This window comes from Chryseobacterium sp. T20 (genome assembly GCF_047345655.1).
Taxonomy (GTDB): Bacteria; Bacteroidota; Bacteroidia; order Flavobacteriales; family Weeksellaceae; genus Chryseobacterium.
In genome coordinates this window covers 170,548-228,218 of the sequence record NZ_JBLFDU010000003.1, presented here as the reverse complement: position 1 = coordinate 228,218, position 57,671 = coordinate 170,548, and the positions used below count along the sequence as shown (strand labels likewise).

General features: G+C 34.8%; 45 protein-coding genes and 1 riboswitch (2 of these 46 only partly in view). Of the genes, 18 read left to right on the top strand and 27 right to left on the bottom strand.

Annotated elements, in window-relative coordinates:
- On the top strand, window positions 1–232 hold the 3' portion of the coding sequence (locus tag ACMA47_RS09565) for an SDR family NAD(P)-dependent oxidoreductase (RefSeq protein WP_413929610.1). 527 nt of this gene lie to the left of the window's left edge; the window shows 232 of its 759 coding nt (coding positions 528–759); its start codon lies off the left edge, out of view; the stop codon is at window positions 230–232.
- Window position 233: 1 nt separating this feature from the next.
- On the opposite strand, the gene ACMA47_RS09560 is transcribed toward ACMA47_RS09565, so the two are convergent.
- Genes ACMA47_RS09560 through ACMA47_RS09550 form a run of 3 tightly spaced genes read right to left on the bottom strand, consistent with a single transcriptional unit; the run spans window position 234 to window position 2,787 of the window.
- The gene (locus tag ACMA47_RS09560; RefSeq protein WP_413929609.1) at window positions 234–1,388 is read right to left on the bottom strand and encodes a glycosyltransferase; all 1,155 of its coding nucleotides are present in this window, start codon (window positions 1,386–1,388) and stop codon (window positions 234–236) included.
- Window positions 1,388–2,227, bottom strand: a complete 840-nt coding sequence (locus ACMA47_RS09555; RefSeq protein WP_413929608.1) for a glycosyltransferase family 2 protein — start codon at window positions 2,225–2,227, stop codon at window positions 1,388–1,390. The genes ACMA47_RS09560 and ACMA47_RS09555 overlap by 1 nt, the downstream gene beginning before the upstream one ends.
- On the bottom strand, window positions 2,224–2,787 hold the full coding sequence (locus ACMA47_RS09550; RefSeq protein ID WP_413929607.1) for an acyltransferase: 564 nt from the start codon (window positions 2,785–2,787) through the stop codon (window positions 2,224–2,226). The genes ACMA47_RS09555 and ACMA47_RS09550 overlap by 4 nt, the downstream gene beginning before the upstream one ends.
- A gap of 148 nt (window positions 2,788–2,935) precedes the next feature.
- Between ACMA47_RS09550 and ACMA47_RS09545 the strand changes: the two genes are divergently transcribed.
- Window positions 2,936–3,970, top strand: coding sequence for an acyltransferase family protein (locus tag ACMA47_RS09545; RefSeq protein WP_413929606.1), 1,035 nt, complete (start codon window positions 2,936–2,938; stop codon window positions 3,968–3,970).
- 39 nt (window positions 3,971–4,009) lie between these two features.
- On the opposite strand, the gene ACMA47_RS09540 is transcribed toward ACMA47_RS09545, so the two are convergent.
- The 18 genes from ACMA47_RS09540 to ACMA47_RS09455 all read right to left on the bottom strand — a co-directional run bounded on the left by ACMA47_RS09540 (window position 4,010) and on the right by ACMA47_RS09455 (window position 22,621).
- On the bottom strand, window positions 4,010–4,948 hold the full coding sequence (locus ACMA47_RS09540; RefSeq protein ID WP_413929605.1) for a glycosyltransferase family 2 protein: 939 nt from the start codon (window positions 4,946–4,948) through the stop codon (window positions 4,010–4,012).
- A gap of 10 nt (window positions 4,949–4,958) precedes the next feature.
- Complete coding sequence (locus tag ACMA47_RS09535) at window positions 4,959–5,957, bottom strand: acyltransferase family protein (protein ID WP_413929604.1); 999 nt, start codon at window positions 5,955–5,957, stop codon at window positions 4,959–4,961.
- 34 nt (window positions 5,958–5,991) lie between these two features.
- On the bottom strand, window positions 5,992–6,816 hold the full coding sequence (locus tag ACMA47_RS09530) for a glycosyltransferase family 2 protein (protein ID WP_413929603.1): 825 nt from the start codon (window positions 6,814–6,816) through the stop codon (window positions 5,992–5,994).
- Window positions 6,817–6,900: 84 nt separating this feature from the next.
- Entirely contained in the window at window positions 6,901–7,974 is a 1,074-nt protein-coding gene (gene gmd / locus ACMA47_RS09525; RefSeq protein WP_413929839.1) for a GDP-mannose 4,6-dehydratase, read from the bottom strand.
- Window positions 7,974–8,900 carry a GDP-L-fucose synthase family protein gene (locus ACMA47_RS09520; protein ID WP_413929602.1) on the bottom strand — a complete coding sequence of 309 codons (927 nt, stop codon included), beginning with the start codon at window positions 8,898–8,900 and terminating at the stop codon, window positions 7,974–7,976. The genes gmd and ACMA47_RS09520 overlap by 1 nt, the downstream gene beginning before the upstream one ends.
- Complete coding sequence (locus tag ACMA47_RS09515) at window positions 8,884–9,915, bottom strand: hypothetical protein (protein ID WP_413929601.1); 1,032 nt, start codon at window positions 9,913–9,915, stop codon at window positions 8,884–8,886. Before ACMA47_RS09515 ends, ACMA47_RS09520 begins: the two co-directional genes overlap by 17 nt.
- A 126-nt stretch (window positions 9,916–10,041) precedes the next feature.
- Complete coding sequence (locus tag ACMA47_RS09510; RefSeq protein ID WP_413929600.1) at window positions 10,042–10,950, bottom strand: glycosyltransferase family 2 protein; 909 nt, start codon at window positions 10,948–10,950, stop codon at window positions 10,042–10,044.
- Window positions 10,951–11,151: 201 nt separating this feature from the next.
- A complete protein-coding gene (locus ACMA47_RS09505; protein WP_413929599.1) occupies window positions 11,152–11,820 on the bottom strand; it encodes an NAD-dependent epimerase/dehydratase family protein in 669 nt (222 codons plus the stop codon).
- A 53-nt stretch (window positions 11,821–11,873) separates the two neighbouring features.
- A complete protein-coding gene (locus ACMA47_RS09500; RefSeq protein WP_413929598.1) occupies window positions 11,874–12,779 on the bottom strand; it encodes a glycosyltransferase family 2 protein in 906 nt (301 codons plus the stop codon).
- The gene (locus ACMA47_RS09495) at window positions 12,780–13,880 is read right to left on the bottom strand and encodes a DegT/DnrJ/EryC1/StrS family aminotransferase (protein WP_413929597.1); all 1,101 of its coding nucleotides are present in this window, start codon (window positions 13,878–13,880) and stop codon (window positions 12,780–12,782) included.
- A gap of 92 nt (window positions 13,881–13,972) precedes the next feature.
- Entirely contained in the window at window positions 13,973–14,911 is a 939-nt protein-coding gene (locus tag ACMA47_RS09490) for a GNAT family N-acetyltransferase (protein ID WP_413929596.1), read from the bottom strand.
- On the bottom strand, window positions 14,911–15,777 hold the full coding sequence (locus tag ACMA47_RS09485) for a GNAT family N-acetyltransferase (RefSeq protein WP_413929595.1): 867 nt from the start codon (window positions 15,775–15,777) through the stop codon (window positions 14,911–14,913). The genes ACMA47_RS09490 and ACMA47_RS09485 overlap by 1 nt, the downstream gene beginning before the upstream one ends.
- Window positions 15,767–16,945, bottom strand: coding sequence for a glycosyltransferase family 61 protein (locus tag ACMA47_RS09480; protein WP_413929594.1), 1,179 nt, complete (start codon window positions 16,943–16,945; stop codon window positions 15,767–15,769). Before ACMA47_RS09480 ends, ACMA47_RS09485 begins: the two co-directional genes overlap by 11 nt.
- The gene (locus ACMA47_RS09475; protein WP_413929838.1) at window positions 16,930–18,198 is read right to left on the bottom strand and encodes a polysaccharide ABC transporter ATP-binding protein; all 1,269 of its coding nucleotides are present in this window, start codon (window positions 18,196–18,198) and stop codon (window positions 16,930–16,932) included. The genes ACMA47_RS09480 and ACMA47_RS09475 overlap by 16 nt, the downstream gene beginning before the upstream one ends.
- A 40-nt stretch (window positions 18,199–18,238) precedes the next feature.
- A complete protein-coding gene (locus ACMA47_RS09470; RefSeq protein WP_413929593.1) occupies window positions 18,239–19,087 on the bottom strand; it encodes an ABC transporter permease in 849 nt (282 codons plus the stop codon).
- A 174-nt stretch (window positions 19,088–19,261) separates the two neighbouring features.
- Complete coding sequence (gene rfbA / locus ACMA47_RS09465; protein WP_413929592.1) at window positions 19,262–20,125, bottom strand: glucose-1-phosphate thymidylyltransferase RfbA; 864 nt, start codon at window positions 20,123–20,125, stop codon at window positions 19,262–19,264.
- Window positions 20,126–20,223: 98 nt separating this feature from the next.
- On the bottom strand, window positions 20,224–21,303 hold the full coding sequence (gene rfbB / locus ACMA47_RS09460) for a dTDP-glucose 4,6-dehydratase (RefSeq protein WP_413929591.1): 1,080 nt from the start codon (window positions 21,301–21,303) through the stop codon (window positions 20,224–20,226).
- Between the two features lie 4 nt (window positions 21,304–21,307).
- On the bottom strand, window positions 21,308–22,621 hold the full coding sequence (locus ACMA47_RS09455; RefSeq protein ID WP_413929590.1) for a UDP-glucose dehydrogenase family protein: 1,314 nt from the start codon (window positions 22,619–22,621) through the stop codon (window positions 21,308–21,310).
- Window positions 22,622–22,796: 175 nt separating this feature from the next.
- Here ACMA47_RS09455 and ACMA47_RS09450 point away from each other — a divergent pair, with 175 nt between their 5' ends.
- The 12 genes from ACMA47_RS09450 to pckA all read left to right on the top strand — a co-directional run bounded on the left by ACMA47_RS09450 (window position 22,797) and on the right by pckA (window position 42,218).
- Entirely contained in the window at window positions 22,797–23,210 is a 414-nt protein-coding gene (locus tag ACMA47_RS09450; protein ID WP_413929589.1) for a hypothetical protein, read from the top strand.
- A gap of 216 nt (window positions 23,211–23,426) precedes the next feature.
- Complete coding sequence (gene rimP / locus ACMA47_RS09445) at window positions 23,427–23,894, top strand: ribosome assembly cofactor RimP (RefSeq protein ID WP_034691441.1); 468 nt, start codon at window positions 23,427–23,429, stop codon at window positions 23,892–23,894.
- Window positions 23,895–23,910: 16 nt separating this feature from the next.
- Window positions 23,911–25,146, top strand: a complete 1,236-nt coding sequence (gene nusA / locus ACMA47_RS09440; RefSeq protein WP_034691439.1) for a transcription termination factor NusA — start codon at window positions 23,911–23,913, stop codon at window positions 25,144–25,146.
- Between the two features lie 76 nt (window positions 25,147–25,222).
- Window positions 25,223–28,198 carry a translation initiation factor IF-2 gene (gene infB, locus ACMA47_RS09435; protein WP_413929588.1) on the top strand — a complete coding sequence of 992 codons (2,976 nt, stop codon included), beginning with the start codon at window positions 25,223–25,225 and terminating at the stop codon, window positions 28,196–28,198.
- Between the two features lie 305 nt (window positions 28,199–28,503).
- The gene (locus ACMA47_RS09430; RefSeq protein ID WP_413929587.1) at window positions 28,504–31,383 is read left to right on the top strand and encodes a SusC/RagA family TonB-linked outer membrane protein; all 2,880 of its coding nucleotides are present in this window, start codon (window positions 28,504–28,506) and stop codon (window positions 31,381–31,383) included.
- 17 nt (window positions 31,384–31,400) lie between these two features.
- Window positions 31,401–32,972: a RagB/SusD family nutrient uptake outer membrane protein gene (locus ACMA47_RS09425; protein WP_413929586.1), complete on the top strand. Its 1,572-nt coding sequence runs from the start codon at window positions 31,401–31,403 to the stop codon at window positions 32,970–32,972.
- 92 nt (window positions 32,973–33,064) lie between these two features.
- Window positions 33,065–35,002: a putative porin gene (locus ACMA47_RS09420; protein ID WP_413929585.1), complete on the top strand. Its 1,938-nt coding sequence runs from the start codon at window positions 33,065–33,067 to the stop codon at window positions 35,000–35,002.
- Between the two features lie 12 nt (window positions 35,003–35,014).
- Window positions 35,015–36,601 (top strand): bacillithiol biosynthesis cysteine-adding enzyme BshC, encoded by a 1,587-nt coding sequence (gene bshC, locus ACMA47_RS09415; RefSeq protein WP_413929584.1) that lies wholly within the window; start codon window positions 35,015–35,017, stop codon window positions 36,599–36,601.
- Between the two features lie 38 nt (window positions 36,602–36,639).
- Window positions 36,640–38,613, top strand: a complete 1,974-nt coding sequence (locus ACMA47_RS09410) for a LysM peptidoglycan-binding domain-containing protein (RefSeq protein ID WP_413929583.1) — start codon at window positions 36,640–36,642, stop codon at window positions 38,611–38,613.
- 70 nt (window positions 38,614–38,683) lie between these two features.
- The gene (gene fabD / locus ACMA47_RS09405) at window positions 38,684–39,559 is read left to right on the top strand and encodes an ACP S-malonyltransferase (RefSeq protein ID WP_079240177.1); all 876 of its coding nucleotides are present in this window, start codon (window positions 38,684–38,686) and stop codon (window positions 39,557–39,559) included.
- Window positions 39,560–39,568: 9 nt separating this feature from the next.
- The gene (locus tag ACMA47_RS09400) at window positions 39,569–40,474 is read left to right on the top strand and encodes a GYDIA family GHMP kinase (RefSeq protein ID WP_413929582.1); all 906 of its coding nucleotides are present in this window, start codon (window positions 39,569–39,571) and stop codon (window positions 40,472–40,474) included.
- A 127-nt stretch (window positions 40,475–40,601) separates the two neighbouring features.
- Window positions 40,602–42,218, top strand: a complete 1,617-nt coding sequence (pckA, locus tag ACMA47_RS09395) for a phosphoenolpyruvate carboxykinase (ATP) (RefSeq protein WP_413929581.1) — start codon at window positions 40,602–40,604, stop codon at window positions 42,216–42,218.
- A 154-nt stretch (window positions 42,219–42,372) separates the two neighbouring features.
- Here pckA and ACMA47_RS09390 read toward each other — a convergent pair whose 3' ends face one another.
- A complete protein-coding gene (locus tag ACMA47_RS09390; RefSeq protein ID WP_413929580.1) occupies window positions 42,373–42,780 on the bottom strand; it encodes a type II 3-dehydroquinate dehydratase in 408 nt (135 codons plus the stop codon).
- A gap of 244 nt (window positions 42,781–43,024) precedes the next feature.
- Window positions 43,025–43,123, top strand: a riboswitch (SAM riboswitch).
- Between the two features lie 83 nt (window positions 43,124–43,206).
- On the opposite strand from ACMA47_RS09390, the gene ACMA47_RS09385 reads away from it, so the two are divergent.
- Entirely contained in the window at window positions 43,207–46,140 is a 2,934-nt protein-coding gene (locus ACMA47_RS09385) for a SusC/RagA family TonB-linked outer membrane protein (RefSeq protein ID WP_413929579.1), read from the top strand.
- Window positions 46,141–46,158: 18 nt separating this feature from the next.
- Window positions 46,159–47,652: a RagB/SusD family nutrient uptake outer membrane protein gene (locus ACMA47_RS09380; protein ID WP_413929578.1), complete on the top strand. Its 1,494-nt coding sequence runs from the start codon at window positions 46,159–46,161 to the stop codon at window positions 47,650–47,652.
- Window positions 47,653–47,707: 55 nt separating this feature from the next.
- Here ACMA47_RS09380 and ACMA47_RS09375 read toward each other — a convergent pair whose 3' ends face one another.
- Window positions 47,708–48,103, bottom strand: coding sequence for a hypothetical protein (locus tag ACMA47_RS09375; protein ID WP_413929577.1), 396 nt, complete (start codon window positions 48,101–48,103; stop codon window positions 47,708–47,710).
- 207 nt (window positions 48,104–48,310) lie between these two features.
- Between ACMA47_RS09375 and ACMA47_RS09370 the strand changes: the two genes are divergently transcribed.
- On the top strand, window positions 48,311–48,436 hold the full coding sequence (locus ACMA47_RS09370) for a hypothetical protein (RefSeq protein WP_413929576.1): 126 nt from the start codon (window positions 48,311–48,313) through the stop codon (window positions 48,434–48,436).
- Between the two features lie 176 nt (window positions 48,437–48,612).
- Here ACMA47_RS09370 and ACMA47_RS09365 read toward each other — a convergent pair whose 3' ends face one another.
- From ACMA47_RS09365 to ACMA47_RS09350, 4 genes are read right to left on the bottom strand one after another with little or no spacing between them, the layout of a single operon-like run.
- Complete coding sequence (locus tag ACMA47_RS09365) at window positions 48,613–49,080, bottom strand: hypothetical protein (protein WP_413929575.1); 468 nt, start codon at window positions 49,078–49,080, stop codon at window positions 48,613–48,615.
- A gap of 7 nt (window positions 49,081–49,087) precedes the next feature.
- The gene (locus ACMA47_RS09360) at window positions 49,088–55,711 is read right to left on the bottom strand and encodes an RHS repeat-associated core domain-containing protein (protein WP_413929574.1); all 6,624 of its coding nucleotides are present in this window, start codon (window positions 55,709–55,711) and stop codon (window positions 49,088–49,090) included.
- A 6-nt stretch (window positions 55,712–55,717) separates the two neighbouring features.
- Window positions 55,718–56,185: a hypothetical protein gene (locus tag ACMA47_RS09355; RefSeq protein WP_062673478.1), complete on the bottom strand. Its 468-nt coding sequence runs from the start codon at window positions 56,183–56,185 to the stop codon at window positions 55,718–55,720.
- A 6-nt stretch (window positions 56,186–56,191) separates the two neighbouring features.
- Window positions 56,192–57,259: a hypothetical protein gene (locus ACMA47_RS09350; RefSeq protein ID WP_413929573.1), complete on the bottom strand. Its 1,068-nt coding sequence runs from the start codon at window positions 57,257–57,259 to the stop codon at window positions 56,192–56,194.
- Between the two features lie 365 nt (window positions 57,260–57,624).
- Here ACMA47_RS09350 and ACMA47_RS09345 point away from each other — a divergent pair, with 365 nt between their 5' ends.
- Window positions 57,625–57,671, top strand: partial view of a DUF6660 family protein gene (locus ACMA47_RS09345; RefSeq protein WP_413929572.1) — the 5' portion only. 277 nt of this gene lie beyond the right edge of the window; the window shows 47 of its 324 coding nt (coding positions 1–47); the start codon lies at window positions 57,625–57,627; its stop codon lies beyond the right edge, outside the window.

The window sequence follows — 57,671 nt, the reverse complement described above, 5'->3', positions numbered from 1 at the left end:
AAGTAATATTCGGGTTAATAGTATAAGTCCGGCAATGGTCAATACTCCGATTTTAGAGAAAATGTTTGAAAATATCGGAGAAGAAGCCTCATCAGAAATCATAAAAAAGCATCCGCTGGGAATAGGTGAACCTAAAGACGTAGCGAATGCCTGTATTTTTTTACTGTCTGATGCCTCAAGATGGGTTACGGGTAGCAACCTTGTGATTGACGGAGGATATTCTGCACAGTAACTTACTTTTTGTGCAGCGTTTCTATAATATTTTCTACGCTGTCAAATATTTTCTTATTGTCAAACTGACTTTCAATTGTTTTAAGGTTCTCTCTGATGTGGAGAACAAGGTCGGGATCGGTAAGGAATGTTTTCATGGCTGAATACATTTCATCCACTTCATAATTGATGAGGTATCCTGTCTTACGGTCTTTGATCATTAATCCTACATCTCCTACTTCTGTTGCAATAATAGGTTTCTGAAGAATTAACGCTTCAGCAATGACCAATGGCCATGCTTCAGACTCCGAAGGAAGAACAAAGTAATCCGCTTTTTTGATATAAGGATAAGGATTCATTTGGTTTCCAACCAGAATAAATGTTTTTTCAACATTATTTTTAGCTACCTGTGCCTTAAGGTTGTTCATTTCATCACCCTCGCCAATAACAATGATGCTATGATGAAATCCTTCGTTGATAAGCTTTGTATGAGCATCAATAAGCTTATGATATCCTTTTCTTGAATGAAGTCTTCCTATAGATGCGAAAACAGGTCCTTCAGGGAAATTTTCAAGCTTTCCTTCTGCCTTACGTTTAATTTCTTCGATAGGAATAGGATTGATGATAACGCTCTCAGCCGGATAACTAAGATTAGGGTAATGCTGGTGCATCATATCTTTGATCTTGTGGGAACAGTACACCATATGGTCAAATTGCGGAAAGCTCTTTAAAATGTTCGGCACTAAAGGCTGAAACTTCGGAACATTAATTTCAGAGTGAAACCATCCGATTTTTTTTGAATTCTTATTGGTTGAATTCAAAATGGCATCATAGTCTCTGTAATCCATCCCGATTTCAATATCAAAAGTATCATTGATAAGACGGTCTGCAATGGCCGGAGTATTTTTCAGTTTTCTCAGCTTTATTCTTCTTTTAACGAGCTGAAGTTTCTGTAAAATAGAATTGTTGGAAAAATCTTCTTTTCCGTCAGTAAGGTATATTTTTCTGATATGCTTCGGAAATTCATCACGCAGTTTCCCCTGGTTAAGCGTAAGGCATACCGTCATTTCAAATTTGTCAGGATCAAGGTTATTGAGAAGCCCCAGTAATACTTTTTCCACGCCTCCCATTTCCATGGAACGGTGCCTGAACAAAATTTTTATTTTTTTTTCTAACATTATCCGAAGATTGATTGTAACATAATTTTTATTTTTTTCTTGATACGGAAAGGCAGCTGATGCTGATACTGCAGCAGTCCGAATATTTCATCTGCATCCGTATACTGTTCAGGAACTTTTTCTCCATTGATGGTCGTAAGTCCTCTGCGCTTTATGGTATTGAAAATCACCTGAGCAAAATATTCGTGGGATTTCTTTTTATTGTCATTCTGTGAAATTCCGCCCTGATGTGTTCTGTAAAGATAGTTCGTTTCATTAATAAACTGAACGTTCCCTTTTTCATACATTTTAAGATATAAATCCTGATCTTCCCCTATTTTCAGATTAGGGTTCATTTTTTCGGTCTGTTCATAAACAGCTTTTCTGAAGGTTACAAAATGAGCAATCTGAATAGGGAAATTAAAAAAATAAGGATCTCTGTTCGGCACCTGCATAGCTGATCTGAAAGGAGCTATGGGCTTCAGGGTCTGATCACATGTCATAAACCTTGAATAGGTAAGGACTGTGTTTTTTTTAGCGTGAAAAATCTCCATACATTTTTGAATAGCAGTAGGGGAAATAGCATCATCCGGATCCAGAAAACCACAGATTTCTCCTTCGGCCAGTTCAATCAGTTTGCTTTTTGTAACTCCTACACCGGAATTTTTTTCATTTTCAAAAAACTTAAATCTTTTGTCCTTTGAAATCATTTCCTGTATCATTTTCTTCTCGCTTTCAGAAGAACCATCGTCTAAAATTACAGCTTCCCAGTTTGTATAGGTCTGTTGAAGAATACTTTCAAAGCAATCTTTAAAAAAAATGGCGTTGTTGTAATGGGCAATAAGGATAGAAAATTTCATGAACGTTCCTTGAATATTAAATCCTGATGATTGATAACAGTAGTATTAGACGGAATATCTTTATGAATGACACATCCTGCTCCAATGATACAGTTGTCTCCAATAGTAACTCCTTTTAAGACGGTCACATTACTTCCAAGCCAGCAGTTACTTCCTATTTTGATGGGAGCTGTAGTGAACTCGGAGGAGAACAGCTTAAATTCCGGCTGAGTCTGGTAAGCATGGTTGTGATCATACAATTTTACCCCTTCTCCGAATAATGTATTGTTTCCTATTGAAATCCTGTCGAGACAATTGATAGAGCAGAAATTATTCATGAAAAAATGATCTCCGATTTCTAAAGTGGCATTCTGCTGCACAAGAATATGCACATAATTTCTGAAACTCATGGAGTTCCCGAGCGTAACATTTTTTAAGTTTTCGTGCAGAACAAAATGATTACTGGTCCCAAGCTTTATCCCTTTAAAAGAAACATTAGGGTGTTTTTTGAGACGAGAAATCTGGCTTTTCCGTTGAATTTTTGCTAAAATTTCATCAAGCATACCTGGATTTATTTTCACATTTGTAGTTTACAAATATAATTTGTTTTAAATAATTATAATAATAAATCTTATTTTTGTGCCTTAAAAATTAATACTTTATACCCAATAAAACAACTTTTCAGGTTGAGGTTGCTGAGTTTTGATAAAGTAAATCATTTGGTGTTCTGTGAAAATAAGTCAGATTACATTTACCCGGTTTGTTGCCGCAATGGCAATTGTAATTTCTCATTTCAATAAAGATCTGTTTTTATATAAGATAGATTATATTTCCAATCTCTTTTTGAGGGCTAACGTAGGCGTAAGCTATTTTTTTATCCTTTCAGGATTTATCATGATCATTGCTTATCACAAGAAAGATAAAATTGATTACCTGGAATTTTACAAAAACAGGTTTGCCAGGATTTATCCACTTTATATGCTGGGACTTTTGCTCTATTTTATGACAAGATATGAGATGTTCGATGGGTATAAACTGGTTTTATACGGGTTGGGTATTCAGAGCTGGATACCGGGAGAAGCGATGATCCTGAATTTTCCGGGATGGTCAATTTCTGTAGAGTTCTTCTTCTACCTGCTTTTTCCGTTTTTGTATAATTATTTTTATGCCAGGAAAAACAAAATGATCAGGGTGTTTGCCATTGTTCTCTGGCTGATTACGCAGGTGTTTTCTAACCTTTATCCGGTGTATGGAGCTTATGAAGGACCTCATACGAAAAGCCATGAGTTTCTTTACTATTTCCCTTTCTGGCATCTTAATGAATTCCTTATCGGAAATCTTGCAGGGATATTTTTTGTGAAAAATTACAGGCAGAAAAATTATGACCGTCAGGTTATCATCGTGTTCTTACTGATCCTTCTGTCTCTGATATTTGTCCCGCTTTTCTACCACAATGGGTTAATGGCATTGCTGTTTGTCCCTGCTATCCTTTTGATCTCTGCTAATAACGGGAAGATTTCCCGGTTCTTTTCAATGAAGCCAATGGAGTATCTGGGAGAAATAAGCTATGGTATATACATCACCCATATTCCTGTGCTTTACCTTGTAAGGGAGTTTCTGAAATGGCAGGAGTGTACCTTCAGCATAGATATTGTATTTTTAATTTATATTGTCGTTATGCTGTTGAGTTCCGCAGCTTTTTACCAGTTTATAGAAAAGCCGATGCGAAATCTTTTAAGAAAGATCCATTTTTTAAAGCGTTGATATATAGATGTTGTTTTGAACTAAATATCTAGTTTATTGTTAGAATAACTCATTTCTGAAGTTGATATTGTACAACCCTGAGCGTATGCTTTTATAATCTGTCAACAGATACTTTGTGATCATTCCCCATTTTTTCAGGAGGGGAGCATTGGCAATCTGGAAACTTCTGTATACCCGTTTGATGTGAAGCTTAATATCCTCAGGAATGGTATTTTCATTTTCTGCCCAGTGGTTAACTTCCTTCCACAATACCACTCGCGTAGAAGCCGGTTTTACTTCTCCGGAATCCACTTTGGTAATTCTGTTATTTTCATGAACACCTCTCACGGCTACCGCTTTGTCAAGAATTCCCGGGTACAGATTCAGATAGTAGGAGAGCCTGAATAAGAATTCTGTATCCTGGTGAAGTTTTAAATGGGTTTTGAAAAAATACTCCATATTCTGTAGAGAACTCTTCCGGATCGTTAAAGCATCAATACTGAAAAGTCCGAAAGTTCCTCTCATATTCAGCTGTCCCGGAAATACGTCTTTAGGAGGATGTTCTTTATACACTGTAGTGAGACGGTCGCCAAATACTTTATAATATTGTTCTTTTGCCTTTTCAGAATAATAATGAACCCCTATAGCGCCATAAACACCATCTACTTCATGATTGATGAAAAGCCTTTTTTCTGCATCAAAGCGGTTAGGAAGATAGTAGTCATCTGCATCAAGGAAAGCAATAAAATCTCCTTCAGCCTTTTCTATTCCTAAATTTCTGCTGGCACCTGCTCCATGATTTCCTTTGTCCGGATGTTGAAAGAGTTTTACCCTGTCATTTTTTTCAGCGAGTTCCCGGCATACCTGCAAGGCATTGTCAGGTGATTTGTCTTCTACCAATACCACTTCATATACATCTTCAAACTGGAGAGCAGATTCTACAGCCTGAGTAACATATTTTTCGGCATTGTAAACGGGAATAATGACTGAAATTTTCATTTTTTTCGGATTATGCTTTTAATTTAATTTTCAAATAATGGGTAACTCTTTTCTCTACTAAATAGTATAGAACTGAGGCTACAATAATAACTAAAACAATTTTAAGAAGAAAAAAAGGGATGTTTAAATAGCCTTCCACTTTAAATCTTTTTAAAATAATTTCTACAAAAGGATGTGACAGGTATAATGAATAGGAAATGTCTCCCAGAAATATTAAGAATTTGTTTCCTTTACAATGGAATATATAATCAAAAGTGAGGAAAGAAAAGACAAACGTGGAGATGATTGCCAGTTTTATCCAGTCATTATCTATTGGAATGACACTAAGCAAAACAAGTATAAACGATGTTATTCCTATTACAGAAACTATCACTGCCCATTTCTTTGGAACTGTATATTGGTTCAGTAAGAGAGCAAAGAGAATTCCTACAACAAAATAAAGATTCAAAGAGTGGGTTACCATTTTCAGATAAGGGCTGTCAAAATGGATAATATAGCCTAAAATTGAAGTGAGAATGAAAAATCCTACAATGAAATAGTACCTCTTTTCTTTAAAAAATAACGCGAGTCCAAATATGAGATAAAAGAACATTTCAAAATTTAAAGACCAGCCTAAGAAAAGCACCGGAAATTCTTTCTTGGTCGGAAGAAATAATAAAGAATGGATTAATTCATAAAGACCTGCTCCATGAAAATATAGAAAGAAACTGCCTCCTGGTATCATGGCCGCAAATGTCAAAAGATAATACAACGGAACAATTCTGATTACTCTTCTTTTGTAAAATAAAGTGATCTGCTGAAAAGTATCCTTGCTGAAATTTATTTTTTGAGTGGTGAAAGTCATGATAAATCCACTGATAATAAAGAATACGGGAACACCGATGCTTCCTTTTTTAAAAAGAGTATCGCCAAGATTCAGCTCAGGTAAGTTGATCGTTTCACGAAAGTGAAAGCAACATACCAACAATGCTGAAATTCCTCTTAATATCTGGAGGTTGTTAAGTTTCATAGCAGAAGAAAAATAATCCTATCCTTTAAATTTTTTAAAGATATTTATAGTTTTTAAATACCCCTATTCGATATAAAAATTTTAATAATCTTGATTTTTTCAATTTATTTATTTTGTCTAAAGAATTTTGTGCAGTAAAATATAAATTAATTTTATCGATTAATTCTTCTGTCTGGAATTCAGAAAAATGAAAATTTTCTACCAGTATTTTTCTTCTTTCTTCTTTTCTTAAAGATTGTGATTTTGGATCAGAGCTTATACCATCTTTATAAAATCGGGATATGGTGTGTTCTATAGGTCTATAAGTACAATTATACTTAAAAATAGAAATCAAAAACCATTTCCAATCCGAACAAATTTTCAGATTTTCATCATAGAGACCTACTTTTTCAAAAGCACTTTTTTTAATGAAAGTACTAGGATGCCAAATAGTTTCTGCAATAAAATCTAAGAATGAGATGTTTTTTTTAGTTGGTCTAAGAACATCTTTATTATCTTCATCTATAACTAAATCTCCAGAAATAATATCATCTGTATGTAGTAGTGGAGTTACTTTTTCTACCACTAATTCATTTATCAGCTCGTCTCCGCTATTTAGGAAAAGAAGATATTCTCCGGTAGATTTTTCAATTCCTTTGTTCATCGCATGATAAATTCCCTTATCTGGTTCACTTACCCAATAGTTTATTTTGGAGTTATTTTTTTCTATGAGTTCTTTACTTCCATCTGAACTTCCACCATCAATTACGATATATTCAAAATCTTTATTGGTTTGCCCAAATACACTATTGAAGGTTTTTTGTAAACCATTTCGGTCATTAAAGTTTATCGTTATGATTGTAAGGGATTTGTTAAGCATATTTTTTGAGTGATTTTTTGGTAAATATCTGCCAGTTTATTGCAAAAAAATGATGTTGTATAATAGAAAATGATTTTAAAAAGATTATATTATTTTCAAATCATTTTCTACCATTTCTTTACAAAGAGCTTTTACGGTGTATTGTGGCTTCCAACTGAGAATATTTTTTGCTTTTGTGGGATCACCAATTAGGAGATCAACTTCTGTTGGACGGTAATAATTAGGATCTATTTTTACAACAGTTTTACCTACTGGTAATTGATAATCTGGATTATTACAGCGTAGCACTCTGGCAATTTCATTTTCCTGAGTACCTTCAAAAACAAGTTCTATTCCTGCCTCTTCAAAAGCCATAATCAGAAAATCTCTTACCATAGTAGTTTCACCTGTCGCTAAAACAAAATCGTCTGGCTTATCCTGCTGCAGCATTCTCCACATTCCTTCTACATAATCTTTGGCATGTCCCCAATCTCTTTTAGCATCTAGATTTCCCAGATATAAACAATCTTGTTTGTTCTTTGCTATATTAGCTACTGCCATGGTTATTTTCCGGGTAACAAAAGTTTCACCTCTTCTAGGAGATTCATGATTGAATAAAATACCATTGCAGGCAAACATTCCATATGCTTCCCTATAATTTTTTGTTATCCAAAAACCATAAATTTTTGCAGCACCATAGGGAGAACGAGGGTAGAAAGGAGAGTTTTCATCATAAAAACCTTTTTCATTTTTATTGGATGGAAGTCCGCCATATAATTCTGAGGTAGAGGCTTGGTAAATTTTCGTCTTATGGGTTAGTCCTAAAATCCTGATTGCTTCTAATAGACGCAGTGTACCTAGACCATCTACATTGGCAACATATTCGGGCATGTCAAAACTTACTTTCACATGGCTCATTGCCCCCAGATTGTAGATCTCGTCTGGTTGTACCTCTTGTATAATTCTGATGATATTGGTAGAATCTGTAAGGTCTCCATAGTGTAATTTGAAATTTACATTATGTTCATGTTGATCTAGGTATAAATGATCAATTCTTTGAGTATTAAAAGAGGAGGCTCTTCGCTTTACACCATGAACTTCATAGCCTTTTTCTAAAAGCAGTTCGGCAAGATAAGAACCATCTTGTCCCGTAATTCCTGTAATAAGTGCTTTTTTCATCATTTGTTTAAAAATTTTTCTTGATAAACTTGTTTTATTCCTTCTTCTAAAGGTATATTAGGAGACCAGCCCATAGAATTAATTTTAGAGGAGTCCATTAATTTTCTAGGTGTGCCATTGGGCTTTTCCGTATCCCAAACTATATTTCCTTCATATTGGGTAATATCTTTAATCTGCATGGCCAGTTCTAATATAGAGATTTCCCTGGATGAACCTATATTTACATGACCGCTATCATTATAATTATTCATTAAAAATACGCATGCCTTTGCAAGATCATCTACATGTAAAAATTCTCTAAAAGGGCTGCCGTCTCCCCATAAGATCACTTCTTTTACATTGTTTTGCTGGGCTTCAAAAAATTTTCTGAGCATAGCGGGTAAAACATGGGAATTATGTAAGTCGTAGTTATCATTAGGGCCATAAAGATTGGTTGGCATTGCCGAAATGAAATTACAATCATATTGATTTCTGTATGCATCACACATTTTTATTCCTGCAATTTTTGCTATGGCATAAGGTTCATTGGTTTCTTCTAAAAATCCACTTAATAAGTATTCTTCTTTTAGAGGTTGAGGAGCAAGTTTGGGATATATACAACTAGAGCCTAAAAAAAGTAATTTTTTTACTTCCTGTAAATAACTTTGATGGATTATATTAGCCTCAATCATAAGATTTTCGTAAAGAAAATCTGCACGATATGTATTGTTGGCAAGAATACCTCCTACTTTGGCTGCAGCAAGAAAGACATATTCCGGTTTTTCAGATTCAAAAAATGCTTGTACTTTTTTTTGATCTATAAGGTCTAATTCATCGGAGGTTTTAGTAACAATATTGTTAAACCCATTTGAAATTAAGTTTCTTAAAATGGCACTTCCAACCATACCTCGATGTCCTGCAATATATATTTTAGAGTTTTGGTTCATAATTGTAGTTGTAACGGATTTTATAATAAATTATTTTTAATAAATTATTGAAGTTTGATTTCAAAATTTGAGAGAACGGTTTGCTTTTTTGAGGGATAGCATTTTTCAAAATTATATATTTACAATCTATTTTCGAGATTCTTTCAATGTCGTTATCAATGGTTTTCTGATAATAATTTTGATATAGTTTTTTCAAGGAACTTGAACTTTCCAGAGAGTATCTGTTATAGTATTTTGCTAAAGTTTCGGGATTCTTATATTTAAAATTTGAAAAATGATAAAATACTAAAGGGGATTTGTCCGGCATAATGTATTTATTGTCTTCTGTTGCTACTAATCCTATTCTTTCATGCAAATTCCATGGAGCGGCATTGTATCCCATTTTATTAAGAATTTTTACATTTTTGAAAAAAACAGGCGTAAAGTTCATCCAGATTTGATCTACAAACAGACCTTTTTCCGGCTGATTATAGCAAAGAGATAATAATCTTTCTTCCCACCAATCGAGAAGTTTTTTGACATCTTCAGAATTGGCCCTTAATCCAATAAACCCCAGATTATATATGCCAAAATTAAGAAAAGTATTTTCTACTGGTTTGTAGCCATCTAAAGGAATAGAACTCAGGATATGGGGGGTGAGCAAAATATCTGTATTATTATCAAATTCTGCATTTAATATAGATAATTGATCAAATATCTCAATATCCGGATCGAAGTAATATATAAATTCTGTAGTTAGATTTTGTGCCAATAAGTACTTGAAAAATGATGCTTTTACAGAGGTGTTAAATTCTATAATGTCATATTTCATCCATAATTCATCAAAATTCTTTATTCCAATATCTTTCATTTCTACAATTTCACATTGGAAAGAATCATAATCTATTTCACTAGATTTTTCATCGCATAATCCTATTACAAATTTGAAGTTTTCACCATATTTATTAACAGAATTTTTTAGAACTTTAGCCTGTGCTAAATAGTTATTGGAGCAGATTGTGAAAGCTATATTCATAGGATTTTGGAAGTAAAAGTTGTTGAAATGTCTTAATATATTGTAAAAAATAATTTACTTTCTGGATATTGATATTTTTTTCTGTTTTTAATCTAGTATTACTTTGTAAAATTTCTGGATTGAAATTTATTTCTTAGGCTTCCTTATTAAGCGGAATATTTTTTTAGACAAATGTAATAACCCCAGATCTTCAATTATTTTTTTAAGAGACAAAAACAGTTTAAAAGTTCTTGATTCTTTTAGATTTCTTATTTCAATTGTTAATTCGTTCACTTTGTTATAGTTAGTGTTTAAGTGCCTTAAAAGTAATTTCTTGAAATCAGAATTTGAAATTACCTTTTCAGCTTCATTATAGAAAAGCATCTGATATACAATCATATGTTTTCTATCTCTGGACATACTCCTTGCATGTTTTCTATACAAGGCCAAAGGAGCGTCTAAAAAAATGAAATTGATGTTTTTTTGTGCAATTTGAATCCAGAAAAGCCAGTCTTCTTTTGCTTTTAGATTTTCATTAAAACGAATAGTTTCAAAAAGAGATTTTGGAAAAAAACCACAATGGATAGGAATTGTGAATGTAAAATCCCATTGATATAGGATAGATTCAAAATTCAGCAAATCCTGAGATAACTTGCAAAAAGGAGGTAATAGTTTTTGTTTATCTGAATCGTCAAACAAACAAAAATTTGACACTACTATTGCTTCTTTTTCTTGTATCAAATTTAAAGAATCTGAAAACTTAGTTTGAACTAAGATATCATCTGAATCTAAAAACTGAATATAATCTCCGGTTTTGATTTCCAGAGCGGCATTTCTTGCAGAAGATAACCCTCCGTTTTCTTTGTAAAGATATCTAAAACGGTTATCTTTTTTGACCCATTTGTCTGCTACTTCAGCCGTATTATCAGGAGATCCGTCATTAACGATAATGCATTCCCAGTTTTCATACGTTTGATCAAGAACAGATTGCAGAGATTCATCCAAAAAGCGTGCTTGATTATAACAGGGGACGATTACAGATATTTTGGGATTCATTTTCATTTTTATTCAATAAATTTATTGTGTTTTACTTTTCAGTGGATCATTAAGATTACAGCTTTTTAAATTCTTTCTGCCACACTTTAATAATATTACCTGAAATTTTCTGTTCGAAGGTACAAAATTATTTTTTCCGGGAATTTAGAATGGGATATTTTTGGATATACCATTGAGTAGATCTTCTTGTTGAATAACATATTATAAATATGATGAATAAAGCTTCTTCAGGTATTCATCAGGGGGAAGGCCTCTGAAGAAATCTTCTGTCAAACTGTCAAATTCTATATTGTAAAAAGAACCTTCATTTATACTTTCAGAGTCCGCATTTTTGGCAAGATGATTCTCCAGCTGTGATAAAATTTCATGCAATGAATACTGATAAGGATAAGCCAGATTGACGATTTTATTGTTGAGGGTTTCTATATGTTTCGAAACAAATAAGGCAATATCATCCGTACCGATAAGTATTCTTCTTGCATTACTGTGAATGGTGAGTTTATTTTCAGATAAAATTGAGTTTTTAAGAAAGTTGATTAGTGTATTGGGATTTCCTCCACGGCCTACTGCATTACCAACTCTGAAAATAACAAAGCTGGAACACTGTTCAGTAATTTGTTTTTCAATAGCAAGTTTATGCATCACATAAGGACTTTCAGTTTTGCTTGGATCGTAGATACTGCACGTAGAAAAATAAATCAGCTTTTTATCCGGATACTGGCTAATAACCGATTTCAGCAGGGATATTTCTCTTTCAAATTCAGCAGGATTTTTTTCCAGTGAATTGGAAACTCCTGATGCAAAAAAAATAACATCTTCTTTATCATAAAACCTTAAGGCATTTGCCAGAATTCCATTACCAATAATCATATGTTGACTGTTTTATGCCTTATTCCGGGCAGGATGATATTTTAACTTTCAGATTACATTTTTAATTCTGCGATCTTGTTGATAATTTTATAAAGTAAAGTTGGTAGCTTATTTCTAATCGCTATATCTAATCTCTTGGTACGATAGGGGTAAGCACTATAAGCATGGCTGTATTCATCAAAAAGCTTTCCAAATAGATAATATCTGTGCGTACGACTGTTAATTTTATCTTTAAGGATCCCGTCTTTATCAAACATCATTTGAAGAAGAAGGACTTCCATCTCAATTCTCTCTGCTTTTATTTTAGATAGATTTTCTGGATGTCTTCGATAATAGGCAAGTTTTTCCGGAATATAGGCGATGAGATATTTTTCGCTGATTTTTAGCCATCTGAAATAATCTTCCACAATTAATTTTGTATCATACTTACCTGTTTCTTTAATGACGTCAGTTTTTAACAAAACAGTTAGAGCAGGTATTCTGTTCTCTTTCAGAAGTTCTCTTTTAAAAGTGTGAGGATCCATTCCCTTCACACTGTCATAATTCGAAATATCTCCAATAATAGATCCATTATCATCAACCGTATGAGTATTGCTGAATGCCATACCATATTCATCTCCTAAACTTTCAAGCAAGGAAACTGACTTTTCAATGGCTTCAGGATGCATAAAATCATCTGCAGCAATCAGTTTAATGTATTTCCCTTTTGCCAGATCAATACATTCGTTAAGCATGGTAGCCAGTCCTGTATTATTTGTATGAAAATTTCTTTCTGCAGGATATTGAGTTTCTTTTAGCCATTGTTCAATGACATCAGCGGAATTATCAGGGGAAGCATCATCACCAACAATCAATTGAATATTGGTATAAGTCTGGTTTTTGATGCTGTCCAGATTTTCCCTAATATATCGGGAATGGTTGTAGGATACCACGATGACGGTTACTAATGGTTGTTCCATTTAGAACTCATTTATAGTTTTAATAATTGTTTCAATTTCTTTTTCTTCCAAGATTGATGAAATAGGTAGGCTAAGGACTTCCTCATGCATTTTTTCAGTCACAGGAAAAGAAAGATCATTGTATTCTTTGTAAGCCTGTTGTTTATGAGGTGGAATAGGGTAGTGAATGATAGTCTGTATCCCTTTTTCTGTTAAATAAGCCTGAAGAGCATCTCTGTTTTCTGTTCTAATCACAAACACATGCCATACATGTTCTTTTTCATCTGCCGGATTTTCAGGAAGTGTAATCTTTGGATTGGTTATTCCTGCTATAAATTTCTTGGCAACTTCTCTGCGGGTTTCGTTTTCGTGGCTGATATATTTTAATTTAATATCTAAAACAGCAGCCTGGAGTTCATCTATTCTGGAGTTCAGACCTTTGTATATATTAACATATTTCTGATTGGAACCATAATTTCCTAATGCACGAATTGTTTCAAATAATTTTTGATCATTCGTTGTCACAGCGCCGGCATCACCCAGTGCACCCAGATTTTTGCCTGGATAAAAACTAAACCCTGAGGCATCACCCAGGTTTCCGGTTTTTATTCCGTTCCATTCTGCTCCGATGGCCTGAGCATTATCTTCTACAATTTTAAGGTGATATTTCTCGGCTATCTTTTTCAATTCATCAGAAAAAACGACCCTTCCCTGAAGGTGTACAATCAGTATACCTTTTGTTTTAGGGGTTATTTTATCTTCAATTTTTGAGATGTCAATATTGTAAGTATTAGGATCGGGTTCCACAAAAACAGGAATCAAACCATTATCGGATAGGGCCAGTACAGACGCTATATAAGTATTAGCGGGAACGATGACTTCATCACCGGGTTTCATAACTCCCAATTCTATATACGCGCGGAAAATGAGACGCAGTGCATCGAGTCCATTGGCTACACCAAGGGCATATTCTGAATTGATATAAGAGGCCAGATTTTTTTCGAAAGCTTTGGTCTTTTCTCCAAGAAGATACCATCCTGAACGGAAAGTCTGTAATAAAGTTTCTTCTATTTCCTGCTGATATTTGAGGTTTATTTTTTGTAAATCAAGGAATTTTATCATTATTGTTTTTTCTTTAAAGTTTATGGGAAAATTTAATCCCGTATTGTATGATTGAGTATGTATTTGCTAATATACTGTTCAATGATGATATTTTAAAGCATAGAGATTTCATAAAAATCATTGCAAACAGCTCTTCCTCCGTACATTTCTTTTTGGTTAATAAGCCCTTCATTTAAATGCAGGCCTTGGTTTTCGGTTGATATTCCAAAGCTGAAGTATTCTTTATTCTGAAACTGCTCTTCAATCAGTTTAATAATTAAATAATCCAAAGCTCCAATAGTACGGCCTCTCTCAGAATTGGCAAGATATTGAGTGTGGACAACATTTCCAAAGTCGAAAATTACAGAGCCACAAATCAAAGCACCATTTTCATGAATTTCAAATAGCTTTATATTATCCGGGAATTTTTTTGCCAGTCTGTGTATTTCCTCTAAACTGTGGGTAGGAGTTGCATTATGTCTGGTTAAAATATTGGTCAGCAGTTCCCAGTATTTATCAAAATCTTTATTTTCTACAATTTCAAGATTCAAAGCAGAACAGTCTTTAAACTTTTTAGCAGGTGATTTAGCTAAAGGAAGTCTGTTTTTGATGGATATAACAGAGGAGATATCCCTTCTGAATAGATGAGCTTTATTAATAAACAAAGCATAAAGATCTTCCTGAAAAGGCTGTTCAGAAAATATATAGGGAATTGCTTTATAAATCAGCTTTTGAAAACCATTTGAAGAGTAATACTTTTTCAAAGCAGAAAAAACCTCCAGAACTTCTACAGATTTCACCCTTTTATTGACAATTAAGGAGCCATAAGTCAATCCTCCATGTGAAAAAATTTCTTTTTCTCTTTCATTAGCTGGAAATACAGCAATGATCTGATTCTTGTTTTTAAAAATCAAAGAATGATCCAAAAACCGGTCAGAATGATAATCCATGTAATCTCTTTGAAAAAAGAAAAGGTTATTTTTACTTTCTTTTACAAAGCTATCCCAGGATGATTTGTGGCTTTCGTTGTATCGTATAACTTCTATTTCCATTATAATTTTAATGTCATTCTTACGTTGTTATTTTCAATACAGTCTATTCTGAATCCAAAATTCTCATAGGCGCGTAATGCTCTTATATTACTCGGGATAACATTTAAATATAAGCTGCTCAATCCAAACTTCTCTTTGGCAATAGAAACAAGCTCTGATAAAATTTGGCTGCTCAACCCTTTTCCCCAATATTCTTTTTCTCCAATGTAACCAAAGTATTCTGCATTGTTGTTGTTCCTGTCAATTTTTTTCAATCCTGCAACTCCAATATTTTGATTGTTGTATGAAATACCTTTAATGAAATACGTTTCATTACGGTCAAGATTGCTGAACCATTCTTTTTGACTTTCTTTGGTGAAGTCAGGAGTACCGGTTAATTCTTTTATTTCGGGATCATTCAACCAGTTCCATGATTTTTCTAAAAAATCTTCGTTATAATCTATAAGACTTAGGTGGTCCTGTTCCTCGTAAGATTTAAAGTCTTCATAGCTTCTGAAATAATCTGCCTCATCATAAAGTTCTGAAGCAAGACACATTAAGACAGCGTTGTGAGAAAACTGAATATCTCTCCATATCAGTTTAGGGATAAATAGCCCTTTGTTTGGATGGTCTAATACAAAAGTTTCTGTATTTCCGTTTTTATCTTCCGTATTAAAAGTAATGGTTCCTGAAACGGCGAATATAATTTGATTCAGTTTTTTGTGGGCATGTCCTCCTCTTGTTACATCTTGTGGAGTGTAATAAGTCCAGTAAACACGTTTAATATCAAAAGGCGTATTCTTTTTTGCTTCCGCTATGGTGATATAGCCCAACTGTGATGAGCCGATTCTATCAAATGTAATTAAATAGGGATTATTATTTTTCATTGGTGTATTTGAATAATTCTACAAACATCTCAAAGTTAATTATAAAATTGCAATCAGTATGGCGGCCGTTATTTGTATATGACTGTTCATAAAAATCAACTTCAAATATTTTAGCCAGATTGGAAAAAACTACAGACTCTGTGGCGCTTTCAGGTACAAAGCATATAGCCTTTGGTTTGTTACGGCAAAAAATCATATTGGTCCATGCCGCTCCTGAAATTCCTATGATGAACTCTGCATTTTTAAAATAACCTGCTTGCTCTTCTATACTAAGTTCTTCTAGACATATCGGTACGAAACCGAATTTTTCTAAATATTCTAATATCTGGTCCTGGTTTTCAGCAATCCTGTGAGTATTTTTCCGGTACAAGAAAAGTTTCTTAGGAAGCTCGTCATTAATAACTAATTTCTCTAAAATATAATTAGAAAAGTTATAGGTTATTTCTGTATTGTAGAAAGCTCCGTCTGCTTTAATCAGGCTGTCAAATCTGTTGAACTGAATGTGGTTAAAATCATTTATATGATAAAGCTTTTTTACATGATATGTTTTGCCCGGATTTAAATACTTTACATCAAACTTATTTATGATAAACAAATCCAGTATTTTCTTCATACTTGGAACCTTGAGTACAATATCATTCACTAAAACGGTTGAGGTGTACTTGGGATTTAGTAAAGTAATTTTAGGCATTATTTCTATTAGGAAATGAAACCAGTTCCAGGAACCATTTCCTCCTAAAAAGAAGCCTTCTTTAAGTTCCTCAACCTCCTTTTTGATAATTTTAGCGTGCTTATCATTATGGAAGTTTACAAAACCTTCATTAAATCTTTCACCTTCACTTCTATGAGTGATCAGATTATCATTTTGAAGGATTGAAGATGAATTGATATCAATATATGCATCTTCAAATTGATAAAGTGATACTTCTGGAGATACAACTTCAATATACCGTTCTTCAATATTGAGGAATTTTGGCAGATAGGTTTTGGTCTTGTTTTCTTCTGCAAGCTTTTGAATAGTTTGCTGTTTACAATCAATAATATCCTTTATAGAAACTATTTCAGAAAATGATTTATATCTGAAATTATAAACCGTTCTCTTAAAATAATTAGATAAAGAATCATTACTCTTTATATAGTTAACAAACTTTCTTATAAAAGCTGCCATTCAAAATTAGTTTTTATAAATCCAGGTTCTACACCCAACCATTCACCTAACTCTTTTGACCTTTCAGTAATTCTGAATTTTAATATATCTTCTTCATACAATACGCTTTCATGTACGTTTCTGATAATATATAAACTTATTACATATTCACCCACATTCAGGAAATCTTTAGGGATATCACATACAAGTTTATTGTTCCCATTTTGTAATTTCACTTTATATCCGTTACTCATGGTAAAAAGAATATCATTGTTGAAATTTTTTACAATATAAGAAAGATGATACTCATTAATATTATCTTTTATCGTAATGTCAGTAAGAAGATTGAATTTTTGATCTTCTCTGAAATCAATTTCATTTGATTGTAAATTTTCATCAACCAAAGAAATGCTGTTAAGCTCAAAAAGGTTATTCTTAAAGTCTTTATGATCTCCTAATATTACACTGTTGCCAAAAGATTGTTTATCTCCATTATAAACACTAAGAGCCTTATCTGTGGTGCCATTATAGATAATGTTTCCGTTAGACATTACAATCCCCTGATTGCATAAAGATTTTATGGCAGTCATATTGTGGCTTACAAACAGGATTGTTCTTCCCTGATCTTTAGTCACGTCTGACATTTTAGCTAAACATTTTTTCTGAAATTCAGCATCTCCCACTGCTAAAACTTCATCTACAATAAGGATTTCGGATTCCAAATGAGCTGCTACAGCAAATGCAAGGCGGACATACATTCCCGAAGAGTATCTTTTAACAGGTGTATCTATATATCTTTCAACACCGGAAAAATCTACAATTTCATCAAACTTTCTCTTGATTTCCTTTCTTGTCATTCCTAAAATAGCTCCGTTAAGGAAAACATTTTCTCTTCCTGTCATTTCAGGGTGAAAACCTGTTCCTACCTCAAGCAGAGATGCTATTCTTCCGTTGGTGTATATCTTTCCTGTGGTAGGCTTTGTAACTTTACTTAAAACCTTGAGCAAAGTTGATTTCCCAGCACCATTTCTGCCGATAATTCCAACAGCATCTCCTTGCTGGATTTCAAAATTGATATCACGGAGTGACCATACATATTCGGAATCTCCCTTTGTGGTTCTGTCATTGGTTTCTCCAATTTTAAGATAAGGATCTTCTTTTCCTCTTACTTTATGCCAGAATCTGTTAAGGTCATGAGAAAGAGTTCCTGTACCCACTTGTCCCAGGCGATATTGTTTTGATATATTTTCTGCTTTTAAAGACAGCATATTCATCATTGAATTTAAAATTAATAAAATAAGTTACCAGTAAAAGTTATACAGTGTCCATAAAAGTTTTTTCAACCTTATTGAAAATAACAATTCCTATCATTAAAAGGATAAGAATAATAACCGTACTAATTCCAAGCATGGCAGGAGAAAAGTCTCCAACGCCTATCCAAGCATATTTAAAACATTCAAAAATACCGGTTAAAGGATTATAATAAGCTAACTTTTTAAAGAATCCTGGTAATGAAGATACAGGATAAATCACAGGAGTTGCATACATATATAAACTCACTCCAAAGCCCAATAGCATTGCAAGATCCTTATATTTTGTAGTCAATGAAGAAAATATCATTCCAACTCCTAATGCAAAAAGTGCCATTAAGAATATAAGAAATGGGGTGGCAAGAATCCAGATATTAGGATGAGCTTCTCCTTTGCTATAATAATATGCCCATGCAAGGATAAATAAAATAAGCTGTACTCCAAATCGCATCAGGTTGGAGATAACAATCGACAATGGAGTAACGAGTCTTGGAAAATAAACCTTTCCGAAGATTCCTGCATTTCCTGTAAAAGTGGAGGAGGTAGCCAGTAACGATGCAGAAAAGTAATTCCAGAGAGTAACTCCTGCCAGATAGAAAAGGAGCGGTGGTGCTCCATCTGTAGGTAATTTGGCAATTCTTCCAAAAATAACCAGATAGACGATAGTCGTTAAAATGGGATTAATAAAAAACCAGATTGGCCCTAAAATAGTCTGCTTAAAACTGGATATAAAATCTCTTTTTACAAACATATAAACAAGATCTTTGTATCTCCAGACTTCTTTTAGCTTCAAGTCAAATAGCGAATGATCTGCATCAATCGTCTCAGTCCACTTCTGTTGTGGTTCATTCATCTGTGTAAGTTTTTGCAAATTTATAATAATTAATTCTTACTGTATCTCCTAGTTTATGAATTTTCATAGTCAATAAAACTAAAAATCATCAACTAATATATTGATATTTGAGCGTATGAACAAAAACTATTGGCCATAAAGCCAATAGTCTATGAATTTTATAAATTATATTTGTTATTTTCCGACAAGTTGTTTCAGGTATTCGCCGTATCCACTTTTACCATATTTAGTAGCTGTTTCAAGCAGTTTCTCCTCACCAATGAATTTATTTCTGAAGGCAATTTCTTCGATACAGCCAATTTTAAATCCTTGTCTTTTTTCAATAACGCTTACAAATTCTGAAGCGTCATGAAGAGAGTCAAATGTTCCTGTATCCAGCCATGCAGTTCCTCTGTTAAGGACAGCTACTTCAAGCTTTCCATTGTTTAAGTAAACATTGTTGATGTCTGTGATTTCCAGCTCACCTCTTGCAGAAGGTTTGATATTTTTTGCGATTTCCACTACGTTGTTATCGTAGAAATAAAGTCCAGGAACAGCGTAGTTTGATTTCGGATTTAAAGGTTTTTCTTCAATAGAAACGGCTTTCAGATTTTTATCAAATTCTACTACACCATATCTTTCAGGGTCTGCAACGTGGTAGGCAAAAACAACTCCTCCTTCCGGATTGGTTTTGTTTTTTAATAAAGTTCCCATTTCAGAACCATAGAAAATATTATCTCCCAATACCAATGCTGCGGGATCATTGCCAATAAAATCTTCACCCAGGATAAAGGCTTGTGCTAAACCATCCGGGCTTGGCTGTACAACATATTCTATATTACAGCCAATTTGCGAGCCGTCGCCCAAAAGTTTGATAAAACCTGCCTGGTCGTGTGGAGTTGTGATGATCAGAATATCTTTGATTCCTGCTAAAAGTAGTGTGGAAAGCGGATAATAGATCATTGGTTTGTCGTAAACAGGCATCAGCTGCTTGCTCACTGCAATCGTTAGAGGGTATAGTCTTGTTCCGGAACCTCCGGCTAATATTATTCCTTTCATGTTTTGGTGCGTATTACGCTTATTTCTTTTGTGTTGTGAGTTGAATTTCTGTTGAGTACAAAGACTTTTATTTCTCTGTTATCTCAATAACAATATATTTAGTTGTATTGCTTGCTATAGTAATCCTGATAATTTCCAGAAGTTACATTCTCCAGCCATTCCTTGTTTTCCAGGTACCAGTCAATGGTTTTTGCTAATCCTTCTTCAAAGGTAACTGAAGGTTTCCAGCCTAAATCTTTATTCAATTTTGTGGCATCAATGGCGTAACGTTTGTCGTGGCCTGGTCTGTCTTTAACAAAAGTGATCAGTTTTTCAGAATAGCCTTCAGGTTTCTCCAGTTTGGCATCCATTTGTTTGATCAGTTCTTTTACAAGATCAATATTCTGCCATTCATTGAATCCTCCGATATTATAAGTTTCTCCGGTTTTGGCTTCTTTAAAAATCTGGTGAATTGCTTTGGCGTGATCAATGACAAATAACCAGTCTCTGGTGTATTTTCCGTCACCATAAATAGGAAGAGGTCTTTCGTTGATGATATTAGAAATACAAAGCGGAATCAACTTTTCAGGGAAATGATTCGGACCGTAGTTATTAGAACAGTTAGATACGATGAAAGGCATTCCATAGGTGTTTCCGTAAGCTCTTACCAAATGGTCAGAAGCTGCTTTGGATGCTGAATACGGAGATTGAGGGTCGTATGATGTGGTTTCTAAAAAGAATCCTGTTTCGCCTAAACTTCCATATACTTCGTCAGTAGAAATATGATAGAAAAGATTATTTCTTTTTTCATCCGGGAATCTGCCGTGAGTATGATCAGGGTTTAACGTCCAGAACTCTTTACAAAGATTCAGAAGATTAGCGGTCCCGTTTACATTCGTGTTGATAAATGCCATTGGATCTGTAATACTTCTGTCTACATGACTTTCTGCTGCTAAATGGACAACTGCATCCGGATTGTATTTTTCGAAAACTTTTCTAAGTTCTTCCGGTTTTGTGATATCTGCTTTTTCGAAAACATAATTAGGTTCATTTTCAATGTCCTTTAAGTTTTCCAGATTTCCGGCATAGGTAAGGGCATCAAGATTGATGATCTTAGTGTCCGGATTGTTTTTTACAAATTCTCTTACAACATGGGAACCGATGAACCCGGCACCTCCTGTAATGATAATGTTTTTCATTTATTTATTTTGAGATGGTCTTTCTTCCTATACTTTTATAATGAAATCCGTTTTGTTCAGGGACTTCCAATGGATACATATTTCTGCCATCAAAAATGACTTTGTTTTTCATTTTTTTAGCCATAAGTTCAAAATTGGGGTTTTTGAATTCCGGCCATTCTGTGGCAATAAATAGTGCATCTACATCTTCCAATGCATCATACATTCCTTTGGCGTATTGTATTTTGTTACCAAGAAGTTTTTGAACATTGCTTTCCGCAACAGCATCATATGCTACAATTTCCGCACCTTTTTCCAATAAAAGGGCAATATTGTCTAAAGATGAAGCTTCTCTGATGTCATCTGTATTTGCTTTAAAGGCAAGTCCCCACATGGCGATTTTCTTTCCTTCAATACTTCCTCCGAAATATTTTTCAATTTCAGACACTAAAATAACTTTCTGGGTGGTATTTACATTTTCAGTAGCTTCCAGGATCTGGAAATTAAAATCTTCCTGTTTCCCAGATTTTATAAGTGCTTTTACGTCTTTAGGGAAGCAGCTGCCTCCATATCCGATTCCAGGGAATAAAAATCTGTGCCCGATTCTGTCGTCACTTCCCATTCCCAGTCTTACCTTGTCCACATCTGCACCTACTTTTTCACAATAGTTGGCAATTTCATTCATGAAGGTGATTTTTACCGCTAAAAATGAATTGGCTGCGTATTTGGTAAGCTCTGAAGACTTCTCATCCATAAAAATAATTGGAATTCCGGTATTGGTAAAAGGCTGGTATATTTTAGACATAATATCTTTAGCTCTTTCTGAGCTTGCTCCTACAACAACTCTTGAGGGATTCATAGAGTCTTCAACAGCAAAACCTTCTCTTAGGAATTCAGGATTTGAAACCACATCAAAAGGGATGTCTGTTTTGGAAGAGATTGTTTCTCTTACCCTGTCTGCCGTGCCTACCGGAACAGTACTTTTATTAACAATGACTTTGTATTCAGTTATCATTTCGCCAATATTATTGGCTACATGAAGTACATAAGACAGATCTGCAGATCCGTCTTCTCCTGGAGGAGTAGGCAATGCCAGATATATAACTTCGCTTTTGTCTAAAGCTTCTTTAAGGTTGGTAGTGAAAAATAATCTTTCAGACTGGATGTTTCTTAAAAACATTTCTTCAAGGTTCGGCTCATAGATGGGAACAATGCCGTTTTTCATACCTTCTACTTTTTTTTCATCAATATCAACACAGTATACTGAATTGCCAAGTTCTGCCAGAGTAGTTCCTGTAACTAATCCTACATAACCTGTTCCTACAATCGTTATATTCAAAATGTTTGTTTTAAAATTCTAAAGACAAAAGTAATAAAAATACTGTCATGGTATCTAATCAACTATATAGAGTTCAGTAACTTTTATATAATGACAGGGTTAGCAATAACTTGAATGACAAATATTAATTTTTTTTGTAATATTGTATGTATGATAAACATTAATTATTCATGAAATGCAATTTAATTCTTCTTTAACAAAAATATTTTGTCTTTTAGTGTTCTCTCTAAATAATATTTATGGGCAAATAAATGATGCTAAAACCAATGACTCGTCTCGACGTTTGAAAGATCAGCAAGAACAGTTGTTAGCTGATGGTAATATTACATATAGGTTGGTCTTTAATGATGGAACAATAGTGCCATTTGGGCAGCTAATTTATGATACTGAAAGAGAATCGGTGCGTAATCAGGATTTAAAAAATAGAGAGGATAGTAAAAAACTAAGCTACTTATCTGTAAAATTATCTAAGCCCTGGAGACTGAATAACTGCGAGGGTACATTTAGTACTTTGCTTTTTGACAATAAACAAGAGGCTGTTAACGCAGCTTATAATAAATATAAAACAGGGAAGTGTTCTGGGAAATAATGAGTTTTCAGTTGTATTGTTCTGTTTGAATTAATCTTGAGAATGTAACTATTGTTTAATCTGTAGGTGTATGATATTGCCTACAAACTAGTTGATATATAAGAACATATTTTGTGTTTTTAGAAAAAAAGCTTATATTTGCAATGGATTTACGGAAAAAATGGGAAGGCTTCGGAAGAAAGCCTTTTTTCGTACTGTAAATCAAGATAAAAATATATGGAGTTTAGAAAAAGAATTGAAGAATTATTAAATGAATTCCTTGAGACCAGAAAAGATCTGTTTCTTATTGATCTTAAAATTTCTGCAGGGGATGATATTACAGTGATTTTGGATGGTGATAACGGAGTTTCTTTGCAGGACTGCCTTGATGCAAGCCGTGCCATTGAATTTAATATGGATCGTGAAGAGCATGACTTCAGCCTTCAGGTGATGTCTGCCGGACTGAGCGAGCCATTATCCACACCAAGACAGTTCAGTAAAAACATTGGAAGAGAGATTGAGGTGATGCTGGAGGATTCTTCTAAAATTGAAGGAGAATTGTCAAAAGTAGACGATGAGAAGATCACACTTGTTCTACGCTACCGTAAGCCGAAAGATATCGGAAAAGGAAAAGTAGATGTGGAGGAGGAGAAAGAGATTTCTTATCCTGAGATCAAAAAAGCATTAGTAGTAATTAAATTTTAAAAAGAAAAAAGAATAGATGGATAATATAGCGTTGATTGAATCCTTTGGTGATTTTAAAGACGAAAAGGGGATCAGTAAGATTGATCTTATGGCAATTATTGAAGATTCACTGAAGACTCTTTTAAGAAAGAGATTTGATTCAGATGATCATTTTGATGTGATTGTAAACCCGGATAAAGGAGATTTTCAGATATTTTTGAATAAAACAATTGTAGAGGACGAAATGTCTGAAGATGATGATTTGGAGATTGAAATCTCTGAAGCAAAGAAGATTGACCCTACCTTCGAAGTAGGTGAGGACTTTACAATGGAAATTCCTGTTGCACAATTGGGAAGAAGAAATATTCTTACCCTTAAGCAAATCCTTGCTACAAAACTTCAGGAACACAATAATGCAATGCTGTACGAACAGTTTAGAGATAAAATTGGTGAAATCGTTGTTGGAGAAATCCACCACATCCGTCACAAGCACGTGATTTTGCTGGATGATGAAGGAAATGAATTTATTTTACCAAAAGAAAACCAGATCCCATCCGATTTCTTTAAAAAGGGTGAGAATATCAGAGCTATTGTTGAGACAGTAGATTTTAAAGGTTCTAAACCACAGATTATTATTTCCAGAACTGCACCTAAATTCCTTGAGAAATTATTAGAGCTGGAAATTCCTGAAATTCAGGACGGAACAATTATCCTTAAAAAGGTAGTGAGAATTCCTGGTGAAAAGGCGAAGATTGCAGTAGATGCTTATGATGACAGAATTGATCCGGTAGGAGCTTGTGTTGGGGTTAAAGGATCCAGAATTCATGGCGTTGTAAGAGAGTTGAGAAATGAAAACATCGATGTTATTCAGTGGTCTAAAAACCCTGAGATTTTGGTTAAGAGAGCATTAGGAAACGTTACAGTCAATAAAATTGACATCAATGAGGATCAAAACTATGCATTAGTATATACTCCTGTTGAAGAGATTTCTAAAGTAATTGGAAAACAAGGTCAGAATATCAGATTGGCTTCTTGGTTGTCAGGATATGAAATTGATGTATACAGAGAGTCCAGCGAGGATGACGATGTTGAATTGAGAGAATTTAACGATGATATCGAGCAGTGGATTTTGGATGAGTTTAAGAAAGTAGGACTTACAACTGCAAAATCAGTATTGGATAAAGAAACTGAGAGTCTTTTAAATATGGTAGACCTTGAAGAAGAAACCATCGAAGAGGTTAAACGTATTCTGAGAGAAGAATTTGAAGATTAAGATTTTAAATAAATTTTAATAAACAGTAAAAAGGAAATACTTTAATTTTAAAAATTAAAAACAGTAAATAATATAAATGCCAAAAATTAGATTAAATAAAGCGGTTAAGGAATTCAACATTTCGATGTCCAGATTAGTAGAGTTTTTACAATCAAGGGGTTTCGAAGTTGAAAGCAATCCTAACGCTCAATTGGAAGAAGCGGCATATTCTGCATTGGAGGCTGAGTTTGCTAAAGACGGCGAACAAAGAAAGGCTTCCCATGAGGTGGTGATCACTAAAGTTCCGGAAGAAAAACTGGAAATTGAAGAAAAGAAAACCCCTGAAGTGATAAGAGCTAAAGCAAATAAACCAGAAACTAGAATTTTAGGTAAAATAGACTTAGAACCTAAGAAGCCTGAAGTTGAGGAAGCTCCTGCAGCTCCTGTTGCGACACCGGTTGAAGAAAAGAAAGAAGAAATCGTGAAAGAAGAACAACAGCCGGAAGTTAAAGCAGCGCCTGAGAAGCAGGAATTTAAAGTTTTGGATAAAATTGATTTGTCTCAAATAGAATCTAGAAACAGACCTGTGAAAAAAGACAAGCCAAAAATGGAGGAGAAAAAAGAAGAAGTTAAACCTGTGGAAACAGTAAAAGAAACTCCAAAACCAGTGGTTGCAGAGGAGAAAAAAGTAGAAACTCCAAAAGTAGAAGCTGAACCTGAATCTCAGGAACCACAAAAAATTGAGACAGTATATCAGAAGCTTGACGGTCCTAAGATCGTTGGGGAAAAGATTGACTTAACTCAGTTTGCGCCAAAGCCAGGTGCTGGAGCAAAAAAGAAAAGAAAGAGAATTGAAAAACCTGGTGGCCAGAATAACCAACAAGGTCAGGGGAATAATCAAAACTCAGGAAATAACAACAATAACCAAGGTGGCCAAGGCCAAGGAAACCGTCCACATAACAACAACGGTGGACAGGGACAAGGTGGAAACCGCCAAGGTGGTCAGGGAGGACAAGGAAATCGTCCTCAAGGTCAAGGTGGCCAGGGTGGAAACCGTTTTGGAAATAACCAGGGTGGTGGAAACCGTCAAGGTCAAGGTGGTGGCTTCAAAAAAGGAGGTCAGAACAACAGACCTGGACAAAGAGTTATGCCAGTTGAGCTAACTGATGAGCAGGTTAAAAACCAGATCAAAGAAACATTAGAAAAACTTACTAATAAGGGAGGGAAATCTAAATCTGCAAAACACAGAAAAGATAAGAGAACTTTCCGTAGAGAGCAGGATGAGCGTCAGCAGGAGCTTGAAGCACAAGACAGAACTCTTAAAGTAACAGAATTCATCACAGTAGGTGAATTGGCAAGTTTGATGAATGTTTCTCCAACTGAAGTAATTTCTGCTTGTTTCTCATTAGGGGTAATGGTTACCATGAACCAAAGACTTGAAGCTGATACCTTATTATTAGTAGCAGATGAATTCGGTTATAAAATTGAATTCTCAGATGCTGATCTTGAAGATACAGATTCAGAAGATGAAGTAGACACTGAAGAAAGCTTGTTGCAAAGAGCTCCTGTAGTTACTGTAATGGGACACGTTGACCACGGTAAGACTTCATTGTTGGACTACATTAGAAAAACAAATGTAATTGCCGGTGAATCCGGAGGAATTACTCAGCACATTGGTGCTTATAACGTGAAACTGGAGAATGGTCAGAGAATTACTTTCTTAGATACACCAGGTCACGAAGCCTTTACCGCGATGAGAGCGAGAGGTGCACAGATTACGGATATTGCAATTATCGTAATTGCTGCCGATGATGATGTGATGCCACAAACAAAAGAAGCTATTGCTCACGCGCAGGCTGCGCAGGTTCCAATGATTATTGCAATCAATAAAGTGGATAAACCTAATGCAAACCCTGATAATATCCGTCAACAGCTTTCAGGATTAAACCCTCCGGTTTTAGTAGAAGAATGGGGTGGAAATGTTCAGGCACAAGAGATCTCTGCTAAATTCGGTAATAACGTAGATGTATTGTTGGAGAAAGTTTTACTACAGGCAGAAATGCTTGAATTAAAAGCGAATCCTGAACGTGCAGCAAACGGAGTTGTTATTGAAGCATCTTTAGATAAAGGTAGAGGGTATGTAGCAACAATGTTGGTACAGACCGGAACTCTAAGAGTAGGAGATTATGTAGTTGCTGGTAAAAATCACGGTAAAGTAAAAGCTTTGCTTGATGAAAGAGGAAAAAACCTTAACGAAGCGGGTCCATCAATTCCTGCAACAATCTTAGGTTTGGACGGAGCGCCTACGGCTGGTGATAAATTCCGTGTTTATGCTGATGAAAGTGAAGGTAAAGCTATTGCCAATAAGAGAGAACAATTACAGAGAGAATTATCAATCAGAACGAAGAAGCATACAACGCTTGAAGAATTAGGTAGACGTATTGCTTTAGGAGAATTCAAAGAACTGAATATTATCCTTAAAGGTGACGTGGATGGTTCTGTAGAAGCTCTTTCTGATCAGTTACAAAGATTATCAACAGAAGAAATCAGTGTTAAAATTCTTCACTCAGGTGTTGGGCAAATCACTGAATCTGATATCAACTTAGCAGCAGCATCCGACGCTATTATCATTGGATTTAATGTGAGAGCAGGTGCTAATGCTAAAGAACTTGCAGATCGTGAGGAAATTGAGATCAGAACATATTCTGTAATCTATAAAGCAATTGATGAGGTAAAAGAAGCGATGGAGGGAATGCTTTCTCCGGAAATTCAAGAGCAGGTGATTGGTAATGTTGAGATCCGTGAGGTATTCAAGATTTCTAAAGTAGGAACAATTGCAGGTTGTATGGTTCTTACCGGAAAAGTAACAAGACAGTCTAAAGTACGTTTATTAAGAGACGGTATTGTTAAATTCGACGGAGAACTTGAAAGTTTGAAACGTTTCAAAGATGATGTTAAAGAAGTAACGAAAGGTTACGAATGTGGTCTGAATCTGAAAGGTTACAATGACATCGAAATCGGAGATATCCTTGAAGTATACGAAGAAGTAGCGGTCAAGAAAAAATTAAAATAAATATATCCTAAATATGTGAAAACCACTTTTTTATAAAGTGGTTTTTTTATTTTTTAACCCTGTTTAATTTATAATGATTCTAAATAATTTTTTTTAGATTATTAATAATTTGTTAAAGCGAATTCGGTTTGTGAAAAAATTATCTTTTATTGAATAAAAACTGTCTATTATTATTGAATCTTATTTATTTTATGTAAATTTTAAATGAAACAGTAAAAAAAACAGGCATTTAAACGCTAGTTTAATTTGTGGATGTTAATATTTATTAACATATTTGCCCATTAAATATATTAAAATTTGTTAATATGAATGTTAAACTACGTGTATTGAGTGCAGGAGCATTGTTCTTTATGGGAGCAGTAACTTATGCGCAAACAACAAAAAAAGACACTACTCAAACAAAGCAAATTGATGAGGTAGTTGTACAAGGTTATAGAACCGTTTCTAAGAAAACTGCTGTTGGTGCTAGTCAGCAAATAAAAGCTGAAACTATTGAAAGTAGAGCGCAATCCAATGTATTAAATGCTGTTCAGGGTCAGTTAGCTGGTGTTAATATTAGCGCAGGTAGTGGACAACCGGGTGCTAAGCCTACTGTAATTATTCGTGGGGTAGGTACTCTATCTGCAAGTACAGATCCTCTATATGTAATTGATGGTTTCCCATCCAATAGTGATGCGTTCAGAAACTTGAACAGTTATGATATTGAAACTTTTGAAGTACTGAAAGATCCTGCTGCTCTTGCTGAATATGGTAACAGAGGATCAAACGGGGTAATTGTTATTACCACAAAGAGAGGTAGTTCAACAGGAGGAAAACTTAGTTTCCACTATAACTCTCAAACAGGTGTTAATTTCTTACAAAAAAATAAATATAATATTGCTAACTCCAGAGAATTATTGACTTTGGAGAAAAGATTAAACACTGGTAAGGGTGTTGATATGACCGATCAGGAAATTAATGATTTTAATATCAATACAGATTGGTTAGATTATTTTTACAATCCAGGAATTTTTACAGCTCATAACCTGAGTGTAGAAAGTGGTAACGAAAGAGTTCGTACTTTTACAACTGCTGGATATTTGAACCAGGATGGTACTCTTGCAGGAACTTCATTGCAGAGATTTACATTACGTAATAACATCAGTGGTAAAAGTGAAAACAAAAAATTTGATTACTTTATCGGGATGGCAGCTGTTTTTTCAAAGAATAGCGACCAGCCTTCTGAAGGAGATGCTGAAGGGATCAACCAAAACCCTATCTTGGGAGCTCAGATGGGTGTACCTTACCTAAGCCCAAGTATGTATTCGAACGGATATCAATTATTCCAGGATTATGCTTCGTCAGGAGGAAGTTTATTATACACACCATTATTCCTGATTGATAAAGTTGAAACTTTCTACAGAAGATTCAATGATTACAGATTTGACGTTAACTCTGAATTATCTTATAAAATCTTACCTGGATTGGTTGCGAGAACTCGTACCAATGCACAGTTGATTTATCAAAGACTGGTTTCTGTACAAAGACCTGAAAGTTTTAACAGTCTTTTATTCTCTCCTACACAAGGGGTTCCTTCTTATTTAGGAGGTGCTTATAATGGTACGGAAGCAATTAACAATAACTACAACTTCTCATTTAACCAGTTAGCTCAATTAGGGTATACTAAGAGTTTCGGGAAACATACATTCAACTTAACTGGAAACATGGAATATAACATGTACCAGTTCCAACAAAGTATCCAAACTCAAAGAGGTTTAAATCCTAAGAACTATGTTCCGGATACTGGACAAGGATATGTAACTGATACAGCTGCAAATGACTGGTATGTTCCAACAATTTCCAATGTGAAATCCAGACTGGATCTTCTTTCATATTTTGGATCTTTCGATTATGACTTTAATAAAACTTATGGTATCGTAGCATCCATCAGAAGAGATGGAACAAGCCGATTTGGTGACGATAGAAAATGGGGTACATTCTGGTCTGTAGGAGGTAGATGGAATATCGACTCTGAATCTTTTATGGATAATGTTAGTTTTGTAGATGTATTAAAACTAAGAGGTTCTTATGGGGTTATTGGTAACCAGAGAGTTGTTGCTGGAACAATTTACCAGGGACTTAACCCTCCTAAGTATTATGATGTATATACGCCAATTACTACTGCAGGAGGAAGTTATAACAGTGGTTTCGGTATGGGAATTGCCTTTGGAGATCCACTTCTTCAATGGGAATCTACTAAACTTTATAATGTTGGTATAGATTTCGAATTCTTCAACAGAAGATTAACCGGTTCATTTGATAAATACGGTAAAAAAACAGAGAATATGTATTATACTGATCCAATGGCTCCTGTATTGGGAACTGGATCTATCGATCATAATACTAATATGTTTTTATACAACAGAGGTTATGAATTAAGTTTAAACTATACAGCTCTAAAAACAGAAGACTTAACACTTAATATTAGAGCTAACGGATCTATTAACAATCAGGAACTAGGAGGTATTGCTGGTGGAGGATATATCGATAGCGGAACTCAGTTTATTGTGAGACAACAAAACGGAATGCTTCCTTTCATGCCATATGTATACCATTATCTTGGTGTAAATCCAGCGAATGGAGAATTGCTTTTCGAAGATGCTAATGGTAATGCAACAGAAAATCCAACATTCGCTGATAGAAAGACAAGAAAGTATAATTACCTTCCGAAATATCAAGGAGGATTTGGATTCGATGTAAATTATAAAGGATTCTATGCTTCAACAACATTTACTTATGTTGCAGGTATTGAAAGATTTGATGGAGACTGGTCAACAATGTATGCGGGAGATAACATCGGACAGTTTAATGTATCTCGTGATTTGTTAGATTCTTGGACACCAACTAACACTGGTGCATCTCTACCTTCACTTACTGCTGCTAACAGAAGTCTTGATGCTTCTTCTGATAGATTCCTTGTGGATGCATCTTATTTAAGATTGAGAAATGCTCAAATAGGATACAAAATTCCTAAAAGAATGCTAGATGGAACATTCTTAAGTTCAGCTTCTATTTATGTACAAGGAGAAAATCTTGCAACTTGGACTAAGTGGAGAGGTTATGATGCGGAAAGTAATCGTAATAGTGATGCCGCGAATTATCCTACGGCAAAAACGTTTACTATAGGATTTGACTTTAGATTTTAAACTTTAATTAAACTTTTATGAAAAAATATATTAAATTCTCAATAATAGCATTAAGCGTACTATTCGTGTCTTGTGAAGACAAACTAGAGACGTTTGCTCCTGGTGCTATGACAGAAGATGTAGCTATACAAACAAGCGCAGATTTATCATATTTATTAAATACATCTTATAACCTGTTGACAAATCGTGCAGAAGCTGCTGATGTATCAGTATTTACCGATGAAGTAGGGATTGGATTTGCCAATGGAGGACAAGGAAAATCTACAGAGTATATATTTACAATGAACCCTGGATCTGATCTTCCGGTTTCTTTATGGACTAACTCTTATTTTGCTTTAGCAAGAATTAACAGAGTTATTGCTTTGGCTGATAAAATTGCTCCAAAAGATGCTACGGATGCAATTACTTTAAAAAACCTAAAAGCACAAGCGTTGACATTGAGAGCTTATGCTCACTTGTTGATCCTGTCTTATTTTTCTACAGATTTGAAAAATGATAGTGCATTAGCTGGTGTTCTTGCTGATCGTGTATTTTTACCAGAGGAAAAAACGAATCCTAGAGCTACCAATGGTGCTTTTTATTCATTAATTCATGCGGATTTAAATCAAGCTATAACTACTTTTACAGCTAACCCTGTTGCATTTAACAGTGTTTATGCTAATATATGGTTTGCAAAAGGTCTTAAAGCAAGAGCATATATGTACAAAGGTGATTATACAAATGCTGAAACATTTGCAAATGATGTAATCAATAACTCACCTGTTAAATTGGCAACGCAAGCTGAATATAGAAGTTTGTTTTTCTCCGATAATCAACCTGCTACTTCAGAAGTGATTTTTAAACTTAAAAGAACAGCTAACCAAAATAACCAGCTTACAAACCTACATAATTCTTGGGTTTCTGTAAGACCTTCTGCTGCAGGATCTCCTTTTTATGAAGTAAGTAGAGCTTTGCATAATAAAGTTAACCCAGGTAACTTATCTGCAGCTACATTATCTACTACAATCCCTGATGTTAGAGGAAATATTTTAATTGCTCCTTCTTCGACTGTAGATGCAAGCTATCAGACTTCTGCAAACTATCTGCAAAGTGACAGACTTATTATTAACAAGCATGGTGGTGTGGTTACAGGATCTACTACATGGGCTACTACTGCTACTAACGCTAATAATAATGACTTCAAGATCATGAGAGTATCAGAAATGTACATGATTAAAGCTGAAGCAAGAATTGCTGCTGGAGACTTAACTGGTGCTGCTGCTGCTGTAAAGGCAGTTCGTGATGCAAGATATGGATCTGCACAAACTGCTCCTGTTTATACATCAGCTCAACAAGCTTGGGGAGGTGTTTTAGATGAGAGACGTATTGAATTTGCTTTTGAAGGTTATAGATATTTAGATTTAAAGAGATTAGGTACTATTGCTAATAAAGGTATCGACAGAGATCCGGCTGACTATTCTTCGTCAACTGTGAATATCCCTGCTGCTGCTCCTAGCAATCTTCCATTAACTAGTTTCAAATGGACATTGCCTATTCCTCAAAATGAGATAAATGTTAACCCAGGTATTCAACAAAACCCTGGTTATTAATCATACAATAATCATTTGATATAGAACCCCTGCTCAAAGCAGGGGTTTTTTATGTCCTTTTATTTCTTATTTTTGCTGTACAATAATGAATAATGAAGTACATCCTTTTCATACTCTTCTCTTTAGGTTTTGTAGCCAAGGCTCAGGTCGTTAATAAAGCAGAAACAAAGCCTCAACCTAAAAAAGAAGACACCCTTGTAATAGATTCCGGGAAAAAAGATTCCCTGAAAATTTTCAAACCTACTATAAATGATTACCAGTATCAGACCCAGTTTTCTGAAAAGAAAGTTTTTGATACGGTAATGACTTTTGATAAGACCTATATCTTTTCACAACAAAATAACAAAGATAACTTCGGAAGAGTACAACCTGCCAACATTGGTTCAGGGTTTAATCCTCTTGTATTTGAAGTTAATGATGAACAAAATCTTTCTTTATTGCCATCCAACAAATCTTACATGATCATTGGAGCAAATGATGTGAAATATTATGACGTAAAAACACCTACAGCTACATTTTTATATCATAATGCTATGCGAAACGGAGCCGCTCTAAAATCTACCTATACTCAGAATATTGGAAAAAGATTCAATTTTGCGCTTGAATATATGGGACTTCGTTCGCAAGGGCTTTACAGAAACTCCTTGTCAGCTAATAATAATACGTTGTTTTCAGGACACTATGTTTCGAAAAGTGGAAACTATGAGCTTTTTGCCCATTATCTTCACCAGAATGTAAATAATCAGGAAAGTGGAGGGATTACTGAAGATAACCTGTTTCAGAGTGGAGACAGCAATTATAGTAATAGACAGAACGCACAGGTAAATCTGGCCTCTTCAAGTTCACAGTTTTCTTACAGAAGATATTATCTGAGCCATCAGTTTACTCCATTCAATTCTGAGAAATTTCCTTTCAGCATAAGACATATTCTTTCTCATCAGGGAAACAAATATTACTATAATCAAACTGCTTTGGAGCCTTATTGGTATGATGCACCTACAGATTTAGTAAATGGCTTTCCATTGACAACCAAAAAATATTCTGAGAATTTCAGTAATACCGTAAGCTTGATTTTTAATAATGAAAAATTCAAATTGGATGCTGGGGTGCGTTATCAGATCATTAAATTCGGGATAAGAGATGTCGTTGCACTCAACAACGTGCCTTTTCCTGGTGAACTGAAAGAAAACAGAATCGGAGCTGTAGGAAACCTGCAGGTAAAACTTTGGGATAAAATTCAATTGAATTCATTTCTGGAATTTTCAAACGGAAGCCAGTTTAAAAGTTACCTGAAGACAACCAATAATCTGAAGTTTGAGCCTATCAAAGACTATTTCGTTAATGCTAAGGTAAACTTCCAAAGTGCATATCCATCATTCAATTACTTATTGAATACTTCTGTTTATAATAACTTCAATTATTATCTTGAAAATGCGAAAAACCAGTCTGTAATGGAAGTGGGAGGAAGCATCAATCTGAAATGGTTTAAGACTGAAATTTTTGCCAATTATTTCAGAATCGAAAACTATACGTATTTTAACAGCAATGGAAGTCCGAAGCAGAGTGATAATTCAGTGAATATCTCTCAGATTGGAGGAGATGCTACATTCAGCTTCAACAAATTCCACCTTAATACAAGAGTGCATTTTCAGAATACCTTAACGAACAAAGATCTGCTTCCAATGCCAGGTTTCATCGGTAGAGCCAATTTCTTTTACCAGACCCAGGCCTTCAAAAAAGCAGCAGAAATTCAGGCAGGTGTTAAAGTATACTATTTCTCTAAGTTTGCATCAAGAGACTATTTCCCTGTTCTTAATGAATATATTCTTCCAAGAGCAGATTCATTTTCAATTGGAGGACAGCCTATCGCCGATATTTATATTAATATGAAGGTTAAAAAAATGTTCTTTTTCATAGAAGGGCAGCAGATAGGAACTGTTATTTCCAATAACAAAGCATATGCATTTCCACATTATCCGGTGTATGATTTCAGATTGAATATCGGAATCGTGTGGTATTTGTTCAACTAAAAACTATACAGGTTGAAAACAATTAATAAAATATCATTTAACGATATAGAAAGCATTCCTCAGCTGGTAAAAGATTTTTTAAATCAGAAGATTGAGGATTTTGAAAATAATACATTTTCCTTAGATCATTTCAGACAGCAGATTCATCTGAAGAAAGATTCTTTCACTTCTGAAAAAAGAAACATTTTAGCTGACGTGTTTGAAGGACAGTTAGAAACTCTTTCTCTATCCTCAGAACAGAAAGAAAATCTTGAGAATCTTAAACAGCCCAATACGTTTACGATAACAACAGGACATCAGCTGAACCTGTTTTCAGGACCTGTTTTCTTTGTGTATAAAATTCTTCAGACCATAAAGACATGTACTTATCTGAAAGAAAATTTCCCGGATTTTAATTTCGTTCCGGTGTATTGGATGGCTTCGGAAGACCATGACTTTGCGGAGATCAATCATTTTAAAACCGAAAATAATTATTACGAAACCAATGAGAAATCCGGAGGTCCGGTAGGGAGAATTGAAATAAGTGATACATATTTCATCTCGGAATTTGAAAAAGAATTCAAAGATTCTATTTTCGGAACCGAGCTGATCTTAATGATGAAAGAAGCTTATAAAGCAGGGAATACTTTAACGGAAGCTATTAAGATTCTTGTCAACCGTCTTTTCTCGGAATTCGGACTTTTGATTCTGGATGGAGATTCTAAGGAACTTAAAAAACAGATGAAGGAGATTTTTAAAGATGAACTTCTTCATTTCAGCCTACAGAAAACTTCTGAAGATAAAGTAAAGTTTCTGACAGAGAAATATGGAAAGGTTCAGGTAAACCCTCGTGAAATAAACCTTTTCTACCTTTCTGAAACGAGAGACAGAATAGAATTTAACGGACAGAAGTATAGTATTGTAGATAAGCCTGTCCAGTTTACAGAAGAAGAAATTCTTGCCGAATTGGAAAATCATCCTGAAAAATTCAGTCCGAATGCATTAATGCGTCCGGTATATCAGGAAAATGTACTTCCTAATTTAGCCTATATCGGAGGAAATGCCGAAATCATGTACTGGCTGGAATTGAAAGATTATTTCTCAAAAATTAACACTCCTTTCCCAATTCTGATTCCAAGAAACTCTATGCTTTTCCTGAAAGAAAAAACATTGGGAAAAATTGAGAAACTTGATCTTAAAATTGAAGATTTTTTTCAGAACTTCACTGTACTTACCAATCAGAAGATTTTAAAAGATAATCCGATTTTACAATTACTCGAAGAAAAAGAAGAATTATTGGTCAATAGTTTTTCTACACTGAAAACTTCAGCAGAAACTACTGAGAAATCCTTCGGGAATATGGTAAAGGCAGAAGAAGTACGACAATTAAAGTCATTTAAAAGAATGAAAAAACGTCTGCTTCATGCTGAAAAAATAAAACAGAATGAATTGCTGGAACGACTTGAAAATCTGTTTTTAGATGTTCATCCCGCAAAAACATGGCAGGAGAGAGTATATAACTTTAGTGTATTCTTTTCAGATTATGGCTATTCGTGGCTTGAAAATTGTTTGGAAGAAATGGTGGTTCAAGATTCAAAATTAATAATTGTTGCCATTTAATTTTAAAGAAGTATTTTTGTAAATTATAATTATCGAATATGATAAAGAGGTTTTTTATTCTATCCAGTTTATGTATGGTTTTGGGAGTTTCAGCCCAGAAATCACATACGGTTGTGCAAGGTGATAATCCTTACAACATTGCCAAAAAGTATGGAATGACTGTAGATGAATTGCTGAAGCTAAACCCAAAACATAAAGATGGCAAACTGGCGATCGGTGATGTTTTAACTATAAAATCAGATAAAGCAGCCACTCCGGTTGTAACAAAAGCAGTTCCAGCAGAAAAAGCAACTTCAACAACAAGTGCTTCTTCTTTGGGTAAAATTGTTTTACTGCCAAAACAAACGATTTACGGTATTACAAAACAATACAGAATTTCTGAAACTGATCTGAGAAAACTGAATCCTGAACTGGATTCTCACATGAAGATCGGTGACGAGATTACCTTACCTCTTGCCAGTATAAAAAAATACGGTGGTGCTCAACAGGCTGTAACACCAGAAAAGCACGTTGAAACTCCTGTAGAAAAAGCAACAACAACTGCTGCTACATCTACATCTGCTGCTACTGCAGCAACAGAAGGAGAATCTTATGTGATTCAGGCTAAAGATAATTATTACAGAATTACAAAACAGTTTGGCATCAGCCAGCAGGACCTATATGCTTTAAATCCAGGATTGGAAGAAAAAGGACTGAAACCTGGAGATACCATTAAAATAAAAAGAACAAATACGACTGCCAATACTGATACCGTTGCAGAAACTGCAAATCCAAAAGCAAAAATGGATTCAGGGAACGAAAAATCAACAGCTGCCTCCAATGTTGCAGTAGGTGATGATTATGTAACCTATACCGTTCAGCAGGGAGATACAGTATTCTCTATCGTTAATAAATTCGGTGTTTCTATTGATGAGCTTATCGCTCTTAACCCGGATCTTTCACACGGTTTGAAGACCGGAATGGTTCTAAAAATCAAAAAGCAGGACGCAGCATATGTGAAGAAAAATGGTGATGCTCTAAGTGTTATCTTAATGCTTCCTTTCGGGTACAGTACTAACGAAACCCAATACAGAGCAATGGCCCTGGACTTTTTGACAGGAGCTAAATTGGCTATTGAAAGAAATGCAAGAGGAGGACAGAAACTGGATATCAAAGTTGTAGATTCAGGAAATGAAGCTTCATTTAAAAACTCTTTGACGCAGATTAATCCTGATAATACAGATCTTATTATCGGACCTTTCTTTAAGTCCAATGTAATTGATGTTCTTGATTTTACTAAAAATCAGAAAATCCCGGTTGTAGCACCATTTGCTAATTCTCCGGAACTCTATAACTACAGTAACCTTATTATTGTAGAAACAAACAATCAGACTTATGCTGATAAGATTGTAGAAGAAGTAAAAGGAGTTTATTCTGATCAGAAAATATATATAGTGGCAGATGCTAAAAAAGAAGATGCCAATTATATCAAAGCCGGACTTGAAAAAGCGGTGAAAAATCCTAATATTATTATTGTTAATTCCCCGGCAGATATTCAGCCGGATCAGAATATGATGACAGGGCAGTCTGCACCGGTTATCGCCATTTTAGCGAATGATGATAATGCTGCAGGAGATGCTTTTGCTAACAGAATGATTGCAATGTCTAAAGAAGTACAGGGAATAAAAGCCTTCAGTATGTTCTATTCTCCTGTTTTTGAAAAGAGAGTAGACGAACTGAGCCAGGCAAGCCTGGTCTATCTGATGGATAGAAAGATTAATACAGACGGTAATTTCGAAAAAGAAATTCTGGCTGCTTATAAAAACAAATACTGCAAAACTCCACCAAAATATGCGATCGTAGGTTTTGATGTTGTCAATGACATGCTAACCAGAGAAAACAAAAAAGGAGAGATCTTTAAACAGATGAATAAAGTTCAGACTCAGCTTGCTACCAAATTTGAGTTTGTAAAATCTAAAGCTAATGGTGCTTATGTAAATACCGGTTATAGAGTAATCAGGTTAGTACCTTAAATGATTTATAACTGTTTAAAAGAATATTGTTAACATTATAGTTATATTTGCATAATATTTAATTCAATACATGAAAGCACTTGTATTTCCAGGGCAGGGTTCTCAGTTCGTAGGAATGGGAAAAGAATTGTATGATTCTAGAAAAGATATTAAAGATCTGATGGAATCTGCCAATGAAATTTTAGGTTTCGACATTCTTTCCATTATGTTTAACGGTACGGATGCGGATCTTAAGAAAACAGAGGTTACCCAGCCTTCAATATTTATACATTCAGTAGCAGCATTAAAAGCCGTAAATGGTCTTGGTGCTGAAATGGTAGCAGGACACTCTTTAGGAGAGTTTTCAGCTTTAGTTGCCAACGGAGTTTTATCCTTTGATGACGGTTTGAAATTAGTTTCTGAAAGAGCAAAGGCTATGCAGGAAGCTTGTGATGCCAATCCAAGTTCTATGGCGGCTATCTTAGGATTAGACGATGCTAAGGTTGAAGAAATCTGTGCACAGATCAGCGGAATTGTTGTTCCTGCCAATTATAACTGCCCTGGGCAGTTGGTTATCTCAGGAGAAACTCCTGCAGTAGAAGAAGCTTGCGCAAAACTGAAAGAAGCAGGTGCTAAAAGAGCATTGTTATTGCCAGTAAACGGAGCTTTTCATTCACCTTTGATGCAGCCTGCACAGGAAAGACTGGCGGCAGCTATCGAAAAAACAAAATTCAGAAAAGCCACTATTCCTGTATATCAGAATATCACGACAACAGCGGTAACCAATCCTGATGAGATCAAACAAAACCTGATCGCTCAGCTTACCGGTCCTGTAAAATGGACACAGTCTGTTCAGAATATGATTAAAGATGGTGCCTCTAACTTCGTAGAAGTAGGACCAGGAAAAACCCTTCAGGGATTGATCAAAAAAATTGACGGATCAGTAGAAGCTACTTCTGCAATCTAAGCAAAAAATATGAACGCGATATTTTCACCGGGCAAGCTTATGCTTACTTCAGAATATTTCGCAATAGATGGAGCTCTTGTCTTAGCGGTACCTACCAAGCTGGGACAAGAGTTTTTCTTTGAAGAAAAAGAAGATGGAAAATCCCTTATTCTTTGGGAAGCCTATCATCAGAACACACTATGGTTGAAGGCTGTCATTGATTATAAAACCTGGCAGATCCTGGAAACCAATATTCCATCAAGCGCTGAATTTATTACCAAAACATTACAAAATGTTCAGCAGCTTTCTAATAGTAAATTCAAAACCGACCTTACTTATCATTTAAAAACCAATCTTCAGTTTCCAGCAGATTATGGCCTTGGAAGCAGTTCTACCCTGATGAATAATCTTGCAGAATGGGCTGGAGTAGATCCTTTTTACCTTAATACAATCAGTTTGGGTGGCAGCGGATACGATATCGCTGTAGCAAAAGAAAAATCTGCAGTACTTTTTCAAAGTAAACCTGAGATAAAATATGAGAAAGTAGATTTCAATCCATCCTTTAAAAATGAACTGATTTTTATTCATTTAAATCAGAAGCAGGATAGCAGAGAAGGAATCAATTTTTACAAGTCCAAAAAGAAGTCTCCGGAATTGGTTAATGAATTTTCAGATCTCACAAAAAAAATATTGTTATGCAATGAATTGGAAAATTTTTCCGAATTAATGATGATTCATGAGCATAAAATTGCCAATTTTCTTGAAATTCTCACAGTTAAGGAAAAATTATTCTCAGATTGCCCTTCATTTGTCAAAAGTTTAGGCGCATGGGGTGGAGATTTTGTAATGAGTGCCAAATTTGGGGACTATAAGAACTATTTTTGGGAGAAAGGTTTTCCCACTGTTTTAGAATGGGAAAATATAATTGATTTATAATCAAATAGTTGTGATCCTGTTTTTTTATTTGTCATTCTGACTTATATCAGTATATTTAAACCACCTTTAACAAATAATTAATATTATTTTTGTTGAAGTCAATAAAGAAATAGAAAATATAAGTAAAATGAAAAACACTAAAATCATCCAGGATTTAGAGAAATTAGGGATTAAAGGAAACTATGAAGTAGTGTATAATCCTTCTTACGAAGAATTATATCAGGCTGAAGTTTCTCCTGAAAATCAGGGGTTTGAGCAAGCTGAGCTTACGGAATCTGGCGCAGTATCAGTAAAAACAGGAATTTTCACAGGTCGTTCACCTAAAGACAGATATATTGTTCAGGATGATGTTACAAGAGATACAATTTTCTGGGATGGTAAAGTAAACTTACCTACAACAGCAGAAATTTTCGGTTCTTGTAAAGAACTAGTGATGAACCAGCTTTCTGAAGCTAAGAAGATTTATGTAGTAGATGCATTCTGTGGGACAAATGCAGATACAAGACTTAAAGTAAGATTTATCGTTGAAGTAGCATGGCAGGCACATTTCGTGACTAACATGTTCATCCGCCCTTCTCACTACGAACTTGAAAACTTCGGTGAGCCGGATTTCACAGTAATCAACGGATCAAAAACAACTAACCCGAATTGGGAAGCGCAGGGATTACACTCTGAAAACTTCATTATGTTCAACCTTACTGAAAAACTACAGATCATCGGAGGTACTTGGTACGGAGGTGAGATGAAGAAAGGTATGTTTGCTATGATGAACTATTACCTTCCATTAAAAGGGATGGCTTCTATGCACTGTTCTGCCAACGTAGGAGAAAAAGGTGATGTTGCTTTATTCTTTGGGCTTTCAGGAACAGGTAAAACTACTTTATCAGCAGATCCTAAAAGATACCTTATCGGTGACGATGAGCACGGATGGGATAATAACGGAGTATTCAACTATGAAGGTGGATGCTACGCTAAAGTAATTGACTTATCAGAAGAAAAAGAACCGGATATTTTCAGAGCGATCAAAAGAGATGCACTTCTTGAAAACGTTGTTGTGAACAATGGAGTAGCAGATTATACAGATGGGTCTATTACAGAGAATACAAGAGTTTCTTATCCAATCTATCATATCAACAAAATTGTATTGCCTTCTAAAGCAGGTCATGCTAAGAAGATTGTTTATCTTTCAGCGGATGCATTCGGAGTACTTCCTCCGGTTTCTATCCTGAATGAAGATCAGGCTCAATACCACTTCCTTTGCGGTTATACCTCAAAATTAGCCGGAACTGAAAGAGGAATTACAGAACCTCAACCATCTTTCTCACCTGCATTTGGTGAAGCATTCCTTACACTACACCCAACAATGTATTCTAAAACATTGATCGGTAAAATGCAGGAGCACGGAGCTAAAGCATATTTGGTGAACACAGGTTGGAATGGTACTGGAAAGAGAATTTCTCTTAAAGATACAAGAGCAATTATTGATGCAATCATTGACGGTTCTATTGACAATGCTCCTAAAACTCAGGTTCCAATTATGAACCTTGAAATTCCTACTGAATTGCCAAACGTTTCTACAGGTATTTTAGATCCTAGAGATACTTATGAGAACACTTCAGAATGGGAAGAAAAAGCAAAAGATCTTGCTTCTAGATACATCAAGAACTTTGAGCAGTACTGTGATACTGAAGAAGGGAAGAAGTTAGTAGCTTCAGGACCTCAATTGCAGGAACAAACTATCTAATAGTTACCAATCAACATACAAAAAGCCTCATCATCGATGAGGCTTTTTTATTTTTTTTCCTTAGAGATATTATTGTATGATTCCTTGTTGATATTTAGACAAAAAGATCTGTGAAAATCTGTGCAATTCGTGGGAAAAGTATAAGTAAGAAAACTTACTTCAAACTCAATAAGGCCAATCTATATCCATCCATTCCGAAACCAGATAAAACCGCATCAGTATTGGCTGCCGTTACAGATTTCTGTCGGAATTCTTCTCTTTTATAAATGTTACTGATATGTACTTCTACTTTTGGCTTACGAATATTTTTCAAGCAATCAGCAATAGCATAAGAATAATGGGTAAAAGCTCCCGGGTTAATTACTACGGCATCAAAATCATCCTCCTGAAGTCTGTTGATAAGTTCTCCTTCAATATTAGACTGGTAATATTTTAATTCATGAGCCTGAAACTCGGATCTTAAATTTTCCAAATAGCTTTCCATAGAAACATTTCCATAGATTTCCGGTTCTCTTGTGCCTAACAGATTGAGGTTAGGGCCATTGATGATCAAAACTTTCATACTATAAAATTAAAAACTTTTTTTAATTAACGATCAAAAATTTATGGACAGATTTGATTTTGTTGTATTGAATTATTGATAATGATATTTGTCATGTCTAAGAAAGTGGCAAAGCTTGTAACTCTTTAATGTAATGGATTTTATTAAAAAATTACGTTAATTTTTGAAAATTTATCATGAAAAATAAATAAGTCTACTTGTTTTGTAGACTAAAAGTTTTTAGCTTTGCAATTATATTTCGATCGGCTTATAAAGAAAGATGGAGGGAACTGACCCTGTGAAATCTTGACAACCTACCCGTGGGGCAAGGTGTTACGTTCAGCCTTTTAAGGAAAAATAAGCATTTGGTTTATCGTATTTATCGATGCCCTTTGTTGACTTTTCTGCAAAGGGCTAAATTTTAATATATGATAAATAAAATTGATTATGATTAGCAAAAATTTATTCAATTCTAAAGCTTGGATACCTCCGGTTGCTGCTTTTTTTCTAGGAGTGGCCAGTGTGAATGCACAGAATTCCAAGCCGAAAAAAGATAGCCTTCATGAAAAAGAGATTGATGAAGTAGTAGTGGTAGCTTACGGAAAAGCTAAAAGAAACAGCTATACTGGTTCCGTAGCCACCATTTCCAGTGATAAGATCAACAACAGACCCGTAACAAATATTACCAAAGCATTGGAGGGACAGGTTGCAGGAATTCAAACGACCAGTGCATCAGGACAGCCCGGTGCTGTTTCTACCATCCGAATCAGAGGGATTGGCTCCATCAGTGCTTCCAGTGATCCTTTGTACGTAGTGGATGGGATTCCCTTCGATGGAAACCTGAATTCTATCAGCCCAAGCGATATTGAATCTATCAGTGTTTTAAAAGATGCTACAGCAAGTGCTTTGTATGGTTCAAGAGGAGCCAACGGAATTATTATCATTACTACAAAATCAGGTAAAAAAGGAGAGGCCAGAGTTAATTTTAACATCAGTCAGGGATTCTCCGGAAGAGCAGTCAAAGATTATGAACAGGTAAACACAGATCAGTACTTTCAATTATACTGGGAAGCATTAAGAAACGGATATCAGTCCGGGAAAGTTTCTTCTCAGCAGGCTGCACAAATGGCGACAGATAATCTTGTTTCTACCCTTGGAATCAATCCTTATGGAACTGCTTACCCAAAACCGGTAGGAACAGATGGAAAACTATTACCAGGTGCATCGCCACTTTGGAATGACGACTGGAGAGATATTTTACAGAGAGTGGCTTCAAGAAATCAGGTAGATCTTGATATCAGTGGAGGAAGTGATAAAAGCAATTATTTCTTTTCATTAGGGTATCTGGATGATAAAGGGATGGCGATTGAATCAGGATATAAAAGATACAATACCCGATTAAAGATCAATTCTGAAGTTAAAAAATGGTTGAATGTTGGAGTAAACTTAAATTATACAAACAGTGTTCAGCAGGCTCCTACTTCTTCAGATTCCAAGGCGAGTAATATCATCAATGCCGCAAGGTTTATTCCTTCGTTCTATCCTTACTACGAAAGAAATGCTGACGGAACTTACATTTTAGATGCTGATGGAAACCCGGTTTATGATTTTGGAAAATACAGACCCACAAATGCACTTCAGAATCAGAATGCGGCTGCAACTTTGCCATTAGATAAAAACGAAAATAAAGAAGATAACTTTTCAGGAAAAGGATTCATGGAATTCACTTTCTTGCCTGAATTGAAATTCAAAACAAGCTTCTCAGTTGATTTGGTGAATTATAATGGTCATTATTATTCAAATCCATTGTTGGGACAAGGTGCTGAAATTGGGGGTTCAGTGACGAAAACCAATACCAGAACACTTTCCTATACAACCAGCAATATTCTGACGTATGATAAAAAGTTTGGAAAGCACCACGTGAATGCATTAGCAGGACATGAATTCTACAAATACGATTATCAGACGATTTCCGGAACAAGAAGTCAGTTCTCACTGCCTTACTATTATGAACCGGATGCGGCTTCTTTATTAGGAAGTTTCAGCGGGAACAGCAACAAACTAAGTTTATTGAGCTTCCTTGGGAAAGTAGAGTATGATTATAACAATACTTATTTCTTATCTGCATCAGGAAGGGCGGACAGCTCTTCAAGATTTGAAAAAGATAACAGATGGGGAAGATTCTGGTCAGTAGGAGGTTCATGGAAGATTTCAAACGAGGAATTTATTAAAAGTCTGAATGTATTCAATCAATTGACATTGCGTGCCAGCTACGGAGGTCAGGGGAATGATAAATTACTTAGACCCAACGGGCAGCCGCTTTATTATGCGTATCAGGAACTATACAGATTTATCAGTCTTGGTGGAGAACCCGGAACAACGCTGGAAAAAACATCTACCAATAATGTAAAGTGGGAAACCAACCTTAACTTAAACGTAGGATTGGAATTCGCTATTCTAAATAACAGAATTAAAGGTAATATTGAATATTTCAAAAGACAAAGCCAGGATCTTCTGTTTAACATGCCGGTGGCACCATCATTGGGGATCAGCGATTATCCGGCGAATATCGGAACGATTCAGAATACAGGGTTTGAATTTTCATTATTCACAACACCTATTAAGAATGATGATTTCCAATGGAATGTAGATGTGAACTTAAGTACTTTAAACAATAAGGTAACCAAATTGCCTGGAGGTTCACTTGTGGTAGGAACAAAGCTATTAACTGTAGGAGGTTCTGTATATGATTTCTTTATTCCGGAATGGGCTGAGGTAGACCCAAGTAATGGAAAACCTTTGTGGAAAACAGTTACTACTGATGCCAGCGGAAACTCAGTGGAAGGAACGACTTCAGAATATTCAAAAGCGACAAAACTGTTACAAGGTTCTGCATTGCCGAAACTGACAGGAGGAATCAGTACAAGCATTACCTATAAGAATTTTGATTTTTCAGGATTACTGACATTCAAAATCGGAGGGAAAATTCTGGATAATGACTATACTTCCATTATGCATAACGGAAGTGCGGGAGGACGTGCATGGAGTGCCGAAATGTTGAACAGATGGACTCCGGACAATCCTAATACAGATGTTCCGGGACTAAGTACAACAACAAATAACTGGACCTCAACCTCTTCAAGGTTCCTTTACTCCGGAACTTATGCAAGACTTAAAAATGTAAGCTTAGGATATACACTTCCAGAAGATTATTTTGAGAAAATAGGATTGAAAAAGTTCAGAATTTATATTCAGGCAGAAAACCTTCTCACCTTCTATAAACACAAAGGAATGGATCCTGAGCAGGCTTTGGACGGGACGACGTACTACAGATATCCTGCAATGAGAACCATCACTTTTGGTCTTCAGGCAACTCTTTAACCTTTTAAAATTGAAACAATGAAAAAATTAAAATACATATCATTAGCACTTATTGGGTTTTTGTCGTTGACAAGCTGTGAAAATGATTTGGATACCGCACCCACTGATCAAGCCAACAGCGTGGAAGTTTTTAAAACCGCTGAAAGTGCTGAAACAGTGGTGAATGGTACCTGGGCGAAATTTAATAATGATGGAACAACCTATGCCAATATCGGTTATTCCACCGTTTTAAGAGCCAGTGATGCGATGGGAAGTGATGTAGCAGTGCTGACCAATAAGTATGGTTTTGCTTCTACCTATGCTTTCACAGAGATGGTGAACAATACAGCTAGCCGCCCGCTATTTATCTGGACAATGTTATATTCTACCATCAATAATATGAATAATGTTATTACAAGAATTGATGGAACAGAAGGAAGCCAGGAGAAAAAGAATCAGGTGAAAGGGCAGGCAAAAGCATTACGTGCTTTCTGTTATCTGAATCTGGCCAGTTTTTATCAGTTCAGCTACCTGAAAGATAAATCAGTTTTGACAGCTCCTATTTATACTGAACCTTCCACAACAAGTACGGTAGGGAAGAAAAGAGCAAGTCTTGAAGAAATCTATACTTTGATTAAAAGTGATCTTACGGATGCTGATAACCTGTTGAAAAGTTATACAAGAAATAATAAAGATAAGATCAACCGTGCTGTAGTGAACGGCCTTTTGGCAAGAACTTACCTGAATACAGGTGAATGGAGTAAAGCTTCAGCATCTGCGAAAATTGCAAGAGAAGGTTTCCCTTTGATGGCTCCGGAAAAATATAAGGATGGATTCAATGATATCAACAATGCAGAATGGATCTGGGGACACGGGCAGACACAAGAACAATCTGATGCGAGCTATGCCTTCCACTATCTGGATGTATCTTCATCAGGAAGTTATTATTACAGCTTTATGGCGGATCCTTATTTTAAAGACCTTTTTGATACTAATGATATCAGATCTCAATTGTTTTCGTGGGATGGACAGAAAGGTAGAGAAGGATTGCTGAGGTATGCAAAGTTTAAGTTTAAACCAACTCTTATTGCAGATATTGTTTACATGAGAGCTGCGGAAATGTATCTGATTGAAGCTGAAGCCGAAGCAAGAAGTGGAAATGTTTCTCAAGCGGTAGCAGTATTGAATCAGTTGAAATCTGCCAGAAATGCTAATGTTTATAATGGTTCATTAGCACAAAATGCAGTAGTAGATGCAGTTTTGATTGAAAGAAGAAAAGAATTATTCGGAGAAGGTTTCTCTCTTTCAGATATCATCAGAACGCAGGGTGCAGTAGTAAGAAAACCATTTGTAGATGCAGATGGAAAACCGATAAAAGTTCAGGTAACGACACCGGACGGAACTGTGAAAACAGTAGATGGTAAAGGACATTCTGTTCTTGATTTCCCGGATAAATCTGCTTTTGTACCCAACAGTAATTATTATTTATTCAGTATTCCTCAGAGAGAATTTGAGAATAACCCGAATTTATAAGATTTAGTCCATAATTAGATTGATTTTTTTAAGCCACTGCTTTTGCGGTGGTTTTTTATTGATTATTTTTAAATTCAAGCTTATTTTCTTTTACATGTAGTTGATTATCGCTTCCTTCCTGATGGAACTTCTTTAAGCTTATATCTATACTGTCATATAATTTATTGGTGAGTATTTCCTGTTTGGTTTTCCTCAGATTCTCTCTCTTAATAAAATAAAATATTAAACTCTTATAAACCTTATTGTTATCATAATCTCCTAAAGGAAAAAATAATGTTTTGTTGGTATACATCGTAACATATTCGGGTTTTAAGTAAGGCTTGATTTCCTTTATATTGGAATCTGCATAACCATATGAAAATATCTCAAAGGGTTTGGAAATGTCTGTATTATCAAAATGAAATTTGTCTATGATAAAAATATCAGAATTTGTTTCATTGTATATAGTCATTTCTGCACCTTCCTTAATTTTGGAAGTACATGAAAAAATGATAATGCATGTTGCTAAAAAAAAATCATAATTTTTACATTTATTATGGGTTGGTATTCCATGATGTTGGAATTAATATTTTTTTTATTAAAACATAGTTATCTAAAATGTTTAGAGCCGTTTTCTCAAAAATAATATTGTAAAATTACAAAACAAGATGAGGTATGTATGAAGCCTTTACCTCTCGACTTTGCAGCGTCTTTAAAAGGATTATTTTTAATTGGCCCAAAATCGGGAGGCTTTGTGTATCGGAGTAAAATAAAAACTCCTGTAACAAGTGCTACAGGAATTTGAGAAATATTAAAGAGAACCTAATAAGAAATACAAACCTTTTGTCTCAAAAATGAGAATAAATCTATGTGCCGATTACCAAAAATTTCAGAATATACATTCTTGCAACTATCATTGCTCCTACAACCCTTGGCTACTGTACATCAAATATAAGGTACTAAGTAATCCTCAAAAGCCCTCTATCTTTTTATGAATTTCCAATATAGTGCTTCTTTATATTCTTTTTTTTCTCTTATTATTTCTAAAAATAAACTTTTGACAAATAATACATCTGCCTTCTCTTTATCATTCTTTGCACATTCTTGTTTTTTATTAAAATTATAGCTTATAGAAGTTATAGCGAATAGTTTATCAGCTCTAACTTCAGTACATAAAACTTTATTATTAATGTTTAAATCTAAATAGCTTTTTTTAAATTTTTCTTTTTCTTCATTCGTTAATTTTACATTAAAATTAATATTTCTTTGTACTCCTTCTGTGCCACAATATACAAACGAGTATTCACCAGTTGAGCTATTGTAATTTTCTTTTAGATCAATATTGTTATTTTTATAGATTAAGTTTTCATATAAAAAGTCTTTTTCACAAATATTTTGCCCTAGGAATATACCATGAAAAAAAATGAATGTTAAAATTAAAACTCTCATATTTTATTTATTTTATTATAATCTTTTTATTGAAAATTGGCTTTAATATTTTATAAATATTATCTATTCCTTCCTGTAATGATTTATCTAATAAGAAATAATCAACAGTCAATTGATCTATATCCATATATTGAAATCTTTGAGAAAAAGGGATTTTATTTGCACCAGCATATATGTGTTCTAATTTTCCAATAGCAAAATGACCTATTGTATCAGCGCCAGATTCAAGTGCAATATCAATTTTAGTTTCTTTAATTCCTAATTTTGTTAAGTATGCATGTCCGGTTTCATGAACCATTGTTACACCTAAAAGATCCTTATGTTGGGCAGCTATTGGAGAATAAGTTATATCCTGAAGACCAGTTATATAATTTGTAGCTGTATATGCATAAGCATCACCATTTCCTGGATTTATATATCCTTTAGAATTACCTTTTCCTAATATATCGTTGCCTACATTAGTTAACGTTTTTTCACCTACTGAAGCAGATTCTCTAGCAACTCTCATATTATTGATATTCTCTAGCATAACTTTCTTATCTACATTTGGATCATAAATATAGTGTTCAGTTGTTCTTTTATAATAATATTTTCTTTTGTAGTTTCCATTTACCAGATAATTAATATTATAGGTAATAGCGCCAATTGCAGCTCCCATCACAGCTCCACGATACAAACCCGTAAAGAAATTTTGTTTGTTAAACAAGGCGTCAATGCCACCTCCAATAGCTCCGTTTATACTTCCTACAACTACTGCGCCATTAAAACCACTGGCGGACATTCCACCAGTCAATCCTCCCGTTGCAGCTCCTGTGATGGCTCCTATTAGTAAGCTTTTTGCGAAACCACTCCAAGACCAATTTCCGGTAACTAGAGATTTTATGATGAATACTCCTCCCGAAATAGCCGCACCATATAAGGCAGGCATAAGCAGGAAAGGTGGTAGTGGAGCTATAATAAATCCGGCAGCCAACCACCCTACTAATGATTCACCAGTAGGGTCATTAAACATCAACGGATTATTCATTACATACCCATATTTGTTATAATTCTGGGTATTGTAAGGATCCTGAATATTTTCATCAGCATTTAAGAACCTTCTCAATAATGGATCATATAGCCTTCCATTCATGTGAATAATTCCAACCTCTGCAAAATGTTCATGGCTGGTATATCCCCTGTCTATTAATAACGAAGAGTTGTCAATAATATTTTTATCCGTAATTATAGCTCCGTTTCCAATCTGTAAATGAGTAAAATTACCCCATGCATCAAAGTGTCTCTGCTCTAATTTGTTTCCTGCTTCATCACTGATCGCTAAAATACTTCCTATATAATCTTTATGTAAGAATTTATAAGATCCATTTGTTTCGTCAAAGTTCTTTAAATATACAATACTTGATTCATAAGGTGTTCCCCCAATGTACAAAATATGCTTTTCCTTTCCGTTAATATTATCTTTCAATACTTCAAAGCTTCCGTCTTCACTGTAGAATTTGGTAAACTTTCCTTCTCCATCAACACTGAAATTACCTCCATAGGTAATTCTTTGTCTCATGCTGGTTAAACCATATTCGAAAGCAACATTTCCTTTTATCCCATCAATGAATACCGGATCGTTGTTTTCATTGTAAGCAATACTCTGGATTAAATCATTGTTATAATTTTGAGTCCCTGCTACATTCAGGGTCATTCCGGTTGGCTGATAAATCTTAGCAGAGTTTTCATACTTCATCGTTCCCACCTGATCGTTTTCTATGATTCTGCCTTTAATGTCATAGACATTTCTATTGATGGATGGTTTAATTCCTGTTACCGGATTTGTCCAGTTTACTAATCGGTTATTATCATCATAATCAAAGGATTCCACGATATTAAAATCTCCGCCTGTTGTTCTGCTCTTTAATTCATTTTTAATAGCATCAAAAGAGTAAGAAAGTTGTAGAATACTTGGTTTTACCTGTGAAGAATGATTGACATTCGTTAAGAAGCCATTGGCATCATACATATTATTAACATTTGCTGTTCCCAATTTTGTTCTTAGCACTTGACCTTTTGCATTAGTCTCTTGAAGTTCCCAAAGGATTTTACCTGAGTTTTTATCTTTCACCTGATTCAATTCTCCATTCCATGAACTATATGCATTTTCTACAGTAACTTTGGTCAAAACACCGGAAGAATATAATTGTTTTTCGTAAGAAATTACCCTTGCTTTATCATCATAAGTAATGCCTTTTTGTATATAATACTTACCATTGCTGCTTTCAGACGAAGATAGTAATCTTCCCTGTGGATCATACGAAACATTTGAGCTATAAGGTTTTCCTTTAGATGTTCCGCTTTTTGAAATCACTCTACCTTTATTATCATAAAAATATGAAATTGTTTTATTAGTAGCTTGTCCTCCGTCTGTGGTTGAAATTTCCGTGTGAGAAATCAGTTGCCCTAAAGCATTATATGTATATTCTTTGACTCCTTTCGGGCTGATAATTTTTTTAGCTTTTCCGAAAGAATCATATTCATATTTGTATAATCCATTAGATGGATCATTGAACTCAGATTTTCTTCCCCAAGCATCATATTTGGTTGTAACAATATTTTCCGCATATTGTGCTTTTATCTGTTCTCCGGCAGCATTGTAGGAGAATTGAATAATTCCTCCTTTATCCGTACTGGAAATTACATTATTCAGCGCATCTATGGTTTTTGAAGTGGTTCTTCCATAACCGTTCAGCTCTTTTACCGTTGTTGTTAAGCCGGAAACAGAGGTCTCCACTTTCTTACCATTAAACGCAGTAGCTGTTCCTTTGGCAGGATATACAGAATCATCGTAGGTGATAGTATTCCATTGGGAGGCACTTTGTCCTTCAAAATAAGGTTCGGATTCCTTCAGTTGCCTGCCCAATATATCATATTGAGTTTCCTTAGATACATATTGTCCTTGCCCCAATGCTTTGGTAGAAGTTTTATAATCCTGACCTAGTTTATTGGTGAACTTTTTCGCTATATCTCCATCCGGATCATACAGGGTAACAATAATATTGGAATTATTATCTCTATCATATTTATAAGTGGTTGTGCCTCCTAAATTAGTTTTGGAAGTTAAAAGTTTGCCCCAACTATCATAGGTATTAGTAAGCTTATTGTCCAACGGATCAGTTTGGGTAAGGATCTGCCCTCTATCATTATAAGTATAGCTCGTTATTAATCCTAAATTATCAGTATTCTTTTCAACAAATCTTCCTGTAGGTTCATATTTAGAAGTACTGGTCTGTGTTTGAGAATCTACACTATTACTGATGATTTTTTGAGTAATATTTCCAAAACTATCATGATTATATGTTTCCTGTAGATATTCTGTATTATTCCTGTTCCAGGTTTTTAATGTCTTTAAAAGATTGCTTTCATAAACATATTCTTCTTTTTCAGATTTTACATCACCATAAGCCTGTATAACAGTAGTTTTATATTCTGGACGTCCAATATAATAATTAGAACCTGTGCCTGCCGGATTATGAATGTATCCAAAAGTAGTATTTATCGTTGAAAAATTATTATTGACATTAAGCTGGGTTGAGGCAGGTAAATAGTAATTGCCATAAGTTGCTGATTTTGTTAAAGTAATATTTTTTAAGAAATCTTTTTCAATAATGATGTCAGGAAGAATAACATCAACTTTGTTAGGCAATTGTTGAATAGTATAATTACTTTGCTTAAATGATAGTAATTGAGTATTATTGACTGATAAGTCTGTTGGAAAGATCAGGTTTTCATCATTAGTTCTGATTGACCATTCTTTTACAGGCTGACCAAATTTTTGGGCCTCCGTTTCAACACCGCTCCATATTTTAGTGTTTTCAAAACCATCTGCATACCATGAAGATCGTGCCATCTGGTGATACCCGATACTTCCTCTCCCTTGCAGATGCCCCGTCATTCCCCTATATCTGAAATCTTGTTTTCTACCTGCCTGTTGAAGTTGAGAAACGAGGAATGTTTGATCTACTCTTTCTAATGAAAAATAAGGATAAAGCTCTTGCTTAACTTTCTTATAAATATTAGTTCCATTAGAAACCGCTTCTGCGTAACTAACTTCCGTTATGATACTCCCATTTCCCTGATTAATGGATTTAATCCTTGCCAGCTCTGAAAGTGGAGATGGTGCTTTTATTCTATGTAGATGTTGTTTCCAATATAAAAATACATTATAATAATTATTATTTGCTTTTATTGGATTAGTCAAAGGAGTAAACAATGTCAGATCTTCAATATCCTGTACTTGGTACATTGGACTTAGAAAGGTGGGGGTGGGTTGGAAATTTAGTGTCCCATCAGAGGCAGAGCCATTGGCTAGCCTTGTACTTATTGTATACCCAAAATCCCTGTAATTTTGGTTATAATTATTGATCTGGTTATAAGAGAAAACCTGAATAACATCAGATTTTCCATCTTTATTCATATCAGCAATAGCAAAAAAGTATTGTTTGGCAAATTTATTATAATTGCCCGTAGTCTCTGTCTGACGTTTTCTATATGAAAAGAACTCTACTTTAAGGAAATTATTGAACCCTGTTCCTGTTCCTATATAGAATCTCCAGTTATCTGGTTTGCCAATAGCTGTATCTGTAACAGGAATGGTAAAATCCAATTTTCCATCTCCATTAAAGTCACCAAATAATACCGGAAATTCAGGGTCTTTGGTTTCGACTAAACTATTTGTAAACCTGATCTTCTTCAAATATTGATTTGGAGCTGTTTTTACAAATTCAAATACCTTGTAGTCATTATTGGAAACATTAATAATCTCCACTTTTCCGTCTCCGTCTATATCCATATATTGCTGGTTATAAAGAGTACTCTCATTAATCCCTGAATCAACCGTATAGGTAGATACCGGATTATTTTGATTTTTTAAATCAACAATGAAATTTCCTACTTGATAAGTATTGCATTCAAGTATGCTGCATGGAGGAGGACGATTAGTAGTGTCATCTGATGTTTTATTGACGCAGTTAGGATCATAAGTCCACTGACAAACTTCCTTTTCTAATGTGAAAAATATATCTGAAATACCATCTCCATTAAGGTCCCCTTCATTTAATCTGGGGGATAACATTTTACAGCCGGCAGGTGGAGGATAATTACTTTTTTCACAGGTTGATTCATCATACACAAACTTTTCAAATACTTTGACAAAAGTATTATTCCTAAAAATATATCCTATAATTTTTCCTCCTTCATACTGGACGATTCCATTTCCGTTATATACTTGACCCTCCTCATCTAGTAAAGTATTTACTACCTTCGCATTGTTTTCAAAATATTTATTTGTTGTAATCGTCGTAAATGTATCATTATTGAATGCTCCTAATTTCACAGTGCCATTTGACATTATAAAATCGATATATGAATCTCCGTTGAAATCACCTGTCAATTTTACGCCGCTAAACGGATCGCTATTAGGTAAATAGTCTAAATCTACAGAAGAAGGAATGGGTTGGGGATAATCAAATGTTATAGGATTGGCGGCAACTTCTTCGGAATTGTATTCTGTAATTTTATTGACAAACTGATAGCTTGTACCATTGCTGCTGTATTCAATAGTGTATTTTTTATATATATTGTTGTTTGTTTTTACAACGACATTATCCAATATCCTGTCCTGGACTAATGAAATTCCACTGACATAATACTGCTCAGATAAATTTCTTGTAAGATAATTAAATATAACTTCATTAATGGGGGGGGTATTTAAATTTTCGTTACCTCCCCATTTGATATTGGAAACAGAAGCGACATTTTTGGTCTGTACATAATTGTACAATATATAATTGCCCTGTGCATCTCTCCATTTTACAATATTATATTCTATAGGAGTTTTCGCAGAACTATTTCCTGAAGTCGTTCCTCCATACCAAGCCTGAGAACCGTCCTCAAAAGTCACTTCCCAGTATTCAGGACCTTGCCATGCCTGTCCGCTAATTGCTCCAATTGACTTAATTTTAATATTGGAATATTTTTCGGTAACATATTCTGCACCCTCTTTTCCGTATTCTCCCGACTTTAAAATTAATCTCTGTCCATTAAAACTATAATAATCAGAATAGTCCAATTTCACACTAGTTAATTCTCCATCTTTTTCTATGTTCTTTCCACTTCTTGTGATAGTTGTGATCCCTGAGATTGTCCAACCAAAACCAGAAATTCCATTTCCGGAATTATTCAGATAGATTAAGCTCATATTGGGAGATACATTTTTCACGCCCTGAGGTAGATCAATCGGCAGAGTAAATTGAAGTTGCCCAGCTCCATTGACCTCAATATTTCCTTTAGTGTCATGAAAACTCTTTCCATCCGGAGCTGTTGTTCCATAGGGATTATTAGCCCCCGCATTTGAGTCAGTGGGTCCTCCGCCAGGATTTTCTGTCGCAGGTCCTATTTTAGCTATAAATGGATTTGATGAACTGAAAGACGCACGAAATCCTGGTGCTAACACCACTGTTTGTGGATCTTGTACCGTTCTTGAGGTGCTCTCTGCCTGATACAGTATGGTCTGTGAAAAGCCCAATACCGAACATAATGACAGGATGAATGATGAAAATATCTGTATTTTCTTATCGTAAAGTTTCATGGTTATCTATCGTTTGGTAATGTTTTTACTGAAAACTCTGCCGTCTTTTAGGGTAAAGCGAACAACATACACTCCCCAGTCATAACCCGTCATATTGATCTTAACCTGGCGGTTTAAGTCTGGGATATTCTGTTGCTGAAATTTCCAATGAACTGTACTGTGCTGATACAATGAAACGGATTCTATGAGCCCATCTACTTCTTCTGTCCAGTCTATGGTAAGATAATCATTGACAGGGACGGGGTAAAGGCGTATTTGTTTCAAGAATGTTTTCTCATCAATAACAGGAGCTTGTCTGGTAACAGCTGCTACTTTTGATTCTTTTGAAACAATTTCTTCAGCCTTTTTACCAGCAGCGTCGATTCCTCTGTATCTCTGGTTTCCAGCTTCGTCATATTTGAAATAAACTTCGGTTTGGGAAAAACCGAAGAATCCTATCATCAGTGATGATAGTGAGAGTAATTTTCTTTTCATTTGTGGTTATTTTTGGGTGGATAATAATTTCTGAACCTGCTGCTCAAGCTTTTCAATTTTAGCAGATTGGGCTTTTAAAACTTCATTTTCATCCTTAAGATGTTTCAGCTGTTCTGCCTGTTGCTTTATTTGTTTATTCTGATCAATGGAGTACAATGTAAGTTCTTCTATTTTTTGTAATAGTTTGATCTGGAATTCGCCTACATTTACGCCCTCTTTTTCCATTACTTTAGCAGAAGCAATTTCAGGAAGGTGTTTTTTCTCTTTGATATGTTTTTCAACTTCTTCTAATTTTGGGAGATCATATTTTTCATCAAATACAAAATCAGCAGTAGGAGTTAGGGTTACTTTTAATTCTTTGGCTTCAAGTTTACCTTGTAAAGAAGCATTTCCATTGGGCATAATAGCCATCTGGACTTTCTTGTTTGTAATAAGGTTAATCGCTCCAAAATCTGGGGATGAAATCTCATTTTCAATATTAAAGTCACCATAACTTCCATATCGGAAGCCAATACCAGTATATGTAGAATTTAATTCCAGATTTGCAGTTGAGTGGTACTTGATGCTAACCATTGCGCTACCTCCTGTAGATCCGGAAGAGGAAAATTTCCCAATAACTAAATTTTGACTGTTGGTATTTTCTTGAGCTACGTGTAAATTAGCCTCAGGGTACGTTGTTCCTATTCCAACTTTTCCATTTACATACATTTGTCCATCATGTCTTAAAGAAAAAGTGATATCTTCTACACCTGTTCCGAAAATGATGTTTTTCATGAAGTATCTCTCTGCGTTTCTTAAATGATTGCTTCTTAATTCAAAATTATTGGTTCCCGCAGCTCCGCCTTCGTAGATGGTTAATCTTGATTGTGGAGAATCGAAATTTATACCGATGTTGCCATTAGGCTTGATGCGGATACCTTCGGTATTATTAGCCTTGAAAACTAATGGCTGATTGTCTGTAGTCCCAATAAAGTTGGTTGAAGAATTTGTTCCTGTGTTTCCGGTAATGTTCCAGCTTTGTGCAAACGTAAGGGTTGATACCAATAAAGTAAGTGGTAGTAATTTTGATTTCATATATTAATTAAAATTTATTTTTAGTAAAACTATAATCAGGAAACGACAAATTGCGTCGTGTTTAATAATAGTTGTATTGTTTTCAAAAAAGTTATTTGTTATTTGCAAATTTATAAAAAAAGCAATCTTGTTTTGGTGATATTTTTTAATATTAATATTTTTTAATAAAAAGTGTTTAATCTTGTGTTTTGTTTAATATGGATTCTGTTTTGTTATTTTTTTTGTTATAGTAATTACTTATTTGATGAATATTTTTAGCTGAAATTCCTTATTGAAAATGGAAATGAAGCTAAAAATTATGGTTTTATAGGCAAGTTATATGAAGACGGATCTCAATTTTAGAAAAAATCTCTACCTTTGTAACAATGAACCTCTTAAGATGGATACTGGCAATTTATTTCATGGCACTCTC

Coding starts and splice junctions, on each gene's coding strand:
- ACMA47_RS09560 (WP_413929609.1), bottom strand. CDS start 1,388: ATGTTAGAAAAAAAAATAAAAATTTTGTTCAGGCACCGTTCCATGGAA.
- ACMA47_RS09555 (WP_413929608.1), bottom strand. CDS start 2,227: ATGAAATTTTCTATCCTTATTGCCCATTACAACAACGCCATTTTTTTT.
- ACMA47_RS09540 (WP_413929605.1), bottom strand. CDS start 4,948: ATGAAAATTTCAGTCATTATTCCCGTTTACAATGCCGAAAAATATGTT.
- ACMA47_RS09535 (WP_413929604.1), bottom strand. CDS start 5,957: ATGAAACTTAACAACCTCCAGATATTAAGAGGAATTTCAGCATTGTTG.
- ACMA47_RS09530 (WP_413929603.1), bottom strand. CDS start 6,816: ATGCTTAACAAATCCCTTACAATCATAACGATAAACTTTAATGACCGA.
- gmd (WP_413929839.1), bottom strand. CDS start 7,974: ATGAAAAAAGCACTTATTACAGGAATTACGGGACAAGATGGTTCTTAT.
- ACMA47_RS09520 (WP_413929602.1), bottom strand. CDS start 8,900: ATGAACCAAAACTCTAAAATATATATTGCAGGACATCGAGGTATGGTT.
- ACMA47_RS09515 (WP_413929601.1), bottom strand. CDS start 9,915: ATGAATATAGCTTTCACAATCTGCTCCAATAACTATTTAGCACAGGCT.
- ACMA47_RS09510 (WP_413929600.1), bottom strand. CDS start 10,950: ATGAATCCCAAAATATCTGTAATCGTCCCCTGTTATAATCAAGCACGC.
- ACMA47_RS09505 (WP_413929599.1), bottom strand. CDS start 11,820: ATGATTATTGGTAATGGAATTCTGGCAAATGCCTTAAGGTTTTATGAT.
- ACMA47_RS09500 (WP_413929598.1), bottom strand. CDS start 12,779: ATGGAACAACCATTAGTAACCGTCATCGTGGTATCCTACAACCATTCC.
- ACMA47_RS09495 (WP_413929597.1), bottom strand. CDS start 13,880: ATGATAAAATTCCTTGATTTACAAAAAATAAACCTCAAATATCAGCAG.
- ACMA47_RS09490 (WP_413929596.1), bottom strand. CDS start 14,911: ATGGAAATAGAAGTTATACGATACAACGAAAGCCACAAATCATCCTGG.
- ACMA47_RS09485 (WP_413929595.1), bottom strand. CDS start 15,777: ATGAAAAATAATAATCCCTATTTAATTACATTTGATAGAATCGGCTCA.
- ACMA47_RS09480 (WP_413929594.1), bottom strand. CDS start 16,945: ATGGCAGCTTTTATAAGAAAGTTTGTTAACTATATAAAGAGTAATGAT.
- ACMA47_RS09475 (WP_413929838.1), bottom strand. CDS start 18,198: ATGAATATGCTGTCTTTAAAAGCAGAAAATATATCAAAACAATATCGC.
- ACMA47_RS09470 (WP_413929593.1), bottom strand. CDS start 19,087: ATGAATGAACCACAACAGAAGTGGACTGAGACGATTGATGCAGATCAT.
- rfbA (WP_413929592.1), bottom strand. CDS start 20,125: ATGAAAGGAATAATATTAGCCGGAGGTTCCGGAACAAGACTATACCCT.
- rfbB (WP_413929591.1), bottom strand. CDS start 21,303: ATGAAAAACATTATCATTACAGGAGGTGCCGGGTTCATCGGTTCCCAT.
- ACMA47_RS09450 (WP_413929589.1), top strand. CDS start 22,797: ATGCAATTTAATTCTTCTTTAACAAAAATATTTTGTCTTTTAGTGTTC.
- rimP (WP_034691441.1), top strand. CDS start 23,427: ATGGAGTTTAGAAAAAGAATTGAAGAATTATTAAATGAATTCCTTGAG.
- nusA (WP_034691439.1), top strand. CDS start 23,911: ATGGATAATATAGCGTTGATTGAATCCTTTGGTGATTTTAAAGACGAA.
- infB (WP_413929588.1), top strand. CDS start 25,223: ATGCCAAAAATTAGATTAAATAAAGCGGTTAAGGAATTCAACATTTCG.
- ACMA47_RS09430 (WP_413929587.1), top strand. CDS start 28,504: ATGAATGTTAAACTACGTGTATTGAGTGCAGGAGCATTGTTCTTTATG.
- ACMA47_RS09425 (WP_413929586.1), top strand. CDS start 31,401: ATGAAAAAATATATTAAATTCTCAATAATAGCATTAAGCGTACTATTC.
- ACMA47_RS09420 (WP_413929585.1), top strand. CDS start 33,065: ATGAAGTACATCCTTTTCATACTCTTCTCTTTAGGTTTTGTAGCCAAG.
- ACMA47_RS09410 (WP_413929583.1), top strand. CDS start 36,640: ATGATAAAGAGGTTTTTTATTCTATCCAGTTTATGTATGGTTTTGGGA.
- fabD (WP_079240177.1), top strand. CDS start 38,684: ATGAAAGCACTTGTATTTCCAGGGCAGGGTTCTCAGTTCGTAGGAATG.
- ACMA47_RS09400 (WP_413929582.1), top strand. CDS start 39,569: ATGAACGCGATATTTTCACCGGGCAAGCTTATGCTTACTTCAGAATAT.
- pckA (WP_413929581.1), top strand. CDS start 40,602: ATGAAAAACACTAAAATCATCCAGGATTTAGAGAAATTAGGGATTAAA.
- ACMA47_RS09390 (WP_413929580.1), bottom strand. CDS start 42,780: ATGAAAGTTTTGATCATCAATGGCCCTAACCTCAATCTGTTAGGCACA.
- ACMA47_RS09385 (WP_413929579.1), top strand. CDS start 43,207: ATGATTAGCAAAAATTTATTCAATTCTAAAGCTTGGATACCTCCGGTT.
- ACMA47_RS09380 (WP_413929578.1), top strand. CDS start 46,159: ATGAAAAAATTAAAATACATATCATTAGCACTTATTGGGTTTTTGTCG.
- ACMA47_RS09375 (WP_413929577.1), bottom strand. CDS start 48,103: ATGACTATATACAATGAAACAAATTCTGATATTTTTATCATAGACAAA.
- ACMA47_RS09370 (WP_413929576.1), top strand. CDS start 48,311: ATGAAGCCTTTACCTCTCGACTTTGCAGCGTCTTTAAAAGGATTATTT.
- ACMA47_RS09365 (WP_413929575.1), bottom strand. CDS start 49,080: ATGAGAGTTTTAATTTTAACATTCATTTTTTTTCATGGTATATTCCTA.
- ACMA47_RS09360 (WP_413929574.1), bottom strand. CDS start 55,711: ATGAAACTTTACGATAAGAAAATACAGATATTTTCATCATTCATCCTG.
- ACMA47_RS09355 (WP_062673478.1), bottom strand. CDS start 56,185: ATGAAAAGAAAATTACTCTCACTATCATCACTGATGATAGGATTCTTC.
- ACMA47_RS09350 (WP_413929573.1), bottom strand. CDS start 57,259: ATGAAATCAAAATTACTACCACTTACTTTATTGGTATCAACCCTTACG.